Here is a 40,568-nt window from a genome sequence, read left to right as displayed (position 1 = left end):
CACCGGGTACAGGCTCTCCACCACGGGCACCGGCGACGAAGCAGGCCATCTCACCCCGTATCCAGGTCAATAGGTTTCCTCCTGGTGGTTGCCCCCCCCCCCCCCCCCCAGCACAGCCGCGGGCCCACCCGCGGGGGGGGGGCCCGGCGCGGCCCGGCTCAGCCCTCGAAGGTGTCCTGCCGCTGCTGCGGGTCACCGGGCCGGAACGGGTCGTACGGGTCGTACGGATCCGGCTCGGACGGCGTCATCTCCTCGGTCGGCGGCACCGGCTCCTCGGTCGGCACCACCGGGTCGGGCTCCTGCGGCTGCTCGGGGCTCTCCGTCCGCGGCTCCGGCTCGGGCGGCACCACGGGATCCGGGTCCGTCGGCGGCACCGGGGTGTCCGGCTGGCTGGGCACCAGCGGCCGCACGCCGTCGGGCGAGGGTCCGGTCGGGGTGGGCGTCGGGCAGCCCGGGGGCAGCGTCGGCGTCGGGGTGGGCGAGCCCGGCGGCACCGGGGACGCGCTGGGCAGCACCGAGGGGCAGTCGGTGGGCGAGGTGGACGGGCTCTGGCTGGAGGTGTCCGGCGTGGGGCCCACCGAGGAGTCGCCGGGGCTCGGCGAGGCGTCCGGGTCGTCGGTCAGCTGCGACGGGTCCACGTTGGGCTTCGTCGGGTCGTCCGGCACGTCCGGGATCTCGTCGTCGGGGTCGGTGACCGGGTCGACGGCGGGCTTCTGGCAGCGCGCGTCGTCGGAGTCGGTGTCGCAGACCAGCCAGGTGTTGTCGGTGATGTTGACGATCACCAGGTTGTTGATGATCGTGGTCGTCGGGTTGATCACGACGACCTTCTCGGGCCGGTAGCCGGGCCAGGGCTGCCCCTGGTGCACGGGGTCCTTGATGATCGTGGGCGAGCGCAGCGGGTTGCCGCAGGCGCAGCGCACACGGGGCGCGCCGTAGTCGTCGACGAGCACCGCCGTACCGGCTTGGAGGACCGACTGGAACGGGGTGGCACGGCCGTCGCGGAAGCCGTGGTTGGTCACCCGGGTGTCGACCCGCAGCACGACCGGGCTCAGCGAGCGCAGCCAGCGCGGGATGTCGCTCTGGCTGATCCCTGCGCCCTCGGCGAAGGCCCGCCCCTTGGCGCGGTCGCCGGTCAGGAAGCGGATCTGCTGCTCGACGTCGCAGGTGGCCAGGGAGTGGGTGCCGCCGTAGAGGCCGGGCGTGGAGCCGGCGATCGCGCGCGGCGTGGTCTGCCCGTCGGGCCGCGAGGGCGCGGGGGTGCTCGGCGCCGGGGTGGGGGTCGCCGTGGCGCGCGCGGTGGAGGCGGTGAAGGGGTCGGGGCCCTGGGCGGCGACCGGTTGCAGCAGGACGTCCTTGGAGTCGGTGGCGGCCCCGGAGTCCCTGCCTCCGTCGCCGCCCCCGCCGCAGGCGGCGACGAAGAGCAGGGCCGCGGACACGGCCGTCAGGGCCGTGCGCCGGGCGTATATCGCAGGGCGACTGAAGGGGCGCCGCTTGGGTGCGCGCACGTGGATCTCCCGCCTGTTCACACCGAGTTGTCCTCAATTGTCTGCGGCTTCCGCTTTCCGCCCGCAATCGGGGTTACGCCTTCCGTGGGCACGGCGACCGCCCCGGGAAGCGCCCCCATCTCCACTTGAACGCGTTCAAACGAAGCCTTAGAGTGCGGGATGTGAGTTGAACGCGTTCAATACGGGGGTGGTGCGCGATGACCGTACTGGTCGACCTCATCGTGATGCTGGGCATGCTGGTGATCGTCCCGGCCGGGCTGCGGCTGATGGACGACGGGCCGCCGGACGCCGTGCGCAGGGCCTGGCCGCTGCTGGCCGCGCCGGGCGCGCTGTCCCTGTGGCTGCCGCGCGGCACCACGGCCACCGCCCTCGCCGCGGTGTACGCCGCCGGGGCCGCCCTCCTCGCGGCGTACGCGCCCCGGACCCTGGCCCGCGCCCCGCGCTCCCCCGCCGCCCTCGCCTCGGCCACCGCGCTCGCCGCCCCCGCCGTCGCCGCCCTCGCGCTGGTCGCCGAGCGCGGCGGCCACCGGCTCTTCGGCTTCGACCTGGGGATCCTGGCCCTGACCGTGCCGCACTTCCACTTCGCCGGCTTCGCCGCCGCCCTCGTCGCGGGCCTGGTCTGCCGGTCCGCGCCGGGACGCGCGGGCGCCTTCGCGGCGCTCAGCGTCCCGCTGGGGACGCTGCTGGTGCTCGCCGGGTACTTCACGGGCGACTGGGCCGAGCTGGCCGGGGCACTCGTCCTCACCGCCGGAATGTGGGCGGTGGGCGTCCTCACCTGGCGACGGGCCGCGGCCGAGCGCCGCGACCGCGTCCTGCGCACCCTGCTGGGACTGTCGTCGGCCGTCCTCGCGGCCACCATGCTGCTCGCGCTGTGGTGGGCGCTGGGCGAGGCCGCCGCGATCCCGCACCCCACCCTGACCTGGATGGCCGCCACCCACGGCCTCGGCAACGCCCTCGGCTTCGCACTCTGCTCGGTGCTGGCCTGGCGACGACTCAAGGAGCGCGCGGCATGACCCGCCTGATCCGCAGCCTGTCCACCCCCGCCACCCCGCTCAGCTACCCCGACGTGGGCGCCACCCTGCGCCGACCGCTGCCGGACGGCTACCACCACCTGCACCACGCGGTCCGCGTCGGGCACGGCCGCGGCGACCTGGAGCGGGCCGGGGCCGCCGTCACCACGTTCGCGGTGCACCGCTCAGCGGGCTGCCGGGTGCGCACGGCGGCGCTGCGCGCCGAGCCGGGCGCGGTGGTCGAAGTGGCCCTCGCCGTGGGCCCGCTGGCGCTCGCCGCGCCGTGCGAGGTGGTCTGGGCGGAGTACGGGGAGCGGCGCACCGGATTCGCGTACGGCACCCGGGCCGGTCATCCCGAGTGCGGCGAGGAGTCGTTCGTGGTGGAGCTGCGCGCCGACGGCTCGGTGTGGTTCACGGTGACCGCTTTCAGCCGTCCCGCCGCCTGGTACACGCGCCTGGCGGGACCGGTGGTCCCGGCCCTCCAGCACTGGTACGCGCGGCGCCTGGGCCGGACGCTGGCGCGCCTCGTCGCGCGCGGCTGACGTCCCTCCGCCGGCCTTCCCTGGAGGGGAGGGCGGAAGACACGGGTCCGCGCCCCCGCCGCTCGGTGCGGCGGGGGCGCGGCCTCGGCGTGGATCAGTCGATGCCGGGCAGGATGTGGGGCTCGGCGAGGTCTTCCTCGTAGCCCGCCAGGCGGATCGGGGCCGACCGCGCCCAGACGTCCAGGTTGCGCAGCTGCTTGGGCCTTCCGCCCCGCTTGCCGTGCTCCGCCGGCCGCTTCTCCTGCTTCGTCATTTCCGGTGTCACCGCGCACCCCTTCGTGTCGCGTACCAATGAGGACTCAAAGCCGTTCGGTCGCGGTGGCGCCGGCACTGGGCGGGACCGCGGCCCTGTGGTTTCAGGCCAGCCCCGAGGGCGGCAGCGGGGGGGTGTGGTGACCCCTCTTGGCCGCCCGTTCGCTCCAGAGTAACCAAATGAGCACGCATCCGCTCGATGGGGCTCCAACGAGCGACCCGGAATCGGACACTCCGGGATTCCGTCCGGCTCGGCGGCGGGCCTCCCCCGACCCTAGGGACAGCGGCTCGCCCCGGGGTGGTGCGGTTCTGGAGGCCGGGGTGACCGGCGCCACAATGGCGAGTTTTCAGCCTGGAACGGGCAACGCCCGCTCGGGCGAGCGGGCGTCCGGCGTGTCGCACGGGAGGCGTGCGAAAGCGGTGGTGGGGGCGGTACGAGGGGCGTACGGGCTACCAGTTGCCGGGGCGGTAGTCCTTGAGGAAGCAGCCGTACAGGTCCTCGCCGGCCTCGCCGCGCACCACCGGGTCGTACACCCGGGCCGCGCCGTCGACCAGGTCGAGCGGGGCGTGGAAGCCCTCCTCGGCCAGCCGCAGCTTGTCGAAGTGCGGGCGCTCGTCGGTGATCCAGCCGGTGTCCACCGACGTCATCAGGATGCCGTCGCTCTGGAACATCTCCTGGGCGCTGGTGCGGGTGACCATGTTGATCGCGGCCTTGGCGGCGTTGGTGTTGGGGTGCCCGGCGCCCTTGTAGCCGCGGCCGAACACGCCCTCCATCGCGGAGACGTTCACCACGTACGCCCGTCCGCTCGCCGCCTTCTTGGCGGCCTCGGCCATCGCCGGGCGCAACTTGCTGATCAGGATGAACGGCGCCGTGTAGTTGCACAGCTGGGTCTCCAGGAGCTCCACCGGCGAGATCTGCTCGATGGTCTGCACCCAGGTGTTGGAGTCCACCACGTCCGGCACCAGGCCGCCCGCGTCGATGGCGGTGCCCGCCAGGTGGCGCTCCACGCTGGCGTTGCCCGCGACCAGCGCCAGGTCGGCGACGGCCTGCGCGTCCAGGTGGCTGACGCCCACCGGCAGCGCGGCCGGTCCGCCGAGCTCGCCGACGGCGCCGGAGTTGAAGGCGCCGATCACCTGGTGCGGCGGCAGCTCGCCGGCCGGCAGCGGGGCGCCCTCGCCCTCGACCAGCGCGGCGTACGCCGAGGGCAGCCGGCGCACGGTCTGGGTGGCGTTGTTGATCAGGATGTCCAGCGGGCCCGCGGTGGTGACCCGGTCGGCCAGCTCCACGGCCTGCGCGGGGTCGCGCAGGTCGATGCCGACGACCTCCAGGCGGTGGATCCAGTCCGCGGAGTCCTCCATCGCCTTGAAGCGGCGGATGGCGTCCTTGGGGAAGCGGGTGGTGATCGTGGTGTGCGCGCCGTCGCGCAGCAGCCGCAGCGCGATGTACATGCCGATCTTGGCCCGGCCACCGGTGAGCAGGGCGCGCTTGCCGGACAGGTCGGCGCGCGCCTCGCGCCTGGCCCGGTTCTCGGCGGCGCAGTCCTGGCAGAGCTGGTGGTAGAAGTAGTCGACCTCGACGTAGCGCGTCTTGCAGACGTAGCAGGAGCGCGGGCGCTGGAGTATCCCCGCGATGCGCCCCTGCTCGGTGACCGAGGAGGGCAGCAGGCCCTCGGTCTCGTCGTCGATGCGCTGGGCGGAGCCGGTGGCCGTGGACTCGGTGACCGCCTTGTCGTTGGCGGTCTTGGCCGCCCGGCGCTCCTGGCGGCGGCGCTGCTTCACGGTCCGGTAGATCCCGGCCGTGGCGCGGCGCACGACGATCGCGTCCGGGTGGTCGACGTCCAGCTGGTCGAGCTCGTCGAGGACGCTCAGGCAGACGGCCAGCCGCTCGGGATCGATACCCGGCCCGTACGCCTGGTTGTCTTCAGTCACGGTCATGGCCGTCGCAGTCCTCGGTCACTCGTATCTTCGGTGCTTGGGTGATTCCAAAAGAGGAACTGTACGGAGCCGGGGCCGCCCGCGCCAAACCCGGTGAAGATCACTCCACCCGCTGCCCCTTGCCCAGCGCGATCACGCCGTTGCCGGAGACGGTGTACAGCTCGGCGTCGCGGTCCGGGTTGACCCCTATGGTGGCGCCCGGCGGCACGTCGACGTTCTTGTCCAGGATCGCGCCGCGCACCACCGCGCCGCGCCCGATCCGCACGTTGTCGTGGAGCACCGAGCCCTGCACCACGGCGCCCTCGGCGACGGTCACGCCCGGGGACAGCACCGAGCCGGTGACCTGGCCGCGGATCACGCAGCCCGGGCCGACGATCGACTCGCCCGCGATGCCGCCCGCCACGAACCGGGCGGGCGGCAGCTGGCCCGGGTGGGTGTAGATGGGCCACTTCCGGTTGTCGAGGTGGAAGGCGGGGCGCTCGGACACCAGGTCCATGTGGGCGTCGTAGTAGGCGTCGAGGGTGCCCACGTCGCGCCAGTAGCCGTGGTCGGAGGCGCTCTCACCGGGGACGTGGTTGTCCTGGAAGTCGTACACCTGGGCCACGCCCCGCTCGGTGAGCATGGGCAGGATCGAGCCGCCCATGTCGTGCGCGGAGTCGTCGTCCTCGGAGTCCTGGTGCAGGGCGTCGACGAGGACCTTGGTGGTGAAGACGTAGTTGCCCATGGAGGCGAAGACCCGGTGCGGGTCGTCGGGCAGGCCCTCGACCTCCTTGGGCTTCTCCAGGAAGCGCGCCACGCGCGTGCCGTCCCCGGCCGGGCTGATGATCCCGAACTGGGAGGCCTCCGCGCGCGGCACCCGTATCCCGGCGACCGTGACCCCGGCCCCGGACTCCACGTGCCGCTCGATCATCTGGCGCGGGTCCATCCGGTACACGTGGTCGGCGCCGAAGACGGCGATCAGGTCGGGCTGCTCGTCGTGGACCAGGTTCAGGGACTGCAGGATCGCGTCGGCGCTGCCCAGGTACCAGCGCGGGCCGAGCCGCTGCTGCGCGGGGACCGGGGTGACGTAGTTGCCGAGCAGGCTGGACATCCGCCAGGTGGTGGTGACGTGCCGGTCCAGCGAGTGGGACTTGTACTGGGTGAGCACGCAGATCCGCAGGACCTGGGCGTTCACCAGGTTGGACAGCACGAAGTCGACCAGCCGGTAGGTGCCGCCGAAGGTCACCGCGGGTTTGGCCCGGTCCGCGGTGAGCGGCATGAGCCGTTTCCCCTCGCCTCCCGCCAGTACGATCCCGAGCACCGAAGGTCCGCCGCGCATGGCCCGCCCCCTATCGTGGGTCCGCCGTCTTCACGATCTCCTGGTACAGGTCGCGGGTGCGCCGGGCCACCCGGTCCCAGCCGAACTCCCGCACCGCGCGCAGCCGTCCGGCCTCGCCCATCCGGCGGGCCCCCTCGGGGTCGTCGACGACCCGGTTCAGGGCCTGGGTGAGCGCGGTCTCGAACCGTTCGGGCCTGCGCCCGTCGTACGGGACGAGCAGGCCGGTCACCCCGTCGTCGACGACCTCCGGGATGCCGCCGACGGCCGAGGCGACCACGGGCGCGCCGCAGGCCATCGCCTCCAGGTTCACGATGCCCAGCGGCTCGTACACCGAGGGGCACACGAACGCCCGCGCGTGGCTGAGCAGTTGGATCACGTCGGGGCGCGGCAGCATCCCGGGGATCCACAGCACCCCGTCGCGGGTGGCGCGCAGTTCGGCCACCAGGGCGGTGAACTCCCGCTCGATCTCGGGGGTGTCGGGCGCGCCCGCGCACAGCACCAGCTGGGCCTCGGGGTCCAGCGCGCGGGCGGCGCGCAGCAGGTGCGGGACGCCCTTCTGGCGGGTGATCCGGCCGACGAAGAGGACGTAGGGGCGCTCCGTGCCGACGCCGAGGCGGTGCAGGACGTCGGTGCCCGGGTCGGGGCGGTACAGGGCGGTGTCGATGCCGTTGTGGACGACGTGCACCCGGTCGGGGTCCAGGGCCGGGTAGCAGGAGAGCACGTCGGCGCGCATGCCCCGGGAGACCGCGATGACCGCGTCGGCGGCCTCCAGCGCGGTGCGCTCGGCCCAGCCGGAGAGCGCGTACCCGCCGCCGAGCTGCTCGGCCTTCCAGGGGCGCAGCGGCTCCAGGGAGTGGGTGGTGACGACGTGCGGGACGCCGTACTGGAGCTTGGCGAGGTGTCCGGCGAGGTTGGCGTACCAGGTGTGGGAGTGGACCAGTTCGCGCCCCGCGAGCGCGGCGGCCATCGACAGGTCGACGGAGAAGGCGCGCAGGGCGTCGCCGGCGTCGTCGAGCGCGGGCGCGGGGCGGTGCCCCACCACCCCCTCGCCGCCCGGGCGTTCGCCCCAGCAGTGCACTTCCACGTCGGCCAGGGCCCGTAACTCCCGTGCCAGGAACTCGACGTGGACACCGGCTCCGCCGTAGACGTCCGGCGGGTACTCGCGCGTGAGCAGTCCGACCTTCACGCCACGATGGTCACCCGGAAGCGGCGCGGGCGGAAGACCCCCGGTGCGGCGGGCGGTCGAAGACGCAGTCGCCGCACAGGCCCCCGCCGGGGCAGCGGTAGTAGAGGCAGCAGGTGCGCCGGCGTCGGTCCGGTCCCGAGACCGTGCCGGTCAGCTCGCGTGTCGCGAAGAGCGCATCGGCCAGCTCCCAGGCGCGCCGGGCGGCCTCGGGGCGGTCCTCGCGCCGCGCCCAGCGGGTCAGTTCGCGGACGGCCCCGGCGAGCGCGGAGCCCTCGTTGCCGCGCAGCAGGCCGCGCGCGACGCGGCCGTCGCGGGCGAACGCCCGGGCCAGCGGGTCGAGATGGGCCTCGACGACGGCCTCGTGGAGGTCGGCGGCGGTGGCGGGGCGGGTCGCGGTGCCCGACCACCACAGGTCGTCGGGCGAGCTGCGCTCCCCGTCCCAGTGCAGCTCCCCGGGGCCGAGGGCCGGGAACCGCCCGTGCAGGACGGCCGGTCCGAGGGCGGTGGACCAGAGCCGGGCGGCCAGGCCGAGGTGGGCGATGGAGGCGGCGACCCGGCGCTCGGGGGCGGCGAGCCGGGCGGCGACGCGGTCGACGCGGGCGGTCAGCGGGGCGGTGTCGCCCGCGTAGAGCCGGGCGAGCGGGACGCCGCGGGCGCCGTCGGGGGCGTCGGTGCGCAGGGCGAAGAAGCCGCCCACCGATCCGGCTTCGGTCAGGTCCACGCGTACCCTTTTCCCATCCTCGCCCCGGTTCGGGGCCGTTGCCGACACTCCCGGGGGCTGCGGTCGATTTCCCGGGTTGTTCACCATTCGCCCCATTACGTTCTGATCACTCCTGGGGAAACAGCGGCGTTTCGCACCATCCTGCCCGTTCACCATGGCCTGGTGACCCCTCACGACCGAAGAGCGGCGGTGCTCACACTCACCGCCGCCGCCATGACCGCCGCCGTCCCCGCAGCGCGGGCCACCGCGGCCACCCGTCCCCGTCCCACACCGTCCCCCCGCGTCCCGTCCCTCACCCCCGTCCCCTCCCCCTCGCCCGTCCCCTCCTCCGCTCCGTCCGCCGCGCCGTCCCCCGCGCGTCCGCCGGCGCGGCCCCGCACTCCCGCCCGCGCCCTGGACGAACTGCGCGCGGGCAACGCCCGGTTCGCCTCCCTGCGCTCGCTGCGCCCGCGCGAGGACGCGGTCCACCGGGCCCGGCTCGCGGTCTCCCAGCACCCGTTCGCCGTGGTCCTGGGCTGCGTCGACTCGCGCGTCCCGCCCGAGCTCGTCTTCGACCAGGGCCTGGGCGACCTGCTCACCGTCCGCTCCGCCGGGCAGGCGCTTGACGAAGCGGTCCTGGGCAGCCTGCAGTTCGGCGTCAGCGAGCTCGGGGTGCGCCTCGTGGTCGTCCTCGGCCACGAGCGCTGCGGGGCGATCGCCGCCGCCGTGGAACACGTGCGGACCGGGGCGCCCGCCCCCGGCCACCTGCAACGCGTCGTGGAACAGCTGGCGCCGTCCGTGCGCGCCGCCCGGCCGCTGCCCGGCGACTGGACGGAGAACAGCGTGCGCCTCCACATCGGCCGCACCAGACGCCTGCTCGCCGCCGACCCGGCCTTCCGGGGCGCCGTCGTCCTCGGCGCCCGCTACGGCCTGGGCAGCGGGAAGGTCGCGTTCCACTCGTCCTGAGCAGGAGCGCACACCCGTCGTGGTACCGGAGTACTACGACGGCAGTACCCCCGATCGCGTGCTCAAGGACGACGACATGATCGCCCCGGCACGCCATCGTGGGAGCCATGAGCCCCCTCGTCCTGTCCGTGCTCCTCTCGCTGGTCTCCGCCGTCGCCTACGCGGCCGGGGCCGTCGTCCAGGAGCGCGTCGCGGCGGCCGCCCCCGACCGCGCCTACGCCCCGCTGCACAGCGCGGCGTGGTGGCTGTCCGTGCTACTCAACGGGGCGGGTGCGGTGCTGCACGTGGCGGCCCTCGCCTGGGGGCCGCTGAGCCTGGTGCAGCCGCTGGGCGCGCTGACCATCGTGTTCGCGCTGCCCACGGCGGCCCTGTTCCTGGGCCGCCGGGCCGGGGCCACCGCCTGGCGCGGGGCGCTCATGGCGACCGCCGGACTGGCCGGTCTGCTCACGCTGACCGGCGGGTCCGACGCCACCGCGGTGCCCGGCGGCGCACTGCTGGTGCTCGCCGTCGTCGCGGCGGGCGCCGTGGCCGTCCTCTTCCTCACCGCGCTCCGGCTGCACGGCCCGGTGGTACGGGCCGTGGCGCTGGCCGGCGCCGCGGGCATCGCCTTCGGCGTCGCCTCCGTCTTCACCAAGACCGTCGCCACCGGCTTCTCGCCCGCCGTGGCGCTCCAGCGCTGGCCCGCGCTGCTGGCCGTCGCGGGCTTCGCCCTGTGCGGGCTGCTGCTCTCCCAGGCCTCCTACCGCGGCGCCGGACTGACCGCGCCGCTGGCCACGGTCACCGTGGTCAACCCGGTGGTCGCCGCCGCCGTCGGCCTCACCCTCTTCGACGAGGACTTCCGGTACGGCCTGACGGGCACCCTGCTCGCCCTGGGCTGCGCGGTCGTGGCGGCGGGCGGCCTCATCCTGCTCACCGCCGACCGGCTGGCACCGGCCGGCGCGGCCCCGGTCTCAGACGGAGACGCCGTGGGCGCGCAGGTAGGCGAGGGGGTCGACGTCGGAGCCGTAGCCGGGTCCGGTGCGGACCTCGAAGTGCAGGTGCGGCCCGGTGCTGTTGCCGGTCGATCCTGAACGCGCTATCCGCTGACCGCCGTTGACCCGCTGGCCGTCCTTGACGTTGAGCGCCGACAGGTGCGCGTACTGGCTGTACTTGCCGTCGTCGTGCCGGATGACGACCTGGTAGCCGTAACTGCCCGCCCAGCCCGCCGAGACGACGCGCCCGGCGGCGACGGCCTTCACCGAGGTGCCGGTGGGCACCGGGAAGTCGACGCCCGTGTGGTAGCCGCTGGCCCAGGACGAACCGGCCTTGTGGTACGGGGTGCTGGGACTCGCCGAGACCGGCGCGCTGAAGTGCGTGCGCGGCTGCGCCGCCGGCTTGGGCTTCGTGGCGACCGGCTTTGCCTGGACCGGCCTGGTCTGCACGGGCCTGGGCTTGGTCTGCACGGGCGCCGGCTTGCCCTGCACGGGCTTCGGCCTCGGGGCGGCCGTCGGCGGCTTGGTCGTGGCCGGCTTCGGCGTCGGGCGGGCCTCGGCGGTGCGCAGGGTGAGGCGCTGGCCCGGCAGGATCAGGTCGGGATCGGCGCCGATGACCGCGCGGTTGGCGGAGTACAGCTTGGGCCAGCCGCCCTGGACGTGCTCGTGGGAGGCGATCTTCGAGAGCGAGTCGCCGTGCGCCACGGTGTACATCTCGCGCTTGGTGGGCACCGTCGTCGGGGTGGCCGGCGCGGACGCCTTCTCCACCACGGGCTTCTTCGGGGCCGCCGCCTTCTTGGCCGCCGGCTTGGACGTGCGCGGGGTCCCGGTGCTCACGTCCGGTGCCGGGCCGCCCCGGCTGAGCCCGGCGCGCGGGCCGCAGACCGGCCAGGCGCCCGGCCCCTGGCCCTTGAGGACCTTCTCGGCCACGGATATCTGCTGGCCCTTGGAGGCCAGGTCGGCGCGGGCCGCGAAGCGCCGCCCGCCGTAGGCCTCCCAGGTGGACTGCGAGAACTGCAGCCCGCCGTAGTAGCCGTTGCCGGTGTTGATGTGCCAGTTGTTGGTCGACTCGCAGGCGGCGACCTTCTCCCAGGTGTTCACCGTCGCCGCGTGGGCGGTGCCCGCGCCGATCAGCGGGAGGGCCATCCCGGCGCCACCGGCGGTGACGGTGAGGGAGGCACGGTTGATCCGGCTCGGCTGGTAACGGCGGTGTCTTCCGCTGGCGGCCATGGGGTCCCCCTGGGGTGCGAGCGCCTCGGCAGCCGCCCAACCTAGGGGCTGCGAACCGGCCATGACAAGGGGTCACACGGGGGCGCCGAGTGGCGCGCGACGCACCCTGGGGCGGTAATCATGCGCCGACCGGCGGACTTGGCCCACCATGGGGAGCACGCGTCCCTGGAATATTCGAAGTCAGGAGCACAGCATGAGCGGCACTGCCCAGATCGGCGTCACCGGACTCGCGGTCATGGGGCGCAATCTCGCGCGCAACTTCGCCCGCAACGGCCTCACCGTCGCCGTCCACAACCGGACGGCGGCCAGGACCCGGGCCCTGGTCGAGGAGTTCGGCGACGAGGGCTCGTTCGTCCCCGCCGAGTCCGCCCGGGAGTTCGTCGAGGCGCTGGAGCGCCCGCGCCGCCTGGTGATCATGGTGAAGGCGGGAGAGCCGACGGACGCGGTGATCGACGAGTTCGCCCCGCTCCTGGAGGAGGGCGACGTCATCATCGACGGCGGCAACGCCCACTTCGAGGACACCCGCCGCCGCGAGAGCCGGCTGCGCGAGAAGGGCATCCACTTCGTGGGCGTCGGCATCTCGGGCGGCGAGGAGGGCGCGCTGCACGGCCCGAGCATCATGCCGGGCGGCTCGGCCGAGTCGTACGCGTCGCTCGGCCCGCTCCTTGAGCGCATCGCCGCGAAGGCGCCCGACGGCACGCCGTGCGTGAGCCACATGGGCCCGGACGGCGCCGGACACTTCGTGAAGATGGTGCACAACGGCATCGAGTACGCCGACATGCAGCTGATCGCGGAGGCGTACCACCTGCTGCGCTCGGTGGCGGGCTACTCCCCGGCGAAGATCGCCGAGACCTTCAGGTCCTGGAACACCGGGCGCCTGGACTCGTACCTCATCGAGATCACGGCGGAGGTCCTGGCCCACACGGACGCGGCCACCGGCGAGCCGTTCGTGGACGTGGTGGTGGACCGGGCCGAGCAGAAGGGCACCGGCCGCTGGACCGTGCAGATCGCCCTCGACCTGGGCGTACCGGTGTCGGGGATCGCCGAGGCCGTGTTCGCCCGCTCGGTCTCGGGCCACGCGGACCTGCGCGAGGTCTCGGCGGGCCTGCCCGGTCCCTCGCCGCGGCCGCTGGAGCCGGCCGAGGCGGAGGCGTTCGCGGCGCGGGTCGAGCAGGCGCTGTACGCGTCCAAGGTCGTCTCCTACACCCAGGGCTTCCACCAGATCCGCGCGGGCAGCGAGGAGTACGACTGGGACGTGGACCTGGCCGCGGTGGCCTCGCTGTGGCGCGCGGGCTGCATCATCCGGGCGGCCTTCCTGGACCGGATCCGGGGCGCGTACGCGGCGCAGCCCGGCCTGCTGAGCCTGCTGGCCGACAAGGAGTTCGGCGAGGAGATCGGCGCGGCGCAGGACGACTGGCGCGAGGTGGTCGCGACGGCGGCCCGCCAGGGCGTCCCGGTCCCGGGCTTCGCCGCGTCCCTGGCCTACTACGACGCGCTGCGGGCGGCGCGCCTCCCGGCCGCGCTGACCCAGGGCCAGCGGGACTTCTTCGGGGCGCACACCTACCGCAGGACGGACCGCGAGGGCGCGTTCCACACGCTGTGGGGCGGCGACCGCTCGGAGGTGCGGACGGACGGCTGAGCCGGACGTCGCGCGAGGGGCCCGGGGCACGACGCCCCGGGCCCCTCGCGTGCGCCCTCGGGACTCACGCGTTCATGCGGCTCACGTCCGCGGCCCCGGCGGAGCTCACACCCCGGCGGGACCGGGCGCGGGCTCCGGAGCGGGGTCCGGCTCGCCCGGCGGACGCGGCACCGGGTCGGGCGCGGGGCCCGGCGGGGGCTGCGGCGGCGGCACCGGGTCCGGGAAGGGCCTCGGCGGGCCCCCCGGGTCCGGGGGCGGTCCCGGCAGCGGGACCGGGGGCGTCGCGGGGTCGGGATACGGCTCGGTCACGATGACCTCCTGGGCTGTACGGACCGTGCTCCTCCACGGTCTCCCCTGGCGGCTGCCCGCGCCCGCCGAGGTCACACCTCGCGGACCCGCCGGACCCCCGGGCCACCGCCTTGAGCGCCGGAACTCCGGGCCCGTACGCCCGCCGTCACGCGTTCACCCGTTCGGCGCACGCGCCACACGCGGCGCGCCGTCCCGGGGCTCGGGGCCCCGCGCTCGGACTCGGGCTTCACCAGAGCTCGGGCGTGGCCTTCAGCTGGGCCTTGGCCGCCTCGACCACCTCGTCGGGCGCGGCGGGCGCCTCGTCAGGGTGCTTCCGGGCCCACGCGGCGGCGTACGGGCAGAGCGGCACCACGGGGACGCCCTCGCGGGCGGCGGTGGCGTAGAACTCCCGCACCAGCGACCCCGCGATGCCCTTCCCCTCGTGCCCGTCCTCGACCACGGTGTGCACGGCGACCAGCGCGTGCGGCCCCTCGGCGAGGACGAAGTAGACGATCACGCCCACGAAGGTGCCGTCCTCGTACGCCTCCAGGCGTCCCGCCGCCCGGTCGTCGCGGATGTCGAGCTGGGTCATGTGCCTCTGCTTCCCTGGTCGTTCCGGCTGTTCCTACGGTTCCTGCGGTGCGGGCGGACGCCGCCTCAGACCCGCACGGCCCCCGGCCGCGCGGCCGGGACGGCGCCCGGACCGCGCGTGGTGTCGCTGCCGGGCACCGGCTGCGAGGCGTCGCTGCCGAGCGCGACGATGCGGTTGGCGGCGTCGACGTGCACGACGCTCGGCACCAGGGCGCGCGCCTCTGCGTCCTCGACCTGGGCGTAGCTGATGAGGATCACCAGGTCGCCGGGGTGCACGAGGTGGGCCGCGGCGCCGTTGATCCCGATGACGCCGGAGCCGCGCTCGCCCTCGATGACGTACGTCTCCAGACGCGCGCCGTTGTCGACGTCGACGATGTGGACCAGCTCGCCGGGCAGCAGGTCGGCGGCGTCCATCAGGTCCCGGTCGACGGTGACCGAGCCGACGTAGTGCAGGTCGGCCTGGGTCACGGTGGCCCGGTGGATCTTGGACTTGAACATGGTGCGCAGCACGGCGTCACACTCCCGCTGGGGTGAAAGGGGTCGCGCCCCCGTGCGGGGTACGCGCCGACGCCTGCCAGGGTACGGGCCTACGCCGCGTCCTCGTCCGCGCGGTCCCTGGCCCGCTTGCCGACGACCGCGGCGGCGGCCAGGGCGCTGCCCAGGAAGGCCACCGGGACCGTCCAGTCCGCGTCCAGGACGTGTCCACCTGCGTGGTCGAGCGAGTAGCGCCCCGCTCCGGCCAGGCCCAGGGCCGCCGCGGTGAAGCCGAGGAACGCCGGGTACTCGTAGCCGCCGGACTGGGCGAAGAAGCCGGCCGGGGCGTGCACCGCGACCGCGCCCGCCATCGCTCCGGCCGCCGCCGCGCCGGCCGCGGGGGTGGCCAGGCCGAGGGCCAGCAGGGCGCCGCCGCCCGCCTCGCCGAGCCCGGCGGCCAGCGCGCTCTGCTTGCCGGGGCGGAAGCCCATGGCCTCCATGGCCTTCGCGGTGCCGTCGAGCCCTCCGCCGCCGAACCAGCCGAAGAGCTTCTGGGTGCCGTGCGCCATGAGGACGGCACCGGTGCCGACTCGCAGGGCCAGGAGTCCGAGGTCACGCCGGTTGATGCAGGTCATGCCCTCCATGGTCGGACGGATCGGTCACGGCGGCGAGGCGAGCCCGGGGGAAGGGGACGAGGACGGGGTGGGTACGGGGAGGGGGCGAGGACGGGGCGGGGCGAGTGCGGGGTGAGTACGGGGACGGGGCGGGCCCGGGTGGCCGCGTGCCCGGCTCCGGTGGCGGGGCCCGGCGCCGCGTCCGACGATGCCGCCATGAGCGAAATGCCCCCGCCCCCGCATCCGGACCAGGCTCCTCCCCCGCCGTCCCCCGGCCCTCGGGCCACCGGGCACCAGGGCTGGTCGCGTCCCGACGACGGCGCGGAGCGCCCGCCGCAGGGCCCCCTCGGCGTCCTCGCGAAGAGCGCCTGGCAGGCGGTGCTCGCGGCCGGGGTCGCCGCGCTGCTCCTGGGCGTGCTGGTGCTCGCCTGGCCGGGCGCGTCCCTGCTCGCCGCGGGCGTGCTCTTCGGTCTGTACCTGCTCTTCAGCGGAGTGCTCCAGCTGGTGGCCGCGTTCGGCACGCACGTGTCGACGGCGATGCGCGTGATGGCGTTCATCAGCGGCGCGCTGTCGATCCTGCTCGGCCTGTTCTGCTTCCGCGGCGCCATGCAGTCGATCCTGCTGCTCGCCCTGTGGATCGGCATCGGCTGGCTGTTCCGCGGGATCACCCAGACCATCGCGGCGGCCTCGGACCCGGGGATGCCCGCGCGCGGCTGGCAGGTGCTCCTCGGCGTGCTCAGCGCGCTGGCCGGAATCGTGCTGATCACCTCGCCGTTCGAGTCGGCCACGGTGCTCACGCTGGTCGGCGGCTGCTGGCTGGTGGCGCTGGGCGTGGTGGAGGTCATCACCGCGTTCCGGGTGCGCGCCCGGGCCAAGGACCTGCCGCCGGGGGTCTGAGGAACCGGCGGCCCGACCCCGACCGCCCCGACCCCGGCCGCCCGCCCGCCAGTTGGCCCCGTGCGGGTGGCGGCGGGCCGGGTGGACCGGGGCGCCGGATGGCCGGAAAGGGCCCCCGCCCCGCGCCCGTACACGCGTGCGCTACATTTTGCCTCTCCTTGACCGCGATCATTCACGATCACCAGCAGACACGGAGCGGGCATCCCCATGAGCGACATCGTCAACGGCCTCGGCCGGGCCACCGCGTACGGCGCTCTCGGCGTGGTGCTGCTCCTCCTCGGCTTCTTCCTGGTGGACCTGCTCACCCCGGGCAAGCTGGGCCGCCAGATCTGGCAGGAGCGCAACCGCAACGCCTCGGTGCTCCTCAGTTCGGCGCTGCTCGGCATCGGCGGCATCGTGTTCACCTCCATCTGGACGACGTACGACGACTTCGGCAAGGGCCTCGCCTCCACGGCCGCGTTCGGCGTGCTCGGCCTGGTCCTGATGGCCCTCGCCTTCCTGGTGATCGACCTGGTCACCCCGGGGAAGCTGGGCGCCACGCTGGTGGAGCAGGAGCCGCACCCGGCGGTGTGGGTGAGCGCGTCCTGCAACCTCGCGGTGGCGGCGATCGTCTCGGCGTCGATCGCCTGACCCCCCTCATCCGGCCCGTTCCCCAGCCGACCTCCTAGCGGACCTCGACGAACCGCCGACCGCGCGGCCCCCGGTACACGAGCGCGTCCCAGCCCAGTTCCACCAGGATCCGGGCGCACTCCCCGAGCGCCCTCTCCTCGTCCTGGGCCGCGCCGCCGCCCCGCGGCCCGGTCCACTCCACCCGGACGCCCGCCCCACCCTCCTCCGCCGCCACCCGGTAGCCGACGGCGGTCCGCTCCCCGGCCGCGTCCACGGCGGAGGCGGCCACCCCGGCGGCCTCCAGGGCCAGCGCCACGGCGCGCACCGGCCGGGCCCGCTCCCACGCGGCGGGCACCGACTCGGGCCGTGCCGCACCGGAGTTGGTGAGGCGGCGTATCTGGAGCAGTCCGGCGAAGGCGACCCGCACCTCGGCGGCACGCCGCTCCCCCGACTCCACCGGCCCGTCCCCCGTGGCCGCTTCGAACGCCATGCCGCACCTCCTCCCGGTCCGGCCGCAACGGATCCGCGCCACACGGACCCACGCCCGACCGGCCTGCGCCCGACGGACCTGCGACGACGGATCCAGACTAGACAGCCCCACTGACAACGGGGCGCACACTGGAGGCACCCGGGCCCACGACCGGCCCCGGCCCGAGCACCAGCACCAGCACCAACCCGCGAGAAGGAAGCCACATGAACGACACCGCCCCCGTCCTCGCGACCACCGAGGGGCGGGCGGGCCGCCTGGTCCTCAACCGCCCGCGCGCCCTCAACGCCCTGGACCACACCATGGTCCGGCTCATCGCCGAAGCCCTGGACGTCTGGGAGCACGACCCGGCGGTGGAGACCGTGGTGATCACGGGCGCGGGCGAGCGGGGCCTGTGCGCGGGCGGGGACATCCGGGGCATCCACGACGACGTGAAGGCGGGCGGCGGTGCGGCCTCGGCGGCGTTCTGGTTCGACGAGTACCGGCTCAACGCCCGTATCGCGCGCTACCCCAAGCCGTACGTGGCGGTGATGGACGGCATCGTGATGGGCGGCGGCGTCGGGGTGTCGGCGCACGGTTCGGTGCGCGTGGTCACCGAGCGCTCCCGGGTCGCCATGCCGGAGACGGGCATCGGCTTCGTCCCGGACGTCGGCGGCACGTACCTGCTCTCCCGCGGCCCCGGCCACCTGGGCACCCACCTGGCGCTGACCGGCCTCGCGGTGGGAGCGGGCGACGCGCTGGCGGCGGGCCTGGCCGACCACTTCGTACCCTCGGACCGCCTCCCGGCCCTGCTCGCGGACCTGGCGGACGCCCCGGCGGCACAGGCGCTCGCCAGCCACGCCCGCCCCGCTCCCCCGTCCGAACTGGCCGCCCAGCGGGCCTGGTTGGACACCTGTTACACGGCCGGCACGGTCGAGGAGGTCGTCGCCCGCCTGACGGACAGCGGCGTCCCGGAGGCGAAGGAGGCGGCGGACACGCTCCTCACCCGCTCCCCCACCTCCCTGAAGGTCACCCTCGCCGCCCTCCGCCGCGCCGCCCGCCTGACCACCCTCGAAGAGGTACTGGTCCAGGAGTACCGGGTGTCGTGCGCGGCGCTGTCCTCACCGGACCTGGTGGAGGGCGTGCGCGCCCAGATCATCGACAAGGACCGCACCCCGCGCTGGTCCCCGTCGACGCTCTCCGGGGTCACCGAGGCCGAGGTGGCCCGCCACTTCGCACCGCCCGCCGACGGGGAGCTGACCTTCCCGGGCTAGCCTTCCCCGGCTGACCTTCCCGCGCCGACCGTCCCGCGGGCTCGCGCCAACGCCCGGACAGGGTGCGCCAACGCCCGAGGGGCCGCACCGGATTCCTCCGGTGCAGCCCCTCGGTCTGCGACTGTCTCCAGTCGGGACGACAGGATTTGAACCTGCGACCCCTTGACCCCCAGATCGAGGAGTCAGAGGAAAAATCACGACATACAGAATAATTTGAGGGCGCACAGCGTGCACATCCATACATGCTGTGCGCCCATCTACGTAGGCGCTGGTCCCCAACTGGTCCCCAAGGGGCACCACATGCCCCTCAAGTCCACCAGCCGTCGCAGACGGCCACCGGGGGGAATGCGGCTCAGGAAGCGACGTGGCGCTTCCGTTCGGCTCGGCGTCGCAGGTCGCGAATGACCTCATACCAACGCCAGGAGCCGTCCCAGTCGCAACCCTCGTGCCCGCCGGGCTCCCAAGCCGCAAGCTCCTCCAGCTGCTTGATCAGGGCATCCGGATCGACAGGTACACGGTGTGTACGCTCGTCGTCGAGCTGCCCTGCGATGTCGTGCAGTCGGTGAGCAGCGCGGTAGTAGGACAGCTGGGTGTCGGTCAGCCGGCGTATGGCGTAGCCGCCGCACTTGCTGCACCAGTCCCAGTCGTCACGGGCCAGCAGGTCGGCCACGGTGAGGAGGTCATCGCTCGCCGCGAGGCCTCGATCCCGTGTATGCCTGCAGAGGGGTGAGTGACCCTTGCCTTCGAACTTGGGATCCGCGTTCGCGGCGTAGATCTGCGCCTGCCCCAGGATGCCCAGGGGAAGGCTACTGCCGCTACGCCAGCGGTCGGCGCTGGGTGGCCGGAACGGCGTGAGGTCCAAGGGGGCAGGCGCGAGCAGACCCTCCCACACCGCGACGGGCAGCGTACTGGAGCGGCCAGTGTCGAGGGTCCGCAAGTCGGGAACACCACGCGCCATGGCGAGCAGGCGCAGATTATGTTCCTTGTCACGCTCCCGATACGTCCGGCGGGCAACATCCCGAGCCCCGGCCGCAAGGCCCAGGTCGGCACCGAAGTGACCATCCTGCCGTGCACCGCCGTGGCCCGAGGACAGGTCATCGTCAGCCTCTGGCGCGGGGAGGACCTCCTTGGTCCACGGACTGATCACGCTCTCGGGGAGGTCCAAGGCGCCGGCGACGATGACGCCGAGCCAGCCCTTGGCGAGTCGCCTCTCAATGACCTCGAGAGGGAGAACCTCCGCTCCCCCGCTCGTCGAGAAGACGATGTAGACCTGGTCGGCAGCGTACGAGAAGTTCCGCAGCGCACGGAGGTGAGCCGGGGTAACGGGCTGGCGGTCGAACACAGGGGTGTCGTCGAAGACCCCGGGCCGGACGGAGTCCTGCTGTCCTTGGGGGCCCGCCTCAGTAGCCACGGCTTCGGAACCGCCCGGCTCGCACGTGAGGCTGCTCGAGGGGGCAAGGAGTCTGTCGGCGACGAGGGCCGGGACTCTCAGCGTCAGGGTGCGCCGACTCCAGTCGGCGGTCACTGTCCACGTCACCATCACGCCGAGGGTCCACCGATCCAGGCTGTCCAGGGCATCTGGTGCACCGCCGCGTGAAGGCTCCTCCGCATCTTCCGGCAAGCGCGCCGTGACCCACACGGTTGGTGTCGAATCCGTCGCCGCAGCGGCGGCGCAGGCTTTGTCCTCCCAGGACTGGATCAGGCGGGCGGCTCCTTCCAGAGCTTCCGCGTGGCCCTTCTTGTTGGGCCTGATGCCGTGCACGAGGTCATAGCGGCTGATCGACCGCGATTCCGGCCCTTCCCAGCCCCGCTCCGCCGAGTACTGCCAGCTGCGCCACAGCGCGTTCAGGCCTGTGGAGATCCGGCTGCTGTTGCCGAGCACGGCGAAGGCAGGATCATCGGTCGGCAGCGAGGGCTTCTCCAGCGTCGCCGCCGCAGCGGCAATGACGAGACCCGACGGCTCCACGAAGAGGGCCGCCTCTGCACGCAGAACCTCGAGGTAGCTCTCCTTCGCCGACACCTGCGGCTGCGCCCAGTCGGTCAACCAAGGAAAGTGGGCGATGGGAGCCTGCGCCCGGTGAAGGCTCTGGGCTGCGTGCCGCCAGTGGGACAAGACCTGCTCCTGCAGCTCTTCGGCCTCCCTGCGCGCTTCCCACCGCCCGTCGTCCTCCTCATCCTCGTCCGGAGCACCCCTTTTCGAGTGCAGGAGCTCGGCTGCAGCCCGCACCTCGTCCTGGGACCAGTACACGTCCTCGTCCGGCTCCGCATAGGCCTGCAGCTGGTGGAGCAGTCCCGCGCCGCCGAGCGCGTGCATGAAGATGCCCAGTCCGGATGACGGCCGGACTCTCGGGCCCCACTCCGCGCAACCGGAGCAGAGCCTCTCCACCACGTCCGCGTTCAACGGGACCTCGGCCGTCGTCACGTTGGCTGTGCGGAGCTGGCCGCATTCCCTACGAAAATGCAGTCTGGCGTTCTTGGCCTTCGCCGAGTAGACGGTGATCTTTGTGCCCTCGAACGGCCCGAGTGGTACGTCGGCTGTCAGCATGCTGTCGCGCACGGACTCCCCCTTCTCCTGCCTTGGGAGCTTAGGGCCGAGCAGTGACACTCGCTGCCAGACGAAGCACACTCCACCCCTTCCAGTAGGCGAGTCCACGAGTGCACTGGAGGCCGGCGTCTTGGACTGCGCGGCAACTCCCCCAGGCATCGAAGGGCTCTGCTGCCGGCCCTCCCGGCTACTCCACCGGATCGGGCCCAGAGTGGACACGAGGGGCGCGGGCCCTCCAGCAGGGACCGCGCCCCATTTGGCGGTACCCCGGCCACGGCTCATGTGGCCAGTGACCGCGGCTGTCGGCGGATGGCTCTCAGCTCGTCGCACGGCGGCCTGTCGGTCCTCTGCTGATCCGCTCGGTGCGGTCACGTCTTGTAGGCCGTCAGGTCGGCGCCCCCCATGGGGGCACGGGCACTGGTCCCCAACCGGTTCAGGCACCGGTACCACGCCACGCCACGAATGCCGGCCATGTCCCTTGGAGTGGTGTAGCAGCGATCTCGGTATAGCCCCTGGTCATAGGGCGGCCATCGCGCAACTCTGCGAGTAGTGACGCTCGTTGAGAGGTGGCGCGATGGCCTTGTCCCAGCATGACTTACTCCGGCTGCTGGAGTCACTGCGTACGGCGGACGGAATCGAGTTGGTCCGGGTCCTGGCCCAGCGGATCCTGCAGGAACTGATCGAGGCCGAGGCGACCGCCCGCATCGGCGCTGAGCCCGGTGAGCACACCGAGACCCGCATGACCTGGCGCAACGGGCACCGCGAGAAGGTTCTGACCACGCAGGCGGGGGACTTGGACCTGGCGATCCCCAAGGTCCGCACCGGGTCGTTCTTCCCCTCGCTGCTGGAGCGCCGGCGCCGTATCGATCAGGCGCTCTACGCCGTGATCATGGAGGCATACGTGCACGGCGTGTCCACCCGCAGCGTCGATGACCTGGTCAAGGCCCTTGGCGGGGACACCGGGATCTCCAAGTCCGAGGTCTCCCGCATCTGCCAGGACCTTGACAGCGAACTGAGCGTGTTCCGCACCCGGCCCCTGGACCACATCCGATTCCCCTACATCTACCTGGACGCGACGTACTGCAAGGCCCGCGTCCAGCACCAGATCGTCTCCCAGGCCGTAGTCATCGCCACAGGCATCACCGAGGATGGCGGCCGCGAAGTCCTCGGACTCATGGTCGGCGACAGCGAGACCGAAGTGTTCTGGACCGACTTCCTGCGCTCACTACGCGGACGCGGCCTGAGCGGAGTCCGCCTGGTCATCGCCGACCACCACGCGGGCCTGGTCAAAGCTGTCCGCAAGGTCATGCTCGGCGCCGGCTACCAGCGATGCCGCGTTCACTTCCTGCGCAATACGTTCGCGGTGATCCCCAAAGACTCCGCAGAGCTGGTCGCCGCGACGATCCGTACCATCTTCGCCCAGCCCACCGCAGACCTGGTCCGCACCCAGCTGGACGCAGTCGCGGACATGCTCGCCCGGCAATTCCCCAAGGTCAGCGAGATGCTGCTGGAAGCGAAGGAGGACCTGACCGCTTTCGCGGACTTCCCGGAACGACACTGGGAGAAGATCCAGTCGACCAACCCGCTGGAACGGCTGAACCGCGAGATCAAGCGTCGCACCGACGTCGTCCAGATCTTCCCCAACCCCGACGCCCTCGAACGACTGACCACCGCGGTCCTCGTCGAGATGCACGACGAGTGGATCGCCTTCCCACGCCGCTATCCCCCCGAAGGCAGCATGGACAAGATCTATCCCCAGGACACCGAAACCCCGGCTACACCACTCCAAGGGACATGACCCGGCGTCCTGACCGTCGACTCTCCGAGGCTGAGATTGCGCACGCGCCCGAGTGGGACCCCAGGATGTCCGCCTGACGATGTGGACGTGTCAGCGCCACCCTAGGGCGAGGCCTCACTCGGGTCGATTCGTCGCGGGAGCCCAGTAGTTCGCCAGCATTGCCGCCGACCAGGCCGGAGTGGTGACCGGGCCGCGGGGGCCCATCTCCTCGAAGTAGGGGGCCAGGTCGTAGATCGGAGTCCCAGCCACGGCGTCGAGGTCGGTGACGTGAAGGTCCCGGCCTTCCACCTTGAGCAGGCGGGGGAAGGACGTCGCCATGCGGTTGGGACGTCGGTGGTTTCGGTGCACGAAGGTACCGGTGGGTTCCCACGTCGGGTCGTTGCGAGGGCTACGGGCTCCGATGTGCAGGTCGGCGTCAGAACCCAGGTGGAAGCGCCAGGTCACGATCAGGTGGGAGAACTCGCCGAGTCCGCGCAGGGTGTCCAGCGGGAAGTCCGGGCGTATGCGGATGATCGATTCGACTCCACCCTGGTAGTCGTCGGCAGGCGTCTGGTGGCCACCGACGACATGGGCGATGGCCTCGATCGTGATCGGGTCGTGCACGCATTCCTCCCCTGGGACTACCGGACCGGCTGGGCTATTGGCTCGGCTCGGACCGGTGGTGTGACGGCTCGGTCAGCGTACCCGGCTGATCACGGTGCGGGCGCGGTCGTCCAGGCGGGCCAGCACGGTGCCGCCTCGGCCTCTGTATGGGGACAAGGCACGGCGCATCTGGACGACGGTGTCCAGTGCGCGTCCGGACTGGACTCCCTGCATGGCGTCGAGGGCCTGCGTCCAGGTCGCGCACGCCACGTCGAGTGCGCCCCTCTGTATCTGGACCGCGCCCAGGAGGCCCAGGGTGACGGCGTGGGTGCGGGCGAAGGCGGTGGTCCGGCGGGTACGGACGCTGCGCAGGAACTCCCGCTCGGCGCCCTGGAGATCGCCGAGGGCTTGCATGGTGCGGGCTGTCTCGTGGGCGAGGGACGCCTCAGAGAAGAAGAAGACCCTTGCGGGCTCGTCGTCACCGGCTTGGGCGCTGCGCAGGTCATCCTCGGCTCGCAGCAGGGCCGCGATGGCCTCCTGCTTGTGGCCAGCGGCTGCCAGGGTGCGAGCGTGGACGACGCCGAGAAGGGAGCGTTCGCGGGAGCTGGCGTTGGTGTAGCGGCGCTGGGAGACGGAGTTCTCGGCCAGCTGGAGGGCCTGCGTGGGGTGGCCGAGGTCGAGGGTTTGGTGGGCCTGTGCGCGGAGGATGTGTCCTGCCAGCGGCGCGTCGTCGGCCTCGGCGGACAACTGCAGGGCCAGGCTGAGCCACTTTTGGGCCAGCACGTGCTCGGAGGCGTCGAACGCTGTCCAGCCTGCCAGGTAGGCCAGCTCGCCGGCGGCCGTGAACATGTCCTGCCGGATGCGCTCGTCAGGGAACCGGCTGCCGAGGTAGGCGGCCACGTCCGTGCGGAGGTAGGCCACCAGCGCGGACCGTCCGTCTCCTCCCCCACGCCGCTGCTCGCGCTGCGACAGCAGCTGGGTCATCTCCCGTACGGCGGCCACGTCGTCCGGCCCGACCGTCCGGCCAGCCGGAGATCGCCGTGTACGGGCGGCGGTCAGGGAGTCCTCCCACCACCCGGTGGACGGCAGGCTCACTCCAGCGAGCGAGAAGGCGGCACGTTTGAGGGCCAGGCGGCGCTCCAGGTCCAAGTCGGTCCCCCCGAGATCCACGAGCTGTGCGATGGTGTCGCCGCCTCGAGGACGCATCGAACCCGCCTGTTCGTCGGGGTCGTTGAGCCCGATATCGGCAGGCGTGATGATGCGGTTCAGCCCCTTGCCGAGCAGTCCTCGCGACAGCGTCTCGCACAAGATACGGGTCGCCGTCGGCCCCGGATGCGCGCCGCGAATCCACTGGTTGACGTGGGAGCGCGTGATGGACTGCAGTTCCGTGGCTCCGACCTCGGAGGCGACGCGCACAACGTGCGCGGCTGCCGCGACCTGCGACCAGCCGATTTCCTGGAGTACGCCTTCCAGTCGCGTGTTCCGTTCGCGCGGCACGCAGCGCTCCTGTCCACGAAACGATCTTTACCCGCGTTACCCGTCCCCGACCGCGCTTCGGGATACCCACGCGGGGTGAAACGCGGTTCGCTGAGCGTAACGGTAGCCCCAAGGGCCACTCCCACGGCCGTAGTTCGGCCATCGGATGCACCGGCATACGACTCCCTGGCGGGGTCTACACGTCCGCGGAATGGAACGAGGTGAGGTGACCATGTCCCATCGGATCACGCGAAGTGACCTGCTTCGGGCTCTGGACTCTCCCGCCGCCGTCTCGGCGTGCGTGGCCCTGCCCAGCCGTCTGGAATCCGTCAGGCAGACCCGCCGCTTCGTCTCGGACCAACTGGGCAGGTGGGGCTGCGAGTCCCTCACCGACTCCACGGTGAGGATCTGCAGCGAGCTGGCGGCCAACGCTGTCACCCATGCCGAGCCGGACGCGGCGGGACGGGGCGAGATCCTGGTATCCCTGACGTTCGTTGCTGGCGAGGCGCTGATCGCCCAGGTCGCGGACTCCGATCCGAGCCCGCCCGTCCCGAAGATCACCCGGCCCCAGGGCCTCGCGGAGAGCGGGCGCGGTCTGTCCATCGTCACCAAGCTCTGCGACTACTGGAGCGCCTTTCCCAGGTCCGATGGTCAAGGCAAGACCGTCAGCGCCTACCTGCGCGATCATCAGCAGGCCCTTGCTCCCGGGGCGGCGGCACCCGACCGCGCCCTGCCGCCGCCGGCCGGGCAGGACCGTGTGCCTTCTGAGGATGCTGCTGGACTCGTGACGGCGGCGGAACCCCGCGGTACCGAGCTGCCACAGCTGGACTTCTCCAAGCCGGCGGTGGCACGGGTGTGTGACTACGCCACCGGCGGAACGGACAACTATCCGGCAGACCGGGCTCTGGGACGTCAGCTGCTCGCGGTTGCGCCGTGGCTTGACCGGGCAACTGCCGCTGCCCGTGCCCACGGACAGCACGTCGTCCGGCATCTCGCTTCGCAGGGGCTCGTGCAGTTCCTCGACCTCGGCTGCGGGCTGCCCCGTCGCCGCGGCCGCAACGTCCACGATGCGGCGCAGGAAGTCCAGCGCGAGGCCAGTGTCGTCTACGTGGACAGCGACCCGATGGTGCAGGCCCGCGTCCGGACCGTGTTCGAAGAGACGCCCCAGGAGATGGGCCTGCACGCCGACATCACCCTCACCGAGGCCATGCTCGCCCAGCCGGCCATCGCACGCCTCGACCGGCGCAGGCCGGTGGCGGTCCTGCTGCACGAGGTCCTGCCGTGGATCGATGACGACAAGGCCAGGCACCTGCTGGACACGCTGCGGTCCTGGGTCCCCAACGGCAGCGTCCTGTCCGTCGTCCACGCGGCAGCCGACAGCCACCCCGAGTCGACCCCCGACCTCGTCGCGCTGTACCACGAGGCGGGCATCCTCTACCGGCCGCGAACCCTGGAACAGCTGCTCGCCCTCACCGCCGACTGGGACGTGGACGGTCCGGGCATCGCGGCCGTCCCCCTCGAAGGGCTCCGCGCCGTCGGCGGCCGCGAGCCGCTGTACGGCTCGTACGCGTTCACCGCCTGCGCGTCCGAGTCGGCGGGCAGGCGGCTCGGCCCGGACGCTCTGGCGCACATGCCGGTAGCCGCCGGCGGCGCGTACCGGGAGGCAAGCCGGTGACCGCTCCATACAGCGTGCGGGCCCTCGACCGCACTGACTACCCCCAAGCGGGCAGCCCGCTGTCCCGGCGCTGGGCCGGGGAGGCCGAGTGCGGGCGGCCGGTCGACCAGGAACGCGATATCGCCCTGATCCGGCCGCTGCGGGCCGGTGACCACAGCGACGATCTCCACGGTCTGTTCGAGGCCGGGAGCCTCGTCGCGATGTGGGAGCTGGACGCCAGCGGTCCGGGCCCTGGCTGGAACTCGTCCGAGTGCGCCGAGGGCAGCGTCGGCCTGCTGCTGCTCTACACCGACCCCGTTCACCGGCACGCAGGCCGCCTGGTCTCGCTCTGGCTCGCCGATCAGCTCGCACGCCGCCCGCGCCCGCCGCAATGGCTGCGCTGCAACGTGATCGACGGCTGGCTCGCGGACCACATCGCCCGCGCGTGGGGCTGGGAGAGGGTCCGCTACGACCACGGCCGTCACCTTCTCCAGCTTCCTTGCGACGTGAAACCGGCGCTGAGCGCGCTGATCACGGATCCCGTCTCTGAGCGGGCGTCCAGCTCTCCCTCCCTGGCCGCGCCCGCAGGGAGCGAACGCCCGTGACGTACAACGACTTCGGCGACGACCCCTACTGGACCGGGCTCGAGGACTACGAGCCGGAACCCGTGCACGACCGCGTGGCCGCCCGCACCGTGCGCGGTGCGCCGCCCGGAGAGGTCCGGGACGCGTTCCCCCGGGAGATCCGGGTCGGCGACTGGTTGGTCCTCGATGGCACGGCCTACGAGATCACCAACATGTTCTCGCCCGGCTTCGACAGGTCCGTCAAGCGAGTCATCCTTCGCGGCCGCCCTGACCTGGTGGTCAAGACGCGCCAGGAGATCGTGCGCCCGTACGAGGTCTCGCACCGCGCCCCGCGCCGCCCCTGGTAGCCGACGGTCTTCCCGCACGGCATCGACAACTGACATCCAATTCCCTGTCCGAGGAGTTTCCGTGGGTCCGTCACTTCCGATTCCCACGCCGCAGTCCTGCTTACCCTCTCCGCCGTCATGGCCGAGGAGGGGCATTCCAGGCGGCGTCCTTCGGACCCCGCCCGAGGCGGAGCCGAAGACCTGGCGTCTGCTACGTGCCCTCGCTGCCTCCCGGCTCGAAGACATCACCAGCGAAGACAGCGGCCTCTGGGACGCCCTCAATCGTGTCCTCGACGATGCGGTGGACTTGGGCGAGGTCCGCCCGCTGACCGCCAGCCTGGCTGTGGACCTTCGCTCGCTAACGGACCGGGCCTCCCGTCACGTCGAGACCGGTCTCACCGAGGAGACGCGGGCGCGGGCGTGCGGTCTCCTGCGCGAGGTCCGGGACCGGCTGCGTCGCGACACCCTGGACATTGGCCTTCTGCGCCGACTGGCCTGGATGACGGAGGAAGTCGCAGGAGAGGTCCTGGCCCCGGCTCCGTCCGCCGCTACTTCGGAGCCGGCCGCAGGGCGGGCGTCCGCGTGCTCCCCCGTCGCCTCGGGGTGGGCCGGGCAGTGGTCCAGAGGGCCTGCCCCTGCCGCGTACTCGGCGGCCTCGGCATGACCGCCGGTGTCTCCGCTGCCACGAGGCCGGAGAGCATGCGGATCCTGGACCGGGCCTGCGTCATCGTGCACCAGCACGTCACCACCATGCACCCGCCCGGTGCCCCTCTTCCGAGCACCAAGCAGCTGGCCCTGGCCTTGGGGCTGCCGGAGAAGCATGTGCACCAGGGGCTGCTGCGTCTGGACAGCCTGGGCGAGATCGCGCTGCACACCGGGAGTGTGCCGGTCCGGCTGCGCACGCGGGAACCGCACCCACGCGACCGCGGCCTGCAGGGTGCCGTCCGCGACCGGATCCGCGCTGGCCACTACCGGCCAGGGACGGCACTGCCGACCGGTCTGCTGGGCGAGGAGTTCGGGCTCCTCCCCCACCACGTCCAGCGAGCGTTGCGGTTCCTCACGATGGAAAAGTCCCTGCGCTTCGAAGAGAACGGGGCCTACGGCCCGGGCTACTACGTTCCTGCCGGGCGCCGTGGAGGCGGTCGCGTGAACGGCACGCTGCTACCTGCCGCGCAGCACCAAGGCGAGCACCGCCGCCGCGATGCGGCGCCCGCCCTAACCGATGCCTGCGCCGGCGTTCCGGTGAAAACCACCGACCACGGAGGGGGTACTGCGGTGAGGGCCGTGCAGCGCCGCAGGCTCGTGCTGCTGCAGCAGCTGGCCGCCATCCCGGTGGCAAAGCCGATCGCAGGCCGGCTTGCCGAGGCTTATCTCCGGTGCACCATCCGGCAGACGCTCTGTCGGGCCCGGCTCTGTGAAGACCGCACCGGTGTCGGGCTCTCCCCGCGCCGCTCGGCACCACCCAGAGACACGGGCTGATCCCTACCGCCGCCATCGCGGCCCACGACTTCCCTCTCCGGCGCTTCCGAAGGGGGAGGCCAGGAAGCGCGCCGTCAGGCACGTGCCCCTGGCCAGTACCACACCGAACAAACCGAATCAGCAGAAGGAGTTGCAATGGCCACCAATCCCAACCCGGGCATGACCCAGGCCCAGTCCAAGGCCACGGCCAAGGACGCGTTCCACCTGGACGTGGAGCTGGTCGAGGTCGGCGACGCAGGCGCCCTGAAGACGCTGACCGACGACGGCTGCGGATCGACCTGCGGCGCCTGCACCACCGGCGTCCACTGACCCACTCGCTCCGCCCTGACCGGTGCCGTCCCGCCCATCGCGGCGGGGCGGCAACGGTCGGTCCGTTCCTTTCACCCTTCATGGAGGTTCAGGTGGCAAGCCCCGCGTTTCGGTCCGGCCGCACGGCGCTCGTGCGCGCGGTGGCGTCTCCCACTCCTCCGCTGGTGCCCTGGCCCGACCTGGCCCACCGGTCCCCCGGGGACTTCACCGGGCAGATTCCCTGGCTGCGCGCGATCCGCGACACGGATACAGGCAAGGCGTTGTGGCACGCCAGCCCGGCCTTGGGCAGTGAGGTCGATGGCCTTCTGGCCGCCGAACGTCCCCGGTCTCGCGATGTGCGGCGAGCTGCACTCTCGGTAGCCCGGTACGTGCTGCGAGCACACGGCCGCCCCACACCCTTCGGATACTTCGCCGGCGTCACCACCGCCGGTTTCGACTCCTCGGCCCGTGCCGACTGGGGACGCGAGCATCTGCCGGTGGCCCGAGCGTCCGCGGAATGGATGGCGGAGGTCATCGCCCGGCTGGAGGCCGACGTCGAGCTGCTGGAGCGGATTCCGGTAGTCGCCAACACCACCCTCATGGAACGTGGCGATCATCTCGTCGTCCCGTACAGGACGGACACCGGAGCGGCCCGCCAGCGCGCGGTCGAGGCCTCCGTCCGGATGACCGGCGCCGTGGCTGCCGTCCTCACCGCCGCGAAGGCGCCGGCCCCGGTCGCAGACGTCGTCGCGAAGGTCCTGGCCGAGTTCCCATCGGCGGGGAGGACCACCGTGAACGGGTTCGTGCGGGAGCTGATGGCGCTCGGCGTCCTGGTCAGCGCCTTGCACGCGCCGAGCACGGAGACCGATGCGCTCGGCTACCTGCTGGCCCAACTCGACACTATCGGCGCCGACGAGGTCGTCGAGGAATCGGAGATCCTCACCGCTCTGCGGGCCATCCACACTGAACTCCAGCACGCCGACGGGCACGAGGCCGCCCGTGCCCAGATGCGCGCCGTCGCCCCCCGCCTGCGTCGGGATCCGGTCGCCGTTGACATGCGACTGGCCGGGTCCGTGGTGCTGCCGGACGACGTCGCCCGGGAGGCCGAGCGCGCCGCACTGCTGCTCGCCCGCGTCAGCCCGGCGCCGTTCGGGACGGCAGCCTGGAAGGCGTTCCACATGCGGTTCTACGAGCGGTTCGGGATCGGCTCCATGGTTCCGGTGCTCGACGTGGTCGCCGACAGCGGTATCGGCTACCCCGACGGATACCGGGGTGCCGGCCCCGCGGACCTCAAACCACGGTTGACGGACCGCGACCAGGTCCTGCTGCGGCTGGCGCAGCAAGCTGCCCTCGACGGCCGCCGCGAGGTCGTCCTCGACGAGGCCACGATCGAAGCACTGACCGTGGGCAGCGAACCGGTACGGCTCCCGCCCCACCTTGAGCTCGGGTTCCGGCTCCGCGCACCCGAGTCGGGGGCACTGGACCGGGGAGGCTTCCGTCTGGAAGTGGTCAGCGTGTCCCGGGGCGCCGGGGTCGGAACGGGCCGGTTCCTCCCTGTGCTCGACTCCGGGCAGCGGCAGGCTTTGACCGACGACCTCAGTGACCTTCCGGCTTCCGACCCGGACACGATCGCCGTCCAGCTGTCCTTCCCTCCGCTGCTGCCGGAGAGCGCGCATGTCACCCGGACACCGCGCGTGCTGCCCACCGTTATCAGCCTGGCCGAGCACCGGCCTCCCGGTGAGGACGTACTGACCGTCGACGACCTGGCCGTGGGCTGCGACGGGCGCCGGATGTACCTCGCTGCCCCCGCTCGCGGGCAGCGTGTGGAGGCGGTGGGGATGCACGCCCTGAACCTGGACACCCACACCCCGCCCCTGGCCAGGTTCCTCACCGAGCTGGGCCGCGCCCAGTGCGCACAGGTCACCACGTTCGACTGGGGAGCTGCCTCCCACCTGCCCTACCTTCCGCGCCTGCGCTCCGGCCGCATCATCCTGGCGCCGGCCCGCTGGCGGCTGAACGCCGGAGAGCTGCCTGCTGCCGACCGGCCGTGGAAGGAATGGGACGCGGCGTTCGGCACCTGGCGCGACGCCCGCACGTTTCCCCTGACGGTGCACGTCGGTGAGGGCGACCGGCTCCAGCCCCTCGACCTCACCGTCCCCGCGCACAGGGCGCTGCTGCGCGAGGAACTGGACCGGGCCGGTGCGATCACGGTCGCCGAGGCCCCGGGCGCGGCCGATCTGAGGTGGTGCGGCGGCCGGGCCCACGAGATCGTCGTGCCCCTCAAGGCCAGCCGTCCACCGGCCTGGCCGCGCCTGCCCCAGCCCACGTCCGCTCGCACTGTTCGGAGGGACCTGGTCCACACCCCCGCCGTCTCGCCTGTCCTTCTGGCCAGCGTGTACGGGGACATCCGCCGACAGGACGTCCTGCTTGGGGAGCACCTGCCGGGCCTCCTGGAGCGGCTCGGCGGGCCGCCCTGGTGGTTCGTGCGATTCCGCGACCCCGACCAGCACCTTCGGCTCCGGTTCGCCCTGCCCACCCCGGAGGCCTTCGCCGCCACGGCGGGCACGGTGAGCGCATGGGCGGACGAACTCCGGCGCGCCGGGCTGGTGTCGGATCTGCGCTACGCCACCTCCTATCCGGAGATGGGCCGGTGGGGCGAGGGCCCGGCGTGGGCTGCGGCCGAGGAGGTCTTCCGAGCGGACTCCCGAGCCGTCCTCACGCAGCTCACCTGCGCGGGCCGGCCGTCCCGGCGGGCGCTGGTCGCCGCGCACAGCATGGCCATCGCCGCCGCCTACCTCGGCAGTACGGCGAAGGCGATGGCCTGGCTGATCGACCACGTCCCGCCCGCGCCCCCGGCACGGGTGGCCCGCCCGGAGTTCGCCGAGGCCGTGGCGCTCGCCAACCCTGACGACGGCTGGGCAGCCCTGCGGTCTGTCGCCGACGGCGAGACGATCCTGAACGCCTGGAGCGACCGCAGCCAGGCCCTGGCCGTGTACCGGAACCACTTTCCCGGCCGGGATACCCAGGGCATCGATGTAGACGACGTTCTGATCTCCCTGCTCCACGTCCACTTCGTCCGCGCCGTCGCCGTCGACTTCGCCGAGGAAGCCGTCTGCCTCTACCTCACGCGGGCCGCCGCCCTCGCCTGGACCGCCAGGAGTTCCCGCTGATGTCCCACCCTGCACTCGGCTTCGCCCTGGAGATCGCCGACCGGCTCGCCGACCCGGCGGCCGTTCTCGGTGCGCAGGTCGTCTCCGACTGGCGTCGGCAGTCCCTCGGCCATGGTGCTCCGGGTATCGCGTTGCTGCACATCGAACTCGCCGCTGTCGGCCTCGCGCCGTGGGACCGCGCGCACTCCTGGCTGGCCGCAGTAGCCAGACAGCCGCTGACCAGCGGAGCCGACAGCCACGCCTTCTACGGAGCGCCGGCCTTCGCCCACACCCTCGCGTGCGCGGCCGAACGCCTTCCCGGAGCATACGGATCCGCACTCGATGCCCTGGACCGGCAAGTAGGCAGCGACGCACGCCGCCGCCTGGCCGCGGCCGAACAGCGCATCGAAGCCGGAGAACTCCCGGCGCTCGCGGAGTTCGACGCGATCCGCGGTCTCACCGGATACGGCGCCTACCTCCTTCGCCGACGCCCCGACAGCGACACCGTCCGCGACATCCTCGACTACCTGGTCCAGCTCGCCCAGCCCCTCACCCACCGGGGCGAGACCGTGCCCGGATGGTGGACGGCGTCCGGGCCGTCGGGCAGCCTCGAGGACCGCTATCCGGACGGGCACGCCAACACCGGGCTCGCCCACGGCATCGGAGGCGTCCTTGCCCTCCTTGCACTCGCCGTACTCCGCGGAACGATGGTCCCAGGTCACCGGGAGGCCATCGCCAGCATCGTTCAGTGGCTGGACCGCTGGGAGGTCGACAGCGGCCGGGGACCGGCCTGGCCGTACTGGGTAACCCTGCCCGCCCTGCGCACGGGTCACTTGCCCGTGGGGCCACAGCGACCGTCCTGGTGCTACGGCACCGCGGGCCTCGCCCGCGCGCAGCAGCTCGCCTCTATCGCCCTCGGGGACCGGAGGCGACAGCTCGCCGCCGAGCACAGCCTTCTGGCCGCGCTGACCGACTCCCAGCAACTCCGCGAGACGACCGACAACGGTCTGTGCCACGGCTTCGCCGGCCTGGCCCACATCGCCGCCCGGGCAGCCTCGGAGGCCCTCACCCCCACCGCGGGTCAACTCCGGGCAGTGCTCCCCGCGCTGCTGTCCGTAGTTCACCCCCCTGGCAGCGACCCGACCGCCGCCGCAGCCGGGCTCATCCAGGCCCGGGAACCCGACCCCGGGCTCCTCGACGGCGCCGCGGGAATCGCCCTGGCCCTCCTGGCACCAGCCACCGGCACGCCGACGCAAAGCTCCTGGGACACCTGCCTGCTCATCGCCTGAACGGCGCGCACGCACCCACAACACCCCGTCGTCTACCTACTTGAAGGACATCACCGATGCAGGGCACCTGGCACCAGATCAACGTCACCTTCCGGGACCGCGCCGCCGCGCAGCAGGTGATTCCCCAGACGCTTGGACCCGCCCTGCTCAAGGCCGAGGACCGGGAGGAGATTGCCGCCTGGTGGTTCATGAACAAGCAGCCGTGGAAGCTGCGCGTGCGCACCACCGGAGACGAGACCCCCACCCTGTGGGCCGCCCTGAGCGAGCTCGTTCGAGACGACCAGGTCCGGCAGTGGATTCCCACCATCTACGAGCCTGAGACCCTGGCATTCGGCGGGACCGAGGGCATGGAGGCGGCCCACGAGCTGTTCCACGCCGACAGCCACCACCTGCTGACCTACCCCGTCCAGACCGGGCACCTCGGCCGCCGCGAGACCGCCGTCCTCCTCGTCAGCGCGACGATGCGCGCCGCCGGTCTCGACTGGTACGAGCAAGGAGATGTCTGGGACAAGGTCGCCGCCGAACGCCCGACCCCGCCGATCCTCGCCTCCGAGCTGGACGCGGCCATGCACTGCCTGCTGACCGTCGACGCCCGCACCCTGTGCCGGGAGGACGGCCCGCTCCACGGCCACGCCGACTGGGTCCGCGCCTTCGCACGGGCCGGGACCGCACTCGCCGTCCTCAACCACGAAGGCCGCCTGCGCCGGGGACTGAGAGCCGTCCTCGCCCACCACTTGATCTTCCACTTCAACCGGGCCGGCCTCCCCCTGGAGGACCAAAGCGCCCTGTCCAACCTCGCCCGAAAGGCCATCATGGGAACGAGTGACACCCCCGCAACCACCCCCGACGGCACCCCGTCCGCAGATAGCGTCGGATCGGTGAACACCGACACGCTCACCACCCCCGACCCGACCACGGAACAGCTCCGCAACGCCCTCGTCGACGAGATCCGCCAGGAAGGACACGCCACCAACCCGGCCGCCGAGGCCGCGCTGCGCACCGTCCCCCGGCACCTGTTCGTGCCCGACGCCTCGCTTCAGGAGGCCTACGCCAACCAGCCGGTTCACGTGAAGTACGACACCGACGGCACGTCCATCTCCTGCGCCTCCCAGCCCGCCGTGGTCGCCCTCATGCTCGACCAGCTCGACGCCCAGCCCGGCGAGCGCATCCTCGAACTCGGCGCCGGCACCGGGTACAACGCCGCCCTCATCGCTCACCTCGTCGGCGATACCGGTCACGTCACCACCATCGACGTGGACGACGACCTCGTCGACGGCGCCCGCGCGCACCTGGCCGCCGCCGGGTACACGAACGTCGAAGCCCTGACCCGCGACGGAGCCGTCGGCTACGCCGACGGGGCGCCGTACGACCGGATCATCGCGACCGTCGGCGCCCACGGCATCCCGCACGCCTGGCTCGACCAGCTCGCGCCGGACGGGCGGCTCGTCGTTCCCCAGCGGATCAAGGGCAGCGTCTCCCGCTCCATCGTCTACGAACGCCGAGACGGCCGCTGGGTCTCCCTCGGCAGCGAGATGAACACCTTCATGCCCCTGCGCCGCGGCATCGCAGACGACGACCGGCGGATCATCTCCCTCGTCCCGGACGGGACCGTACGCCTGCAGGCGCCGGCCGGAACGCCCATCGACGCCGAGGCGCTGGCGCGCGTGCTCGAAGAACCGCGGGTCGCAGAGTGGACCGGGATGACGGTCCGCGCCATGGAATCGCCCGAGTGGATGGAGCTCTTCATCAGCTGCTCCTTCGACTCGGGTCTGATCAGGATGCTGTTCCCGGCGGCTGCGAAGGGCACCACCCTCACCGAGGACCCCTACCCCTCCTCCACCGCGGTCACCGACAAGGGCGCCCTGACCTACCTCGCCCGACGCCTCTCCGACCAGACCACCCCCGAGGGCGGCAAGCTGTGGGAGTTCGGCGTCATCGGCCACGGCCCCGGCAGCGACGAGCTCGCCACCAAGGTCGCTGAGGCCATCCGGACCTGGGACCGCAACTACCGCGGCCGGGAAGCCAGCTTCGAGCTCCAGTCCCTCCAGGCGCCGGTCCCCGAGGAACGTCCCGGCCAGTTCGTCGTCGACACGCCCCTGAACCGGATCGTCATCGACTTCAACTGACCGTGCCTCCCTGACCGTGTGGTGCCTGCTGCCCCCATCTCCGGCAGCGGGCACCACACGTCGGGCCGACCCCTCGGAGAATTCCATGGACCCGCACGGCCAGTTAGCCCGGCGTTTTCCCCTCGTCTCACGCTTCCGGCCCGCCTGCCTTCCCCTTCCCGACCGCGTCCAGGCCCTCGCGACCCTCTCCGAGACCGCTGGCGCCCGCGCGGACCAGGGGCTCGCCTCGGCCGTCTACAACCAGGCAGCCCTAATCGCCAGCGACGTCGGACTGCCCGACCTCGCCTGGCAGCTGTGCCACCAGCACGCCGTCGCCTACCTGCACGCCACCCCACTCCCCGCCACGGCCGCGATCCGGGCCCTCGAGCCCGTCGTCAACCTGGCCCGCCTGCAGATCCGGGCCGGACACCCCGACGAAGGACGCAACCGTCTTCTGCGCCTCTTCGACGCCGTCACGAACGGCACCGCCGACCGATTCGACGACGTGCACATCCCAGCCGATCTGGTCCAGTCTGGGGACGACCGGCAAGAAGTACGCGCCTGGCTGTGGCGAGTCCTCCTCGCCGACGGCTCACGCACCCTCAGCGGCAGCGGCCGGTGGGCCGAAGCCCTCGCGCACACCCGCAAACATCAAGGCATCGGCAAGCGGATGTTCGACGGCCGACAGATCGCCGTCGTCACGGCCCTCACCAGCGGCGACACCGAGCACGCCGCCGTCCTCATCGCCGACACGGCCGCCGGCGAGCCGTGGGAGCACGCCGTCACCTCCTGCCTCCACGCCCTATGCCTCCGTGCCTGCACAGGCTTGGACCACAGGGCGGAGAGCGAACTCGAAGCCGCGCTCAGCGCCGTCCCCGCCGAGCAGGGCATGACGGTCTTCGATACCCGCCTGCGCCTCACGGCCCTGGACACCATCGCCTCCCCGGCGAGCCCAGCCGCCTACCGCATCACGAACGAGTTACACCGGCGCATCGTCGGTACACGTGATGGCTTCGCCGCCCGCGAAGTCCTGGACAACTCGTTGTTCACCGAGCTCGCCGGCCCGAGACAGCTCCAGGACTGCCACGACCTCGTCGCAGCCTGTGCTCTGGGCTCCGGCGCCGTGCCCGCGCACCTGCGTAGCGCCTTGGGCACGGCACTGCATCGGAGCAACCGCGTGATCAGAGACAGCCTGTCGGTCCCCTAAGTCGCCCAGGTGTCCGAGCCGGTCCGGCGTACGCACTTGGTCGGCAATCCTCCGCCCGAGTGACACGCCCCTGTTCGAGCGAGTTTCAACGCCACCGCCCCAGACGCGCCAAGCCCACCCAGCCGGACGAGAACATTCGTTCCCGTTTTGCCTCCGATCCGGCCGTGACGGACGCGGATCGGAGCCGTTCTTAGAGCACCAGTACCAGTCGTGCGCCCATCCGGAGGACCCCGTGAATCTCCTGCCGAAGCACCTCGACACTCTCCCATTAATCGAACATCACGCGCCTGCCCCGTGCCTGCGCCCTGCGGGTGGGGGTCGTGTTGACGCCCTATCTGCCTGCTGCCGCGGCTCACGACCGGATTTCAGGAGGGCTGCGTGAGCAAGGACTCGGCAAGCGGATCCGGCACCGCGGGGGTGTCGGATTCCGAGCGGCTCCTCTTCGGCGGCGAGCTGGCCTACGACATCGGCTGGGACCAGCACGAGGGCGCCTGGCTCAATCTCGGGCTCTGGACAATGGCACGGCAGCTCCCGCGTCTGGCGGGGACCGGCCTGCGGCTCGCCCACCTCGCCGACGCACGGGCCCTGCGCGTGGTCCTGGCCTCGGAGGCCGGGCGGGGCATCGCGCAGGCGGTCGGCCCCGTCGCGGTCAACAGCGTGCTCGGCCACGTCCTCGCGGCCGGCAGCACCAACGACCGCCTAACTCAGGCGCTGCCCGCGCTTACGGGCGTGGCCGTCACGGCGTTCCTCGGGTCGCTCTTACGCTCGGCTTCGACGGCGGCCACCGGGGCGCTGGAGCCGAAGGTGCAGCGAGTCGCCACCGAGCAGTACCTCGGCCTGGTGTACCGCACAGAGCTGTCGGCGATCGAGGACGACGAGTTCCACCGGCTGCTGGACGCCGCCCGCTACGGCGCTGACTCGGCCCGGCGGATGATCCGGTACTGCACCAACTCCCTGAACTCCGCGGTGTCGCTGATCGCTGCGGCCGGCGTGCTCACCGTTCTGCACCCGATGCTGCTGCCGCTCTTGGTTCTGATGACGATGCCGAGTGCGTGGAGTTCGCTGATGATCTCCCGCCAGCGGTACATCTCCTTCCACGCCTTCGTCCAGCACGCCCGCGCCGGGCACCTGCTCGGCCAGTTGCTGACCCAGAAGGAAGCGGCGGCCTAGGTCCGCGTCCACGGCGTCGGCCCGTTCCTACTCGGGCACTTCCGCACGATGGCCGAGACGAGTGAACGCGAGCAGACCCGGCTGGCCCGCCGCGCTGCCCGAATCGGGCTCGCCGCCGACGGTGCCGGCGGTTTCGCCACCCTCCTCACCTACGGCGCCCTGGGTGCCCTCCTCTGGGGCGGAGCGATGGAACTCGCCGTCGCCGGCACGGCGGTACTGGCCATCCGCACTGGCGCCGCCAGCCTCGACAGCCTGGTATTCCAGGTCACCGAACTGCACCAGGAGTCCCTGTTCGTCGCCGACTTCGAGCGGCTGTGCCGAGAGGCAAAGACCCGGGCCATCCCCGTGGGCGGGGACCCGCTGCCACAGCAGCTGCGGGAAGTCCGGTGCGAGAAGGTCACCTTCACGTACCCCGGCAGCGGCCAGTCCCTGCCCGAGCCCACGCTGCGCGAGGTGTCCCTGGCGTTCCCGACGGGGAAGATCATCGCGCTGGTGGATGAGAACGGCTCCGGCAAGTCCACCCTGGTCAGGCTCCTCGCTGGCCTCTACCTTCCGGACGAGGGAAGCGGCACGATCTGGTGGGACGATGTTGATGCCCGTACCGCCGACCGCGACCAGGTCTTCGGCCGCGTCGCGCTGATGTCGCAGGACTTCTACCACTGGCCCTTCACGTTCCGGGTGAACGTCGGTATCGGGCAGCCCGGTCAGGCCATCGACGACCTGGCGGTCGAGGAGGCTTCCGGCTTCTCCGGTGCCGACGAGGTCCTGGGCGGCCTGCCTCGCGGGCTCGACACGCTGCTGGCTCGCGGCTACCGCGGCGGGCACCAGATCTCCGGCGGTCAGTGGCAGCGCATCGGCATCGCGCGGGCCAAGTACCGGCAGGCCGAGATCCTGATCGTGGACGAGCCCACCAGCGCTCTGGACGCGGTCGCCGAGCAGCGGGTCTTCGACCAGATCAGGGCCCTGGCCGCCACCACCGGGCAGACAATCGTGCTCATCACCCACCGCCTGCATTCCGTACGCCACGCGGACCTCATCCACGTCCTGAAGGACGGCCGGGTCGCCGAGTCGGGCACCTGGGAGGAACTGATGGACCCGGCTACGGGCACGGGGGACTTCCGCGACGCCTACCTCGTCCAAGCCGCTGCCTTCGATGCCACGATCCCCACCCAGTCCGCCGGCGACCACGACACTCTGCGCGCCCAGGACAACGCATGACCGCCGCCGCGCCCCAGGAACAGACCAGCGGGGTGAACGTCCGTCCGGCATCGGGACGGGACGAGGCCCGACCGCAGACCAGCTCGCAGACCGAGTGCCGTCCGCCTGTCCCCGTTCCCGAGGCCCTGCCCGCGGGCTGGCTGCTGACGGAGGCTGATCTGTGGTGACGCTGCCCCGCCCCCGGCCTTCCGTCCGCAAGAGGGCACCGGTACTTGGGACAGGGTTCCGGTTGTACCTGGTCGGGGAGTCCGCTGGCCTGGTGGGGACATCGGTGCACCTGGTGGCCCTGCCCACCCTGGCCGTCCTCGAACTGGACGCGACGGCCGGGCAAGCCGCTCTGCTCGCCTCCCTGGCCCACCTGCCCCACCGGACTGACATGGTTCGCCGACGCCGGCGTCCCGCTGCACGTACTGCGCAAGATCGCCGGACACGGCTCGCTGACCACCACCCAGCGCTACCTGCACCCCGACGCTGACCAGATCACGGCAGCTGGCGCCGCACTCTCCGCGCACCTCATGGTGCTCCGGGCACCTCGTTCACTGCCACTCACGACAATGGCCGCCGTCTGACCCGATCAGACCGGCTTGGTCCCCAACTGGTCCCCAAAAACGATCTTGAGGCCGTATCGGATGCTTCCGATACGGCCTCTGACCTGCGACTCTTTCGAGTCGGGACGACAGGATTTGAACCTGCGACCCCTTGACCCCCAGTCAAGTGCGCTACCAAGCTGCGCCACGTCCCGATGCGCGTCGTCTCCGGTGATCCGGGGTGAGCGCGCAAGAGAACATTACCCCACTCCCGGGGCGCTCCGGGTCGGCGGGGCCGGGTGGGCCGTGGTGGCCGGGGTGGCGGCTCCGCAGTTGGCGGCCAGGGTCGCGGCGCTGGTCAGGGTGGCCGGGCAGGCCAGGGCGTGGCCGTAGTCGAACCGGGCCAGGGCGTGTTCGTAGCGGGACGGGGAGGCCGCCAGCTGCTCGGTGGCGCGGGCGAGCAGGGCGAGCGCCTCGGGCGGGTCGGCGAACCGGGCCTCGCAGCGCAGTGCTTCGCCGATGGCGGTGCGGGTGCCGTGGCGTTCGGCGTCGCGGCGGGCCCGGGCGGCCAGCCGGCGGCCGCGCTCGGGGTCGGTGGCGGCGACGGCGCGGGCCAGGTCGGTGGCCCAGGGGGCCCACACCCCGTTGTGCCGGCCGCGGGCGGTCAAGGCGCGGCCCGCGCGCTCCAGTTCGGCCACCGCCTC

The 40,568-nt window shown here is 72.3% G+C and carries 34 protein-coding genes, 1 tRNA gene and 2 pseudogenes (1 of these 37 cut by a window edge); 20 read left to right on the top strand and 17 right to left on the bottom strand.

Annotation, left to right across the window (positions count from 1 at the left end):
- Positions 1-158: 158 nt before the first annotated feature.
- The gene (locus ABT160_RS21795) at positions 159-1,505 is read right to left on the bottom strand and encodes a DUF6777 domain-containing protein (RefSeq protein WP_351649363.1); all 1,347 of its coding nucleotides are present in this window, start codon (positions 1,503-1,505) and stop codon (positions 159-161) included.
- A gap of 197 nt (positions 1,506-1,702) precedes the next feature.
- Between ABT160_RS21795 and ABT160_RS21790 the strand changes: the two genes are divergently transcribed.
- Together ABT160_RS21790 and ABT160_RS21785 are read left to right on the top strand one after the other, a co-directional pair.
- A complete protein-coding gene (locus ABT160_RS21790; protein WP_351649362.1) occupies positions 1,703-2,518 on the top strand; it encodes a YndJ family protein in 816 nt (271 codons plus the stop codon).
- Positions 2,515-3,057 (top strand): DUF1990 domain-containing protein, encoded by a 543-nt coding sequence (locus ABT160_RS21785; RefSeq protein ID WP_351649361.1) that lies wholly within the window; start codon positions 2,515-2,517, stop codon positions 3,055-3,057. Before ABT160_RS21790 ends, ABT160_RS21785 begins: the two co-directional genes overlap by 4 nt.
- 94 nt (positions 3,058-3,151) lie before the next feature.
- Here the strand turns inward: ABT160_RS21785 and ABT160_RS21780 are convergent, their stop codons facing one another.
- The 5 genes from ABT160_RS21780 to ABT160_RS21760 all read right to left on the bottom strand — a co-directional run bounded on the left by ABT160_RS21780 (position 3,152) and on the right by ABT160_RS21760 (position 8,469).
- Positions 3,152-3,310: a hypothetical protein gene (locus ABT160_RS21780; protein WP_351649360.1), complete on the bottom strand. Its 159-nt coding sequence runs from the start codon at positions 3,308-3,310 to the stop codon at positions 3,152-3,154.
- 449 nt (positions 3,311-3,759) lie between these two features.
- Positions 3,760-5,244 carry an SDR family NAD(P)-dependent oxidoreductase gene (locus tag ABT160_RS21775; protein WP_351649359.1) on the bottom strand — a complete coding sequence of 495 codons (1,485 nt, stop codon included), beginning with the start codon at positions 5,242-5,244 and terminating at the stop codon, positions 3,760-3,762.
- A 100-nt stretch (positions 5,245-5,344) separates the two neighbouring features.
- On the bottom strand, positions 5,345-6,562 hold the full coding sequence (gene glgC / locus ABT160_RS21770) for a glucose-1-phosphate adenylyltransferase (protein ID WP_351649358.1): 1,218 nt from the start codon (positions 6,560-6,562) through the stop codon (positions 5,345-5,347).
- A gap of 10 nt (positions 6,563-6,572) precedes the next feature.
- A complete protein-coding gene (gene glgA, locus ABT160_RS21765) occupies positions 6,573-7,748 on the bottom strand; it encodes a glycogen synthase (protein ID WP_351649357.1) in 1,176 nt (391 codons plus the stop codon).
- A 10-nt stretch (positions 7,749-7,758) separates the two neighbouring features.
- Positions 7,759-8,469 (bottom strand): (2Fe-2S)-binding protein, encoded by a 711-nt coding sequence (locus tag ABT160_RS21760; RefSeq protein WP_351649356.1) that lies wholly within the window; start codon positions 8,467-8,469, stop codon positions 7,759-7,761.
- A gap of 162 nt (positions 8,470-8,631) precedes the next feature.
- Here ABT160_RS21760 and ABT160_RS21755 point away from each other — a divergent pair, with 162 nt between their 5' ends.
- Positions 8,632-9,414 carry a carbonic anhydrase gene (locus ABT160_RS21755; protein WP_351649355.1) on the top strand — a complete coding sequence of 261 codons (783 nt, stop codon included), beginning with the start codon at positions 8,632-8,634 and terminating at the stop codon, positions 9,412-9,414.
- A gap of 107 nt (positions 9,415-9,521) precedes the next feature.
- Complete coding sequence (locus ABT160_RS21750; RefSeq protein WP_351649354.1) at positions 9,522-10,484, top strand: DMT family transporter; 963 nt, start codon at positions 9,522-9,524, stop codon at positions 10,482-10,484.
- Here the strand turns inward: ABT160_RS21750 and ABT160_RS21745 are convergent.
- Entirely contained in the window at positions 10,365-11,615 is a 1,251-nt protein-coding gene (locus ABT160_RS21745; protein ID WP_351649353.1) for a transglycosylase family protein, read from the bottom strand. The genes ABT160_RS21750 and ABT160_RS21745 overlap by 120 nt on opposite strands.
- Positions 11,616-11,808: 193 nt before the next feature.
- Between ABT160_RS21745 and gnd the strand changes: the two genes are divergently transcribed.
- On the top strand, positions 11,809-13,254 hold the full coding sequence (gene gnd / locus ABT160_RS21740; RefSeq protein ID WP_351649352.1) for an NADP-dependent phosphogluconate dehydrogenase: 1,446 nt from the start codon (positions 11,809-11,811) through the stop codon (positions 13,252-13,254).
- A gap of 105 nt (positions 13,255-13,359) precedes the next feature.
- Here gnd and ABT160_RS21735 read toward each other — a convergent pair whose 3' ends face one another.
- The 4 genes from ABT160_RS21735 to ABT160_RS21720 form a co-directional block, all read right to left on the bottom strand.
- Complete coding sequence (locus ABT160_RS21735) at positions 13,360-13,563, bottom strand: hypothetical protein (RefSeq protein WP_351649351.1); 204 nt, start codon at positions 13,561-13,563, stop codon at positions 13,360-13,362.
- Positions 13,564-13,789: 226 nt separating this feature from the next.
- Positions 13,790-14,134: a GNAT family N-acetyltransferase gene (locus ABT160_RS21730; protein ID WP_351649350.1), complete on the bottom strand. Its 345-nt coding sequence runs from the start codon at positions 14,132-14,134 to the stop codon at positions 13,790-13,792.
- Positions 14,135-14,199: 65 nt separating this feature from the next.
- Positions 14,200-14,643, bottom strand: a complete 444-nt coding sequence (gene panD / locus ABT160_RS21725; protein WP_351649349.1) for an aspartate 1-decarboxylase — start codon at positions 14,641-14,643, stop codon at positions 14,200-14,202.
- 77 nt (positions 14,644-14,720) lie between these two features.
- Complete coding sequence (locus ABT160_RS21720) at positions 14,721-15,242, bottom strand: DoxX family membrane protein (RefSeq protein ID WP_351649348.1); 522 nt, start codon at positions 15,240-15,242, stop codon at positions 14,721-14,723.
- Positions 15,243-15,437: 195 nt separating this feature from the next.
- Here ABT160_RS21720 and ABT160_RS21715 point away from each other — a divergent pair, with 195 nt between their 5' ends.
- Positions 15,438-16,118 carry an HdeD family acid-resistance protein gene (locus tag ABT160_RS21715; protein WP_351649347.1) on the top strand — a complete coding sequence of 227 codons (681 nt, stop codon included), beginning with the start codon at positions 15,438-15,440 and terminating at the stop codon, positions 16,116-16,118.
- Positions 16,119-16,325: 207 nt separating this feature from the next.
- Positions 16,326-16,748 (top strand): DUF350 domain-containing protein, encoded by a 423-nt coding sequence (locus ABT160_RS21710; RefSeq protein WP_351649346.1) that lies wholly within the window; start codon positions 16,326-16,328, stop codon positions 16,746-16,748.
- Between the two features lie 34 nt (positions 16,749-16,782).
- On the opposite strand, the gene ABT160_RS21705 is transcribed toward ABT160_RS21710, so the two are convergent.
- Positions 16,783-17,217, bottom strand: coding sequence for a hypothetical protein (locus ABT160_RS21705; protein ID WP_351649345.1), 435 nt, complete (start codon positions 17,215-17,217; stop codon positions 16,783-16,785).
- Positions 17,218-17,420: 203 nt separating this feature from the next.
- On the opposite strand from ABT160_RS21705, the gene ABT160_RS21700 reads away from it, so the two are divergent.
- The gene (locus tag ABT160_RS21700; protein WP_351649344.1) at positions 17,421-18,467 is read left to right on the top strand and encodes an enoyl-CoA hydratase/isomerase family protein; all 1,047 of its coding nucleotides are present in this window, start codon (positions 17,421-17,423) and stop codon (positions 18,465-18,467) included.
- Positions 18,468-18,819: 352 nt separating this feature from the next.
- On the opposite strand, the gene ABT160_RS21695 is transcribed toward ABT160_RS21700, so the two are convergent.
- The gene (locus tag ABT160_RS21695) at positions 18,820-21,024 is read right to left on the bottom strand and encodes a hypothetical protein (protein WP_351649343.1); all 2,205 of its coding nucleotides are present in this window, start codon (positions 21,022-21,024) and stop codon (positions 18,820-18,822) included.
- 562 nt (positions 21,025-21,586) lie between these two features.
- Between ABT160_RS21695 and ABT160_RS21690 the strand changes: the two genes are divergently transcribed.
- Positions 21,587-22,810: an IS256 family transposase gene (locus tag ABT160_RS21690; RefSeq protein WP_351649341.1), complete on the top strand. Its 1,224-nt coding sequence runs from the start codon at positions 21,587-21,589 to the stop codon at positions 22,808-22,810.
- Between the two features lie 114 nt (positions 22,811-22,924).
- Here ABT160_RS21690 and ABT160_RS21685 read toward each other — a convergent pair whose 3' ends face one another.
- Positions 22,925-23,413 carry a TrmO family methyltransferase domain-containing protein gene (locus ABT160_RS21685; protein WP_351649340.1) on the bottom strand — a complete coding sequence of 163 codons (489 nt, stop codon included), beginning with the start codon at positions 23,411-23,413 and terminating at the stop codon, positions 22,925-22,927.
- A gap of 72 nt (positions 23,414-23,485) precedes the next feature.
- Positions 23,486-24,889 (bottom strand): NsdA family TPR-like regulatory protein, encoded by a 1,404-nt coding sequence (locus tag ABT160_RS21680; RefSeq protein WP_351649339.1) that lies wholly within the window; start codon positions 24,887-24,889, stop codon positions 23,486-23,488.
- A 211-nt stretch (positions 24,890-25,100) separates the two neighbouring features.
- Here ABT160_RS21680 and ABT160_RS21675 point away from each other — a divergent pair, with 211 nt between their 5' ends.
- From ABT160_RS21675 to ABT160_RS21625, 11 genes and pseudogenes are all read left to right on the top strand, one after another.
- Positions 25,101-26,543: an SAM-dependent methyltransferase gene (locus ABT160_RS21675; protein ID WP_351649337.1), complete on the top strand. Its 1,443-nt coding sequence runs from the start codon at positions 25,101-25,103 to the stop codon at positions 26,541-26,543.
- Entirely contained in the window at positions 26,540-27,127 is a 588-nt protein-coding gene (locus ABT160_RS21670; protein WP_351649336.1) for a hypothetical protein, read from the top strand. The genes ABT160_RS21675 and ABT160_RS21670 overlap by 4 nt, the downstream gene beginning before the upstream one ends.
- Positions 27,124-27,453 carry a hypothetical protein gene (locus tag ABT160_RS21665; RefSeq protein ID WP_327386896.1) on the top strand — a complete coding sequence of 110 codons (330 nt, stop codon included), beginning with the start codon at positions 27,124-27,126 and terminating at the stop codon, positions 27,451-27,453. Before ABT160_RS21670 ends, ABT160_RS21665 begins: the two co-directional genes overlap by 4 nt.
- Positions 27,454-28,131: 678 nt before the next feature.
- Positions 28,132-28,911: a hypothetical protein gene (locus tag ABT160_RS21660; protein ID WP_351649335.1), complete on the top strand. Its 780-nt coding sequence runs from the start codon at positions 28,132-28,134 to the stop codon at positions 28,909-28,911.
- A gap of 159 nt (positions 28,912-29,070) precedes the next feature.
- Complete coding sequence (locus ABT160_RS21655) at positions 29,071-29,220, top strand: FxLD family lanthipeptide (protein ID WP_351649372.1); 150 nt, start codon at positions 29,071-29,073, stop codon at positions 29,218-29,220.
- 215 nt (positions 29,221-29,435) lie between these two features.
- Positions 29,436-32,369, top strand: a complete 2,934-nt coding sequence (locus ABT160_RS21650; protein WP_351649371.1) for a lantibiotic dehydratase — start codon at positions 29,436-29,438, stop codon at positions 32,367-32,369.
- Positions 32,366-33,637 (top strand): lanthionine synthetase C family protein, encoded by a 1,272-nt coding sequence (locus tag ABT160_RS21645; RefSeq protein WP_351649370.1) that lies wholly within the window; start codon positions 32,366-32,368, stop codon positions 33,635-33,637. The genes ABT160_RS21650 and ABT160_RS21645 overlap by 4 nt, the downstream gene beginning before the upstream one ends.
- Positions 33,638-33,693: 56 nt before the next feature.
- The gene (fxlM, locus tag ABT160_RS21640; protein WP_351649334.1) at positions 33,694-35,763 is read left to right on the top strand and encodes a methyltransferase, FxLD system; all 2,070 of its coding nucleotides are present in this window, start codon (positions 33,694-33,696) and stop codon (positions 35,761-35,763) included.
- 85 nt (positions 35,764-35,848) lie between these two features.
- Positions 35,849-36,949 (top strand): hypothetical protein, encoded by a 1,101-nt coding sequence (locus ABT160_RS21635; protein WP_351649333.1) that lies wholly within the window; start codon positions 35,849-35,851, stop codon positions 36,947-36,949.
- Between the two features lie 516 nt (positions 36,950-37,465).
- Positions 37,466-39,337: pseudogene (locus tag ABT160_RS21630) on the top strand (ATP-binding cassette domain-containing protein).
- Between the two features lie 365 nt (positions 39,338-39,702).
- Positions 39,703-39,906: pseudogene (locus ABT160_RS21625) on the top strand (site-specific integrase); the annotation flags it as partial.
- A 99-nt stretch (positions 39,907-40,005) separates the two neighbouring features.
- On the opposite strand, the gene ABT160_RS21620 reads toward ABT160_RS21625, so the two are convergent.
- Both ABT160_RS21620 and ABT160_RS21615 read right to left on the bottom strand, forming a co-directional pair.
- Positions 40,006-40,079: transfer RNA gene (locus tag ABT160_RS21620), tRNA-Pro, on the bottom strand.
- A 45-nt stretch (positions 40,080-40,124) separates the two neighbouring features.
- Positions 40,125-40,568, bottom strand: partial view of an ATP-binding protein gene (locus ABT160_RS21615; RefSeq protein WP_351649369.1) — the final stretch only. 2,169 nt of this gene lie beyond the right edge of the window; only the last 444 of its 2,613 coding nucleotides appear in the window; the start codon falls outside the window, past its right edge — the gene reads right to left on this strand; it ends in the stop codon at positions 40,125-40,127.

This window comes from Streptomyces sp. NPDC001941 (assembly GCF_040296945.1).
Taxonomy (GTDB): domain Bacteria; phylum Actinomycetota; class Actinomycetes; order Streptomycetales; family Streptomycetaceae; genus Streptomyces.
The sequence above is the reverse complement of the archived record's forward strand: the minus strand, read 5'-3'. Positions and strand labels throughout refer to the sequence as shown.

Excerpts from the sequence above, each read along its gene's own strand:
- ABT160_RS21790 (WP_351649362.1), top strand. The coding sequence starts at position 1,703 with ATGACCGTACTGGTCGACCTCATCGTGATGCTGGGCATGCTGGTGATC.
- ABT160_RS21785 (WP_351649361.1), top strand. The coding sequence starts at position 2,515 with ATGACCCGCCTGATCCGCAGCCTGTCCACCCCCGCCACCCCGCTCAGC.
- ABT160_RS21780 (WP_351649360.1), bottom strand. The coding sequence starts at position 3,310 with ATGACGAAGCAGGAGAAGCGGCCGGCGGAGCACGGCAAGCGGGGCGGA.
- ABT160_RS21775 (WP_351649359.1), bottom strand. The coding sequence starts at position 5,244 with ATGACCGTGACTGAAGACAACCAGGCGTACGGGCCGGGTATCGATCCC.
- glgC (WP_351649358.1), bottom strand. The coding sequence starts at position 6,562 with ATGCGCGGCGGACCTTCGGTGCTCGGGATCGTACTGGCGGGAGGCGAG.
- ABT160_RS21750 (WP_351649354.1), top strand. The coding sequence starts at position 9,522 with ATGAGCCCCCTCGTCCTGTCCGTGCTCCTCTCGCTGGTCTCCGCCGTC.
- ABT160_RS21745 (WP_351649353.1), bottom strand. The coding sequence starts at position 11,615 with ATGGCCGCCAGCGGAAGACACCGCCGTTACCAGCCGAGCCGGATCAAC.
- gnd (WP_351649352.1), top strand. The coding sequence starts at position 11,809 with ATGAGCGGCACTGCCCAGATCGGCGTCACCGGACTCGCGGTCATGGGG.
- ABT160_RS21730 (WP_351649350.1), bottom strand. The coding sequence starts at position 14,134 with ATGACCCAGCTCGACATCCGCGACGACCGGGCGGCGGGACGCCTGGAG.
- ABT160_RS21720 (WP_351649348.1), bottom strand. The coding sequence starts at position 15,242 with ATGACCTGCATCAACCGGCGTGACCTCGGACTCCTGGCCCTGCGAGTC.
- ABT160_RS21715 (WP_351649347.1), top strand. The coding sequence starts at position 15,438 with ATGAGCGAAATGCCCCCGCCCCCGCATCCGGACCAGGCTCCTCCCCCG.
- ABT160_RS21710 (WP_351649346.1), top strand. The coding sequence starts at position 16,326 with ATGAGCGACATCGTCAACGGCCTCGGCCGGGCCACCGCGTACGGCGCT.
- ABT160_RS21705 (WP_351649345.1), bottom strand. The coding sequence starts at position 17,217 with ATGGCGTTCGAAGCGGCCACGGGGGACGGGCCGGTGGAGTCGGGGGAG.
- ABT160_RS21700 (WP_351649344.1), top strand. The coding sequence starts at position 17,421 with ATGAACGACACCGCCCCCGTCCTCGCGACCACCGAGGGGCGGGCGGGC.
- ABT160_RS21690 (WP_351649341.1), top strand. The coding sequence starts at position 21,587 with ATGGCCTTGTCCCAGCATGACTTACTCCGGCTGCTGGAGTCACTGCGT.
- ABT160_RS21675 (WP_351649337.1), top strand. The coding sequence starts at position 25,101 with ATGTCCCATCGGATCACGCGAAGTGACCTGCTTCGGGCTCTGGACTCT.
- ABT160_RS21660 (WP_351649335.1), top strand. The coding sequence starts at position 28,132 with ATGCGGATCCTGGACCGGGCCTGCGTCATCGTGCACCAGCACGTCACC.
- ABT160_RS21655 (WP_351649372.1), top strand. The coding sequence starts at position 29,071 with ATGACCCAGGCCCAGTCCAAGGCCACGGCCAAGGACGCGTTCCACCTG.
- fxlM (WP_351649334.1), top strand. The coding sequence starts at position 33,694 with ATGCAGGGCACCTGGCACCAGATCAACGTCACCTTCCGGGACCGCGCC.
- ABT160_RS21635 (WP_351649333.1), top strand. The coding sequence starts at position 35,849 with ATGGACCCGCACGGCCAGTTAGCCCGGCGTTTTCCCCTCGTCTCACGC.